The sequence below is a fragment of the Acinetobacter chengduensis genome (assembly GCF_003664645.1).
Lineage (GTDB): Bacteria > Pseudomonadota > Gammaproteobacteria > Pseudomonadales > Moraxellaceae > Acinetobacter > Acinetobacter chengduensis.
Genome location: NZ_RCHC01000001.1, coordinates 286,851 through 344,521, shown reverse-complemented (window position 1 = coordinate 344,521; position 57,671 = coordinate 286,851). Strand labels below are relative to the sequence as shown.

45 protein-coding genes (2 of these 45 cut by a window edge) are annotated in these 57,671 nt (G+C 41.2%); 17 read left to right on the top strand and 28 right to left on the bottom strand.

Translation table 11 applies throughout. The features are described from left to right. From rpoC to D9K81_RS01590, 3 genes are all read left to right on the top strand, one after another. On the top strand, positions 1–2,957 hold the 3' portion of the coding sequence (rpoC, locus tag D9K81_RS01600) for a DNA-directed RNA polymerase subunit beta' (protein ID WP_120374586.1). It extends 1,243 nt beyond the left edge of the window; only the last 2,957 of its 4,200 coding nucleotides appear in the window; the start codon falls outside the window, past its left edge; its stop codon occupies positions 2,955–2,957. A 155-nt stretch (positions 2,958–3,112) separates the two neighbouring features. Then, positions 3,113–3,670: a hypothetical protein gene (locus D9K81_RS01595; protein ID WP_120374587.1), complete on the top strand. Its 558-nt coding sequence runs from the start codon at positions 3,113–3,115 to the stop codon at positions 3,668–3,670. Between the two features lie 154 nt (positions 3,671–3,824). After that, positions 3,825–4,181 carry a DNA transfer protein p32 gene (locus D9K81_RS01590; RefSeq protein WP_120374699.1) on the top strand — a complete coding sequence of 119 codons (357 nt, stop codon included), beginning with the start codon at positions 3,825–3,827 and terminating at the stop codon, positions 4,179–4,181. Between the two features lie 41 nt (positions 4,182–4,222). Here D9K81_RS01590 and D9K81_RS01585 read toward each other — a convergent pair whose 3' ends face one another. Beyond that, positions 4,223–4,705 (bottom strand): DUF4442 domain-containing protein, encoded by a 483-nt coding sequence (locus D9K81_RS01585; RefSeq protein WP_120374588.1) that lies wholly within the window; start codon positions 4,703–4,705, stop codon positions 4,223–4,225. A gap of 113 nt (positions 4,706–4,818) precedes the next feature. On the opposite strand from D9K81_RS01585, the gene D9K81_RS01580 reads away from it, so the two are divergent. The 5 genes from D9K81_RS01580 (at position 4,819) to htpG (ending at position 10,619) form a co-directional block, all read left to right on the top strand. After that, complete coding sequence (locus tag D9K81_RS01580; RefSeq protein ID WP_120374589.1) at positions 4,819–5,691, top strand: alpha/beta fold hydrolase; 873 nt, start codon at positions 4,819–4,821, stop codon at positions 5,689–5,691. Positions 5,692–5,834: 143 nt separating this feature from the next. Further along, complete coding sequence (locus D9K81_RS01575) at positions 5,835–7,247, top strand: Na+/H+ antiporter family protein (RefSeq protein WP_120374590.1); 1,413 nt, start codon at positions 5,835–5,837, stop codon at positions 7,245–7,247. A 249-nt stretch (positions 7,248–7,496) separates the two neighbouring features. After that, positions 7,497–8,099 carry an OmpW/AlkL family protein gene (locus D9K81_RS01570; RefSeq protein ID WP_121523091.1) on the top strand — a complete coding sequence of 201 codons (603 nt, stop codon included), beginning with the start codon at positions 7,497–7,499 and terminating at the stop codon, positions 8,097–8,099. Between the two features lie 157 nt (positions 8,100–8,256). Continuing rightward, positions 8,257–8,601 carry a lysozyme inhibitor LprI family protein gene (locus D9K81_RS01565; protein WP_120374592.1) on the top strand — a complete coding sequence of 115 codons (345 nt, stop codon included), beginning with the start codon at positions 8,257–8,259 and terminating at the stop codon, positions 8,599–8,601. Between the two features lie 98 nt (positions 8,602–8,699). Continuing rightward, on the top strand, positions 8,700–10,619 hold the full coding sequence (gene htpG / locus D9K81_RS01560) for a molecular chaperone HtpG (protein WP_120374593.1): 1,920 nt from the start codon (positions 8,700–8,702) through the stop codon (positions 10,617–10,619). A 51-nt stretch (positions 10,620–10,670) separates the two neighbouring features. Here htpG and D9K81_RS01555 read toward each other — a convergent pair whose 3' ends face one another. The 5 genes from D9K81_RS01555 to D9K81_RS01540 form a co-directional block, all read right to left on the bottom strand. Then, on the bottom strand, positions 10,671–11,786 hold the full coding sequence (locus tag D9K81_RS01555; protein ID WP_120374594.1) for a hypothetical protein: 1,116 nt from the start codon (positions 11,784–11,786) through the stop codon (positions 10,671–10,673). Between the two features lie 89 nt (positions 11,787–11,875). Further along, complete coding sequence (locus tag D9K81_RS01550; RefSeq protein ID WP_121523089.1) at positions 11,876–13,423, bottom strand: hypothetical protein; 1,548 nt, start codon at positions 13,421–13,423, stop codon at positions 11,876–11,878. 13 nt (positions 13,424–13,436) lie between these two features. Continuing rightward, complete coding sequence (locus tag D9K81_RS01545; protein WP_120364934.1) at positions 13,437–13,616, bottom strand: hypothetical protein; 180 nt, start codon at positions 13,614–13,616, stop codon at positions 13,437–13,439. A 351-nt stretch (positions 13,617–13,967) separates the two neighbouring features. Continuing rightward, a complete protein-coding gene (locus tag D9K81_RS18365; RefSeq protein ID WP_171406844.1) occupies positions 13,968–14,141 on the bottom strand; it encodes a hypothetical protein in 174 nt (57 codons plus the stop codon). A 544-nt stretch (positions 14,142–14,685) separates the two neighbouring features. Continuing rightward, complete coding sequence (locus tag D9K81_RS01540) at positions 14,686–15,372, bottom strand: DsbA family oxidoreductase (protein ID WP_120374596.1); 687 nt, start codon at positions 15,370–15,372, stop codon at positions 14,686–14,688. 405 nt (positions 15,373–15,777) lie between these two features. Here D9K81_RS01540 and D9K81_RS01535 point away from each other — a divergent pair, with 405 nt between their 5' ends. Continuing rightward, a complete protein-coding gene (locus D9K81_RS01535) occupies positions 15,778–16,167 on the top strand; it encodes a hypothetical protein (protein ID WP_120374597.1) in 390 nt (129 codons plus the stop codon). Positions 16,168–16,255: 88 nt separating this feature from the next. Here D9K81_RS01535 and D9K81_RS01530 read toward each other — a convergent pair whose 3' ends face one another. The 3 genes from D9K81_RS01530 to ompR form a co-directional block, all read right to left on the bottom strand. Continuing rightward, complete coding sequence (locus tag D9K81_RS01530; RefSeq protein ID WP_120374598.1) at positions 16,256–17,773, bottom strand: acetyl-CoA hydrolase/transferase family protein; 1,518 nt, start codon at positions 17,771–17,773, stop codon at positions 16,256–16,258. Between the two features lie 206 nt (positions 17,774–17,979). Beyond that, entirely contained in the window at positions 17,980–19,440 is a 1,461-nt protein-coding gene (locus D9K81_RS01525; RefSeq protein WP_120374599.1) for an ATP-binding protein, read from the bottom strand. A gap of 265 nt (positions 19,441–19,705) precedes the next feature. Further along, on the bottom strand, positions 19,706–20,470 hold the full coding sequence (gene ompR / locus D9K81_RS01520) for an osmolarity response regulator transcription factor OmpR (protein ID WP_120374600.1): 765 nt from the start codon (positions 20,468–20,470) through the stop codon (positions 19,706–19,708). Between the two features lie 334 nt (positions 20,471–20,804). On the opposite strand from ompR, the gene D9K81_RS01515 reads away from it, so the two are divergent. After that, positions 20,805–23,159, top strand: a complete 2,355-nt coding sequence (locus tag D9K81_RS01515; RefSeq protein ID WP_120374601.1) for a Tex family protein — start codon at positions 20,805–20,807, stop codon at positions 23,157–23,159. 54 nt (positions 23,160–23,213) lie between these two features. Here the strand turns inward: D9K81_RS01515 and D9K81_RS01510 are convergent, their stop codons facing one another. The 8 genes from D9K81_RS01510 to D9K81_RS01475 all read right to left on the bottom strand — a co-directional run bounded on the left by D9K81_RS01510 (position 23,214) and on the right by D9K81_RS01475 (position 32,040). Further along, on the bottom strand, positions 23,214–23,531 hold the full coding sequence (locus D9K81_RS01510) for a hypothetical protein (protein WP_120374700.1): 318 nt from the start codon (positions 23,529–23,531) through the stop codon (positions 23,214–23,216). Positions 23,532–23,591: 60 nt separating this feature from the next. Next, a complete protein-coding gene (locus D9K81_RS01505) occupies positions 23,592–24,674 on the bottom strand; it encodes a patatin-like phospholipase domain-containing protein (RefSeq protein ID WP_120374602.1) in 1,083 nt (360 codons plus the stop codon). A gap of 151 nt (positions 24,675–24,825) precedes the next feature. After that, complete coding sequence (locus D9K81_RS01500; RefSeq protein ID WP_120374603.1) at positions 24,826–25,929, bottom strand: hypothetical protein; 1,104 nt, start codon at positions 25,927–25,929, stop codon at positions 24,826–24,828. A 70-nt stretch (positions 25,930–25,999) separates the two neighbouring features. After that, on the bottom strand, positions 26,000–27,559 hold the full coding sequence (locus D9K81_RS01495; RefSeq protein ID WP_120374604.1) for a hypothetical protein: 1,560 nt from the start codon (positions 27,557–27,559) through the stop codon (positions 26,000–26,002). 348 nt (positions 27,560–27,907) lie between these two features. Then, on the bottom strand, positions 27,908–29,527 hold the full coding sequence (locus tag D9K81_RS01490) for an ABC1 kinase family protein (protein WP_120374605.1): 1,620 nt from the start codon (positions 29,525–29,527) through the stop codon (positions 27,908–27,910). Positions 29,528–29,538: 11 nt separating this feature from the next. After that, positions 29,539–30,213 carry a ubiquinone biosynthesis accessory factor UbiJ gene (locus D9K81_RS01485; RefSeq protein ID WP_120374606.1) on the bottom strand — a complete coding sequence of 225 codons (675 nt, stop codon included), beginning with the start codon at positions 30,211–30,213 and terminating at the stop codon, positions 29,539–29,541. A gap of 22 nt (positions 30,214–30,235) precedes the next feature. Then, positions 30,236–31,180, bottom strand: a complete 945-nt coding sequence (ubiE, locus tag D9K81_RS01480) for a bifunctional demethylmenaquinone methyltransferase/2-methoxy-6-polyprenyl-1,4-benzoquinol methylase UbiE (protein ID WP_120374607.1) — start codon at positions 31,178–31,180, stop codon at positions 30,236–30,238. 155 nt (positions 31,181–31,335) lie between these two features. Then, positions 31,336–32,040, bottom strand: coding sequence for an FFLEELY motif protein (locus D9K81_RS01475; RefSeq protein ID WP_120374608.1), 705 nt, complete (start codon positions 32,038–32,040; stop codon positions 31,336–31,338). 208 nt (positions 32,041–32,248) lie between these two features. Here D9K81_RS01475 and pap point away from each other — a divergent pair, with 208 nt between their 5' ends. Beyond that, a complete protein-coding gene (gene pap / locus D9K81_RS01470) occupies positions 32,249–33,667 on the top strand; it encodes a polyphosphate:AMP phosphotransferase (RefSeq protein ID WP_120374609.1) in 1,419 nt (472 codons plus the stop codon). Positions 33,668–33,841: 174 nt separating this feature from the next. On the opposite strand, the gene D9K81_RS01465 is transcribed toward pap, so the two are convergent. Further along, positions 33,842–34,357 carry a hypothetical protein gene (locus D9K81_RS01465; RefSeq protein WP_120374610.1) on the bottom strand — a complete coding sequence of 172 codons (516 nt, stop codon included), beginning with the start codon at positions 34,355–34,357 and terminating at the stop codon, positions 33,842–33,844. Between the two features lie 176 nt (positions 34,358–34,533). Between D9K81_RS01465 and D9K81_RS01460 the strand changes: the two genes are divergently transcribed. The 6 genes from D9K81_RS01460 (at position 34,534) to D9K81_RS01430 (ending at position 49,028) form a co-directional block, all read left to right on the top strand. Next, positions 34,534–38,325, top strand: coding sequence for an exodeoxyribonuclease V subunit gamma (locus D9K81_RS01460; RefSeq protein WP_121523087.1), 3,792 nt, complete (start codon positions 34,534–34,536; stop codon positions 38,323–38,325). 3 nt (positions 38,326–38,328) lie between these two features. Continuing rightward, positions 38,329–42,441, top strand: a complete 4,113-nt coding sequence (locus D9K81_RS01455) for a UvrD-helicase domain-containing protein (RefSeq protein WP_120374612.1) — start codon at positions 38,329–38,331, stop codon at positions 42,439–42,441. 63 nt (positions 42,442–42,504) lie between these two features. Further along, complete coding sequence (gene recD / locus D9K81_RS01450) at positions 42,505–44,259, top strand: exodeoxyribonuclease V subunit alpha (protein ID WP_407923598.1); 1,755 nt, start codon at positions 42,505–42,507, stop codon at positions 44,257–44,259. Positions 44,260–45,066: 807 nt separating this feature from the next. Further along, a complete protein-coding gene (gene rpsO / locus D9K81_RS01440) occupies positions 45,067–45,336 on the top strand; it encodes a 30S ribosomal protein S15 (protein WP_005007057.1) in 270 nt (89 codons plus the stop codon). A 270-nt stretch (positions 45,337–45,606) separates the two neighbouring features. Beyond that, entirely contained in the window at positions 45,607–47,694 is a 2,088-nt protein-coding gene (gene pnp / locus D9K81_RS01435; protein ID WP_171406850.1) for a polyribonucleotide nucleotidyltransferase, read from the top strand. An 89-nt stretch (positions 47,695–47,783) separates the two neighbouring features. After that, the gene (locus tag D9K81_RS01430) at positions 47,784–49,028 is read left to right on the top strand and encodes a magnesium transporter CorA family protein (RefSeq protein WP_120374615.1); all 1,245 of its coding nucleotides are present in this window, start codon (positions 47,784–47,786) and stop codon (positions 49,026–49,028) included. Positions 49,029–49,088: 60 nt separating this feature from the next. Here D9K81_RS01430 and D9K81_RS01425 read toward each other — a convergent pair whose 3' ends face one another. From D9K81_RS01425 to D9K81_RS01380, 10 genes are all read right to left on the bottom strand, one after another. Continuing rightward, a complete protein-coding gene (locus D9K81_RS01425) occupies positions 49,089–49,538 on the bottom strand; it encodes a DUF2147 domain-containing protein (protein ID WP_120374616.1) in 450 nt (149 codons plus the stop codon). 164 nt (positions 49,539–49,702) lie between these two features. After that, positions 49,703–49,972, bottom strand: a complete 270-nt coding sequence (locus D9K81_RS01420) for a YdcH family protein (RefSeq protein ID WP_120374617.1) — start codon at positions 49,970–49,972, stop codon at positions 49,703–49,705. 78 nt (positions 49,973–50,050) lie between these two features. Next, positions 50,051–50,389, bottom strand: a complete 339-nt coding sequence (locus tag D9K81_RS01415; RefSeq protein ID WP_120374618.1) for a chaperone modulator CbpM — start codon at positions 50,387–50,389, stop codon at positions 50,051–50,053. Between the two features lie 18 nt (positions 50,390–50,407). After that, entirely contained in the window at positions 50,408–51,367 is a 960-nt protein-coding gene (locus D9K81_RS01410; RefSeq protein WP_120374619.1) for a J domain-containing protein, read from the bottom strand. Positions 51,368–51,512: 145 nt separating this feature from the next. Continuing rightward, complete coding sequence (locus tag D9K81_RS01405) at positions 51,513–51,971, bottom strand: DUF2147 domain-containing protein (RefSeq protein ID WP_120374620.1); 459 nt, start codon at positions 51,969–51,971, stop codon at positions 51,513–51,515. Between the two features lie 179 nt (positions 51,972–52,150). Then, positions 52,151–52,570, bottom strand: coding sequence for a DUF2147 domain-containing protein (locus D9K81_RS01400; RefSeq protein ID WP_228199829.1), 420 nt, complete (start codon positions 52,568–52,570; stop codon positions 52,151–52,153). Positions 52,571–52,912: 342 nt separating this feature from the next. Further along, positions 52,913–53,368 carry a DUF2147 domain-containing protein gene (locus tag D9K81_RS01395; RefSeq protein WP_120374622.1) on the bottom strand — a complete coding sequence of 152 codons (456 nt, stop codon included), beginning with the start codon at positions 53,366–53,368 and terminating at the stop codon, positions 52,913–52,915. 265 nt (positions 53,369–53,633) lie between these two features. Next, positions 53,634–54,509 (bottom strand): Hsp33 family molecular chaperone HslO, encoded by an 876-nt coding sequence (gene hslO, locus D9K81_RS01390; RefSeq protein ID WP_120374623.1) that lies wholly within the window; start codon positions 54,507–54,509, stop codon positions 53,634–53,636. Between the two features lie 50 nt (positions 54,510–54,559). Continuing rightward, a complete protein-coding gene (locus tag D9K81_RS01385) occupies positions 54,560–56,413 on the bottom strand; it encodes a monovalent cation:proton antiporter-2 (CPA2) family protein (RefSeq protein WP_120374624.1) in 1,854 nt (617 codons plus the stop codon). A gap of 60 nt (positions 56,414–56,473) precedes the next feature. Further along, a protein-coding gene (locus D9K81_RS01380; protein ID WP_120374625.1) for a primosomal protein N' crosses the window boundary here: on the bottom strand, positions 56,474–57,671 show its 3' portion. The gene runs 1,025 nt beyond the window's last position; only the last 1,198 of its 2,223 coding nucleotides appear in the window; the start codon falls outside the window, past its right edge; it ends in the stop codon at positions 56,474–56,476.

The following is a 57,671-nucleotide window of genomic DNA, read 5'->3' as shown; positions in this document are numbered from 1 at the left end:
ACGTTCTTGCATCTGTAATTCGTCAACATCCAGTAATGTTGAACCGTGCGCCAACACTTCACCGTTTAGGTCTTCAAGCATTTGAACCTATTCTGATTGAAGGTAAAGCGATCCGTCTTCACCCGTTAGTTTGTGCGGCATTTAACGCCGACTTCGACGGTGACCAAATGGCGGTACACGTTCCATTAACACTTGAAGCTCAATTAGAAGCTCGTGCGTTAATGATGTCTACAAACAACATCTTGTCTCCAGCGAACGGTGAGCCAATCATCGTACCGTCTCAGGACGTTGTCTTGGGCTTGTATTACATCACACGTGATGCAATCAATGCCAAAGGTGAAGGCATGGTGTTCGCGGATACTGACGAAGTAAACCGTGCACTTGCAACTGGTCAAGTTGATCTACACGCTCGTGTTAAAGCACGTGTACATCAAACAGTGATTGATGAAAACGGTAACCGTGAGCATCAAACTATTGTTGTAGACACAACACCTGGTCGTTGTTTGCTTTGGGAAGTTGTACCTGAAGGTATGGATTTCCAACAAATCAACGTTGAGATGACCAAAAAGAATATCTCTAAGATTATTAACTCTTGCTACCGTAAATTAGGTTTGAAAGATACAGTTATCTTTGCTGATCAATTGATGTACTTGGGTTTCCGTCAAGCAACTCGTTCTGGCGTTTCGGTGGGTATGGAAGACATGCTTATTCCACCAAACAAAGAAGCGATTATTGCGAAATCAGAAGCTGAAGTTCGTGAAATCGAACAACAGTTCGAACAGGGTTTCGTAACTGCCGGCGAACGTTATAACAAAGTTGTCGATATTTGGGCGCGTACAAACGACCAAGTAGCGAAAGCGATGATGGACAACTTGTCTTTCACCACTGTTAAAAACAAACAGGGTGAAGATGAGAAGCAAAAATCATTCAACTCGATCTATATGATGTCTGACTCAGGTGCCCGTGGTTCGGCAGCTCAGATTCGTCAGTTAGCGGGTATGCGTGGTTTGATGGCGAAACCAGACGGTTCGATCATTGAAACACCAATTAAAGCAAACTTCCGTGAAGGTTTGACAGTACTTCAGTACTTCATTTCAACACACGGTGCGCGTAAAGGTTTGGCCGATACAGCATTGAAAACTGCGAACTCTGGTTACTTAACTCGTCGTCTAGTAGACGTTGCACAAGACTTAGTAATTACTGAGCCTGACTGTGGCACGCTTGGCGGTCTAGTAATGACACCATTCATTCAAGGTGGCGACGTTATCGAGAACTTAGGTACTCGAGTATTGGGTCGTGTACTTGCTGAAGATGCGAAGAAACCAGGTTCTGATGACGTGATTCTTCCACGTAATACGCTCATCGATGAAAAACTTGCAAACTACTTAGAAGAGCAAGGTGTCGATGAAGTTAAAGTACGTTCAGTTGTAAACTGTGAATCGACTTTTGGTGTATGTGCGAAATGTTACGGTCGTGACTTGGCACGTGGTCACTTGGTGAACCCAGGTGAATCTGTTGGTGTAATGGCTGCTCAATCAATTGGTGAGCCAGGTACACAGTTAACAATGCGTACCTTCCACGTGGGTGGTGCTGCAAGCCGAACTTCTGCTGCTAACAGCATCCAAGTACGTAACAAAGGTACAGTACGTTTCCACAATGTGAAAACAGTACAACACGCTAAAGGTCACTTGGTATCGACATCTCGTTCAGGTGAGATCGGTATTGCGGATGACATCGGTCGTGAACGCGAACGTTATAAAATCCCGTACGGTGCATCAATCATCATTAAAGATGGTGAAGCTGTTGAAGCGGGTGGTATCGTTGCAACTTGGGATCCGCATACACATCCACTTGTTACAGAATTCGCAGGTAAAGTACGTTTCAGCCAAATCGCTGATGGCGTAACTGTTACTTCGAAAACTGATGATGCAACAGGTATGACAACAATCGAAATCTTACCAGTGACTTCACGTCCTGCGTCAGGTAAAGATATGCGTCCTGCAGTTGTATTGGATCAGGCTGATGGTTCTGAACAGTTCTACTTCTTGCCACAAAACACCATCCTAACTGTTCGCGATGGCGAAACAATTGGTGTGGGTGACGTTATTGGTCGTGTACCGCAAGAATCTTCACGTACGCGTGATATTACCGGTGGTTTGCCACGTGTAGCTGACTTGTTCGAAGCGCGTAAACCAAAAGAGCATGCAATTCTTGCTGAAATTTCAGGTGTTGTAAGCTTTGGTAAAGAAACTAAAGGTAAAAACCGTTTAGTGATTACTCCGGATGATGGTTCTGAGATCTACGAAGAATTGATTCCAAAATGGCGTACCATTAACGTGTTCGAAGGCGAACATGTGAACCGTGGTGAAACGATTTCTGATGGTCCACAAAACCCACATGACATCTTACGTCTGAAAGGTGAAGTGGCGTTGACCAACTACATCGTGAACGAAGTTCAAGACGTATACCGTCTCCAAGGTGTAAAAATCAACGACAAGCATATTGAAGTTATCGTACGTCAAATGCTTCGTAAAGTTGATATCACTGATGGTGGTGATACAAGCTTCATTAAAGGCGAACAAGTGGATTACATCCGTGTGATGGGCGAGAACCAAGCTGTTCTTGCGCAAAACAAGTTCCCAGCGAAGTTTGAACGTCAATTGATGGGTATTACGAAAGCATCGCTTTCTACTGACTCGTTCATCTCTGCTGCATCGTTCCAGGAAACAACTCGTGTGTTAACTGAAGCTGCTGTAACAGGTAAAGAAGATGACTTACGTGGTCTGAAAGAAAACGTTGTTGTGGGTCGTCTGATCCCTGCGGGTACTGGTCTTGCTTACCATTTAGAACGTCGTCGTCAAGAAGCAGAAGCGGCAGAGCTTGAGCTTCACAATGACTTCTCAGATGTTGACCAAGCGCTTAGTCAAGCATTCAGCGATGAGTTTAACGGTCTTTAATTAGTCCTTTAAACCAAGCAGAAAAAAGCCACCTTCGGGTGGCTTTTTTATTGTGAAAAATAAAGCTTTATTCTAGGTTTAAAATTACCTATATTAAAAATATAACAACGTAATTTATATCTTATTAATAACTTTAAACGATTAGGGTCACACACATGAAAATCAGTAAATCATTATTTCCTCTCGCATTGCTCTCTATGTCAGCGTCTGTAATTGCGGCACCGATGCCCCATAGCATTCAAATTCAAGACAAAGCCATTGTGCCTGTGTTAAAGACAGAAGTGATTCGCCGTACGGCTGGTGAGGCACCTGTTCGACAAGTGAGTGCAACGGTTTTAGAGATGACCAATCATGGCAAAGACATTGTGGCGCGTGAAATTGAGTTGCAAGATGGGCAAGAAACATTTTCAGAGCAACAGTTATCAGCACCTGTTGTACAAAAAGGCAGTGTGATTATTCCAACGTCGAAAATTGAATTGAGCACTACGGTTAAGCAAGATGGTGAAATCATTTCTAAGAGCAAAAAAATTGACGCAGAAGGTATGGAGTTTAAAAAAGATGCCGCACCTGTGAAGCGTACCTTACAACTAGATCAACGTCAGGACCCGAAGAGTAGTGCAAAAATTTCACATGCAGTGCAAACCACAAATGGAGCTGTAACGCGCGATATTACGGTACTCAGCGAAGGGGATAATGTTCTACCTTTAGAGTAAGCAGTTGGTAGCATAAATTGCTAAAATTACTCCTGGGATAGGCGCTTATTTACAAATGACAGCAAATTCATGCTGAGACGTAACAATATAAGCCATATCTATCTTTAGAATAATTGTATTCTATTGAAAAAGTAGCGGGGAATTAGAGATGAACATGAAAAAAACAATGGCTGTACTTTCAGTTGCGCTATTTTCAACTGCAATGTTAGCAGGCTGTGAAAGCATGAATGCAAATGAACAGCGAATTGGTGCTGCAGCTTTAGGTGGTGCAATTGGCGGTGGCGTTGGTAACAGCGTTGGTGGTGGCACAGGTTCAGCAATTGGTGGTGGTGCAGGTGCAGCAGTCGGTAGTAAAGCACAAGGCGGTTCAAACCGTAATGCAACCTACAGCGGTGTAGGTGGTGCAATTGGCTCAGCTGTAGGTAAGAGCGTATTTGGTGGTAATGCTGGTGCAGCCATTGGTGGTGCAATCGGTGGTGGCGCTGGCGCTGCAATTGAACAAAAACGCTAATCGTGATTGTTAAAAAGCGCTTGAATCTTCAAGCGCTTTTTTTATTTGCGTGCTCGGGGTTGTTTACGACGGATGTAGAGCGTCTTTTGCACTTCAGCAATACGCAGTCCAGCCTCATCAAAGATATTCAGGCTGTAGTTGCGAATCACGGGTGCATAGTTCTCTGCCAATGATTTAATGTGGTCGACTTCTTGAAAGTCTAAACGAATGTCAGCATACACGGTGCCACGGCCAGGCGAGAGAAACTGAATCGTAGCAGCTTTATCCCAAACGATGTATTTAGAACCCAAGTGGTGCATAAGAATGAGCATATAAAATGGATCTACCATCGAATATAAACTACCGCCAAAATGCACTCCAACAATATTTTGGTTTTTACGGGTGAGAGGCATTTTGACCCGAATGTGATAATTGGGCAGATCAATTTGATCGATTTCAATCCCAGCACCTTTATAAGGCGCATAGTGATTGATCAGGAATTTCGAGACAATAGGTATTGTCATAATTTTTTTGAATAGGCTCATAAAGGTCAATTTCTTTTTATACTGTTATCATCATACTAAAGCAGATTAGAAAAACAGGCATTGATTACATTGCCAGAACATCAATATAAAACGCCAGTTACAGGATAAACATCATGGAAGCACGTACACAGTGGGTGAATACCTCGGATCAGCAGCGTCTTTATGTGAAAACATGGGGCAATCCAGAACAGCCAGCTTTGGTTTTGGTGCATGGCTATCCAGATAATCAAGAAGTTTGGGAGCTGGTGATTCAGCACCTACAACAAGATTTTTATATTGTGACTTATGATGTACGCGGTGCAGGTCAATCCAGTATTCCAAAACGTATTCGAGATTATCGCTTAGAACAGCTGTCTTTAGATTTAGAGAGCGTTGTTAACGCGATACTTCCAGATCGTGCGTTCCATTTAGCTGCACATGATTGGGGATCTATTCAGTCTTGGGAGTCTGCAACTGAAGCAAAATTCCGTGGCCGTTTACTGTCTTATAGTACGATTTCAGGTCCTTGTTTAGATCATGCCGCTTTATTGCTCCGAGAGCAGTTTAAAAATAATAAGATCAACTTACTCAAATTACTGAGCAAGTCTTGGTATATCGGCGTTTTTCAATTGCCATTTGTGGCACCGAGCGCTTGGCATTTTTTCAATCCTGAGCGTTGGGGCAAAATCGTCGATGAACTGGAGCGTAAAAAGCATCTGCCATTGAATCATAATATTCAACAAGATGGAAAATATGGCATCAGTTTATACCGTGCTAATTTCCTACCACGTTTAAGTCAACCTAGACAGCGTTATGCAGTTTGTCCAGTACAAGCAATTGTTTTAAAACATGATAATTTTGTTAGCCCAGATTATATTGACGCTTTGCCACAATGGGTGGAGGACTTATCGGTCATTGAAGTTGAAGCAAACCATTGGGCAGTGTTGAGTCAGCCCGAAAAAATTGCGAAATATATTAAAGATTTTGCAGATAAGTTTTCTGCTTGATCCCTTTGTATTTACGCTAGTTTTAGCATGTTACTTGGCACAATAGAGGCTGTATTTTGGAAAATGATCTGCACCGGTGATTTTACAGTTAATGGATATTTAATCTGCTAAAATGACTTTTTTTTATTTTCCTGAATTTACTCATGAATGCCGTAGTAATCGCGATTGCGGTGATGTTTTTACTCTCCATCGCACGAGTTTCTGTTGTCTTGACATTGGTCATTTCAGCAATTGTTGGCGGTTTAGTCGCTGGGCTAAGTCTTTCAGATACCATTTCTGCGTTCAACTCTGGTTTAGGTGACGGCGCAGAAGTAGCTTTAGCTTATGCAGTACTTGGTGCATTTGCATTAGCATTGTCTAAATCAGGGTTACCAGATTTACTGGCACATAAGTTGATTGGCCTGCTGGGGGCAGAAGTCACTCAAGTTCGTGCTAAACGCGTTAAATATTTGTTGCTGAGCATTCTACTGATCGCAGCAATTTGTTCTCAAAACTTGATCCCTGTTCATATTGCGTTTATTCCAGTATTGGTACCACCTTTATTGAAAGTAATGAACCACTTAAATTTAGATCGTCGTGCGGCAGCCTGCGTTTTGACCTTGGGTCTAGTTGGCACATACATTTTCCTACCAGTTGGTTTCGGTGCGATTTTCCTTGAACAGATTTTGATGGGAAATATCAACAAAATTGGTGCAGCCTACAATATGCAGGTTGAACGCTGGATGATGCCTGCAGGTATGGCAATTCCTGTGCTAGGTATGGTGATTGGTACGCTGTTCGCGGTATTTGTTAGCTACCGTAAGCCTCGTATTTATGAAGACCGTACAGTTACACGTGTCACCACAATTGATCTTGATAAGCCGATCCGCGCAGGTGAAATACAACTACAGGAAGATGCAGCTGAACTAAAACAGGAAGCTGAAAAAGCGCCTTTTGTTGCGAAGAAAACGATGCTAATGGCGTTACTGGCAATAGTATTGACACTGGCAACACAGCTATATTCAGGTTCAATGATCTTGGGTGGTTTAGTCGGTTTTGCAGTACTGTCTGGTGCTGGTATCTTTAAATGGCAACAAGCTGATGATGTTTTTGTTCAGGGCATGCGCATGATGGCGTTGGTTGGGTTCATTATGATTTCAGCGGCGGGATTTGCTGCAGTGATGACCAAAACTGGCGATATTAATCAACTGGTTACTGGTGTTGTGCATTTGATCGGTGATAACCATGCGTTGGCAGCCTTCCTAATGCTATTTATTGGCTTATTTGTGACGATTGGCATTGGATCTTCGTTTTCGAGCGTACCAGTGCTAGCGGTAATTTATGTGCCACTCTGTGTTCAGTTTGGCTTTAGTCCATTGGCCACTGTAGCGTTGATTGGTACTGCCGCAGCACTGGGTGATGCTGGTTCTCCTGCCTCCGATTCAACTCTAGGGCCAACTGCTGGCTTAGGTGTTGATGGTCAGCACGATCATATTTGGGATACCGTAATTCCAACCTTTATTCATTTTAATATTCCACTTTTAGTCTTCGGCTGGATCGCTGCAATGGTACTTTAATTGCAAACTAAGTCACATAGTTAATTAATATTGGTATTTTAATCTTGATTAAAAAAGTTGGAAATATAATATAAAAAGTTAATCAGTTTGGTTGGATTTATAAAACCAACTAAACTGATTGGTTTAAAATAAATATACATATAAAACAATATATTAAATAATATCTTTTCAAAATGTTAAATAATGGTGTTGCATAATATTAATACACGTGTTTATTATTTATATATTCATTCTAGAAGGTTGTTTAATATGTTAAAACAAGCTGCTCTTATTGCATTATTGGGGATGTCTGCTTCAGCGATGGCTGGTCAATGGCAGGTAAAAGTTGGTGCTTCATCTTTGGCGCCATCAAGTGATACTACAGTTGCTCCAGGTGTTGTTGTTGAAGCCGATCAAGAATATGGTTTCACACCTTCTGTTGAATATTTTTTTAATGACAACATTTCTGCGGAACTCCTTTTAGCAACACCGTTTAATCATGACGTACTTGTAAATGGTGCAAAATCTGCAAAATTAAAACATTTACCACCAACGATTACGGCAAAGTATCACTTTAAAAATAATACGCGTTTCACACCTTATATTGGTGTGGGTGGCACAGCATTTATTGCTTGGGATGAAGAAGGTGTCGCTAAAGATGTGAAAGAAGATTTTGGTGTTGCTGGCCAAATCGGCTTTAACTATCAGCCAGCTGATGCAAAAAATTGGGGCGTATTCGTTGATGTGCGCTATGCTGATTTAAGCCCAGAAGTTACTTTAGATGACGCAACTGCACTTGCTGTTGGTAAATCTAAATTTGATCTAGATATTGATCCTGTCGTTTACACGATTGGTTATAGCTACAAATTCTAAGTTCTGAATTTATAGTGAAAGCCCTGTCATTTGACGGGGCTTTTTTATTTGGCTATAGGTTAGTTATGTGTAATTTGAGCAGATTTATCCTGTTTAATTTCAGCTAAGTTGTGACAGTATAAGCAAAACATACAGATTTATTTTGGGGGAAGTAAGCATGAAGCTTGTTGTGCTTTTAGGCTGTATCAGTATTGCTTTAGTTGCAGTCAATGCCCAAGCGGCCAGTTTTAATTGTGCCCGAGCCAATACCACCACCGAGCGTGCAATCTGTACACATGGGATATTAAATGATGCTGATGTTAAAATGGCGACTACATACAGCATTGTAAACCGCTTAGTGCCGATGGGTACACGTGGCCTGATTCAAGATGAGCAATTCAAATGGTTGGCTTTACGTGATCAGTGTCTAGACAATGTCAGTTGCTTGACGGATGTGTATAAAATGCGCCAGCAAAAATTGGATTTATATTTAGAGCGGGTTTATAAAAAAGGCCCATTTTGATGCTGAAAAAAACAGCACTAAAGGATTGAAAAAAAGCAAACTTACTCCATTCATATACACAGTTAATAAAAATTGTTCATAAATATGAGGAGTAAGCAATGAGCGAACAAAATACCCAAAAGCATAGTTTTCAAGCAGAAGTAGCCCAACTACTGCATCTTGTGACTCATTCATTGTATTCAAATCCAGAAATTTTCCTTCGCGAATTAATTTCAAATGCGTCTGATGCATGCGATAAATTACGTTTTGAAGGTATTAATCATCCAGAATATTATGAAAATGACCCTGATTTGCATGTTCGTGTCAGCTTAGATAAAGACAATAAAACCATCACTATTTCAGATAATGGTATTGGTCTAAGCCAGCAAGAAGCCATTGATAATTTAGGGACGATTGCTAAATCGGGCACTAAAGACTTTATGTCTAAACTTACAGGTGACCAAAAGTCAGATGCACAATTGATTGGTCAATTTGGTGTTGGTTTTTATTCTGGTTTTATTGTTGCAGAAAAAATTACGGTTGAATCGCGCCGTGCAGGTGAAGATGCGAATGAAGCTGTACGCTGGATTAGCGGGGGTACAGGCGATTTTGAGGTTGAGCAAATCCGCAAGGATTCACGTGGAACAGACATTATTTTGCACTTGCGTGATGATGCGCTGGAGTATTTAGAATCTTATAAAGTAAAGCAGATTATTAATAAGTATTCTGACCACATTAGCTTACCGATTGAAATGCAAAAAGAGGTTTGGCAGGAAGAAGAATCAGCTGAAGGTGAAGCTCCCGCTGGCGGTCAATATGTAAAAACAGATGAGTGGGAAGCGATTAACTCTGCCAGTGCTTTGTGGACGCGTAATAAAAATGAAATTACAGATGAGCAATATACAGAATTTTATAAAAATCTAAGCCATGATTATGAAGCACCGCTGGCTTGGGCGCATAACCGTGTAGAGGGTAATACGGAATATACCCAGTTGTTGTATATCCCAAGTAAGGCAGCCAGTAATATTTTCACACGTGAAGCAAAAGCTGGTATTAAGCTGTATGTGAAGCGTGTATTTATTTTGGATGAAGCAGATAGCCTGATTCCAAACTATTTACGCTTTGTGCAAGGTGTGGTGGACAGTGCAGATTTACCACTCAATGTAAGTCGTGAACTCTTACAAGAAAGCCGTGATGTGAAAACCATCCGAGAAGGCAATACCCGCCGTATTTTGACAGTATTGGATGGCTTAGCGAAGTCTGAAGATGTTCAAGATCAAGAGAAATTTAAAACCTTCTATACCGAGTTTGGTTCAGTGCTTAAAGAAGGCTTAGGTGAAGACTTTGGCAACCGTGAACGTATTTTAAAATTATTACGCTTTGCGACCTCAAACCATGATGAGGTAAATACATCATTGGCTGACTATAAAGCACGTATGCAAGCAGGCCAAAAAGCCATTTATTATGTGACGGCGGATAGCTTATTAGCAGCCAAAAATTCACCACAATTGGAGTTATTCAAGAAAAAAGACATTGAAGTGTTGTTAATGTCTGAGCGTGTGGATGAGTGGGCGATGGAGTTCGTCAACGAGTTTGATGGTTTACCAATGCAAAATATTGCCAAAGGTGCAGTGGACCTAGGCGATTTACAAGATGCTGAAGAGAAGCAAGCACTCGAGCAAGCAGCTGAGCAATTTAAGCCAGTCATTGAAAAACTATCTGGCTCACTGAAAGAGAAAACTAAAGAAGTGCGTGTAACAACACGTTTGGTGGATTCTCCAGCATGTTTGGTTACTGGTGATGGTGAGTTATCGCCACAGTTAATTCGCATGTTAAAGCAAGCAGGTCAAGAGGTGCCAGACAGCAAGCCTATTTTGGAAATTAACCCTGAGCATCCATTGGTGAAAAAGTTGGAGACATCGAATCAATTTGATGACTTGGCCAATGTTATTTTTGATCAGGCCGTGATTGCTGAGGGTGGTTTACCTGAAAACCCAGCTGAATACCTTAAACGGATTAATAGTCTGTTATTGAAATAAGATACCCACTATTTAGCCTCCTTCGGGAGGCTAAATTTAACGTATATAGATTTAGAAAAGCGCTTCTAAGCGTACTAATGCACCTATAAAATGACTGCGATTTTCACGATGATCATTTAAATAATTTAAATCACCTTGCACAAAAAACCATTCGCGTAATACTGGTTGTCGCCATGATACAAATGGTCCATAGCTATTGAGGCGTAAATCACTGTCATTATAATAACCACCGGTATAAAGCCCGTAGCTAAAGCTATTGCCTTTAAAGAACTGGTGTTGACGGAAACTAAAATTATCCCAACTTAAATCGTCATCTTGTGCATCAGCATAAGTGAGGCTCAGCTGATTAGATAAAATAGGATGGTTAGGTTTACTTTGAGTTAACTCAAAATTGGTACGTAGATAATTTTTACTGTCGATACCATATCGATAAATTTGCTCTGCATGGAAACCAAAATCATTGTCTAATTGCCAATCTTTAGAAGCCTTTAGGCGTGCATAAATATCACTTCCTGAGCGTATACCAAGATCAAAATCAGTTTCAAAAGGGAGTTTTTTAGAGAACTCAGACCAGCGTAGTGCGATAGAGCCATTATCTTCACGGGTCTTTTTGTTATTAATATTCTTGTCTTTGGGGCTGGCTGGGTTTTCATTGGTAATGGCTACATTGTTAGCCAATTCATTGTCTAAGCTATCATCACCAAAAACAACACTCACTTTATTTTCTAGGGTTGGAAGTTTAATTTTACCTCGAATTCGGGGGTTCAATTCATAACCATCATGCTTATTCCAGGTGTTGTCTAAAATCACCCGAAGTGTTGCAGAAGCTGGACGGTTAGGATCGGTATCGCCAAACCAATTATCAATTTTATGCGCTGTCCGATCGGCCCATTCACGAATGTTTTTTTGTTGCCGATCAGGCCATGTTGAATTTTCAGTTTCTGACGTGGCGGGTACAGTACTCTCTTCAGATTGCTCAGGAAACAGCGTAGGAGTCGCATCAATTAAGCGTGGAATTTGATACAACAAGCCCTGTTCAGTGCTATTTGTCTGTGTCGTGTTTGCAACAGCTTGGCTGGTCGTGTCTGCTGCAAAACTTGTAACACAGCTCAAACCAGCACTGAAAATAAATACGCTATAAGCAAAAGGTTTTTTTATTGTTCTCATCCAAATTTTATCCCTTGTACTTAATTATCATGCCTTTAGTGTGGTGAAAAAGCTGACTTAAAACAAGGCAATATACAAAAAGACAGCAATTATTCAATTTCCGTTTGCTTGAGTGCGTCATACAAGGTCAAAACATCAATAGGCTGAGGCATCTCTAAGATTATATTGTGAATGCGTTGCCATGTAATGTCCTGCTGGCGACTGAGCAACAGATATGGATAAGCCAGCTCTGAACCATCAAAGGCCATTCGATTTTCACCATGAATTACACGGGTTTTGTTGCGTTCTAAGAGCAATAAAATCGGGGTTTGACGGGTTGCAGGTGCTTCTTCAAATAAAATGAATTTTTGAGTATGCACCAAATGTGATGGAATGTACGGATAATAATGATCCATTGACCACAAAAAATGAGCCCGTTGCTGGTATGCAAGGAATAGCAAATTGGCATCGGTAAAGTCCATGCCTAAGCTATTGAGGCTCAGCTCTTTAATGGCTGCGATATGCAAATGAGCATCGCGACAATATTGATTTAATAAGCGCATGGCAGCGCTATGATCATGTGCGCCAAAGAGCAAAATATACTTAATAAATTTATGGTCGCTATCGATTTGTTCAGCCAAGGTTGCAGGCATATTTTGCCATGTATCTAAGGCATCGGCATGCATGATCATTGTCACATGTTGATCGAGCTCTGGCATTGCTTCGATATTTAGGCGCAATAAGGTATCGTCAATGCTCGCTTTTGGCGACACGACCTGTACTTGTGCCTTGAGCTTAAAGAGCGCAATGTGCTCGGGTGCAACAAATTCATGTATAGGGATGTCTTCAACAACTGGTGTGGAGAAGAGTTCTTCTGTCAGTGTAGGTGTTCGCTGGATGATTGGGTCGGGGATTAATGGTGTACTTGAACTAAATTCTGTTTGATTTAGCACTTCAGTTTGCATATTTATTGCTTCTGCTTCTGCTTCTGCTTCTGCTTCTGCTTCTGCTTCTGCTTCTGCTTCTGCTTCTGCTTCTGCTTCTGCTGTCGTATGCTCGTGACTTAACGCTAGCTCAGCTTCATCTAAGCGAGTTTCTTCAGTCACAGTGACTTCATCAAAACAATATGGAGAGTTTGCCTTTACGATTGGCTCGGCAGGAATTTCTACGCTCTCTACGAACGTTTGCTGGGTATGTAATAAATCTTCATCGGCCAATAAACCATGTTCAGCATGATGAGTCTGCATTTCGGCAAAGCTTTGGTCAAGTGTTCCCCAAGCGCTTTGCCATGGCTGTGTTAATTGTGGAGTATATACAATGACTTTCCAGCCCGCATTGTTATGGTGTAAAAGCCCCCAACCCAATTGATGTTGCGAGTTGAATTGCTCTAATAGCAAGGCTTCTTGATCAAAATAACCCACAAAACTTAAGCCATAAGCGCTCTGCTGTGCAAACTCAATGGCTGATGCTTTTGGTTGTGAGCGAAGTTTAAATTCCGCTTGTTGCTTATGAAAAATTGGCTCATCGCATAGCTTAAAAATTTGTTTAATTCGATCTTTTGATTTTGCGATTTCAAAAAAATTAAGGCTACGATTTTCTAAATGATTGAGTAAATCATGGAGTTCTTTAAGGAGTTGTGCTTTTTCTAATACATTCATACCTTAGATGCCCTTAAAAATATTTTTGCGTTTTTTCTAGATAAGCACTCAGCACAATATTGGTGGCAAGTTCCACTAATTTATATTCGGATGAATTTGGTTCGGGGTACTTTTCTGCCATTTCAATTAAATGATCGATCTTAATGGCAAATGGAGAAATTTTACCTTGTATCAATGCTTGTAGTTCTTGCATAACGCCGCCTGATGGACAAGACATTTATAAAAAAGAAGTTTTGATTATAGAGTGAGGTAAATAGAAACAGGAACTACAATCCGCATTTCTTTGCATGAATTTTTAAAAATATTGATCATTTTTTAATGAAAAAGTGAAATTTTAGTCATTTAGGGTAAAAAATTGTCATCTTGGGGGAATTGTTTGGATGACAAATATGGTCATATTTTGCTGTGATTGAAACTCAACAATTGGCCATTGATGAGTAAGATCTGGCGCTTGGATATATTTTTTATGGAGACCGACCAAATAAAAAAGCCAAGCACTGAAAAGGATGCTTGGCTTTTTAATGGAAAAATCTAGTTAAATAGATTAAGCCGCTTTTTGTGTTTCTGTTGAAGCCGTTGCCGGTGCTTGAATTTCTGTTGCAGTTTCAGTTTGTACTGCTTTTTTAACTGGGAAGTCAGGTACATATACAATTTGAGCAGATACAGCAGAAGAAAGAGCTAAAACAGAAACAGCCAAAATAGATTGAAGTGCGTTCATCACAGTATCCTAACAATCAAGTACTCAACCATGTTGAGTAAGGAGAAAAGGTAAATCTTAAAAACATAAAAATAATAGCAAAAGTGGCATATTTAAAAATGATCGTTTCGGCAACACAAGATAAACGGCAACATAAATATTTTATATAAAACATCATGTTAGAGTTATTGCTCTATAACTTTGGCGTGTATTTTACAGGATGGTTTTAAAGTTAACGGTTTAATTTATTGATGAAAAATACAGCATCTATAGTCAATCAATTCTCGCTATTCATACATGATATTCAACTATTCACTCATGAGTGATGACGCTAAAAAATAGTTACATTGAGGGTTTATATTTCGATATTCTGAGTTGGGGGGATGATGATCTGGTGATGAAGTCAAATAGGGTCGCTGAAAATAGGGTTGAACTGTTGGCTCGTTAGTATGTAACAGCTCAAGTACGGCTGAGTGTATAAATCAGAAATTCTTAGTGCTAAAAGCAAAAAAATTCCCTACGTAGAGGGAATTTTTTTCAAATTTGAGTTCACATGAAAACGAACTTAGTTTTCAGGGATTTCACACTGGTCGTCATCACATTGATTTGCTGTTTTTGCTTCGGGTGGAGCAGTGGCTTTATCTAATACTTGCATAAAGACTTCTTTGGGTTGGGCGCCAGCTAAGGCAATGCGTTCATCAAATACAAAGAATGGCACACCTGTAACTTTGAGTTGTTCACGTGCAATTTCTTCATCAAACTTCACAAAATCAGCAAATTCATCTGAATCAAGCAAGTCATCCACTTCAACAGGGTTTAAGCCAATACGTGCAGCCACGTCTTCCAATGTTTCACGTTCACCAATAGCAAGGCCTTGAGTCATATAGCTATAAAATAAAGCTTCCTTCGCTTCATTGCCTAGCCCTTTACTTTGAGCTAAATGGATGAGGCGATGGGCATTAAAGGTATTGCCTGAGTTTGCAATTTCCCAATTAAATTCAATACCTTCTTCTTTGGCCATGCTGGCAATATTACGTTGCATGTCCTCAACTTCAGCAACTGTGCGACCATATTTTTGTGCAAGGCGTTCAGAGTTAGAAATTGTTTGGCGTGTTGGTGCTTCTGGGTCAAGTTGAAAGCTATGCCAATGTATTTCTAGCTCGACACCTGCTTCTTCAGCGGCACTTTCTAAACGTTTTTTTCCAATATAGCAAAACGGACAAACCACATCTGACCAAATATCAACGCGCATAATTTTTCTCAATCAATCGTTTTAATAAATGATTGGGGCACGCTTGAAAATTTAAAGCATATTTAAGATGTAGAAAATAAAAAAATGTAGCAACACTTTGGATGTTTTAAAAATAAGAAATATCCACTTAATTTATAGATAAACTTAATTAAAAAAATTCGAAAAAGAGAATTCATGATAACACTTCATCTGAAACTATTACATAAGCGATTAATTTTTATGCTAAAAATAAGGCATTAATTAAAATGAAAATGACCTCTTCCCCAGAGCTTAAATTTTCTTTTTTAGCTTTGCTAATTAATTTTTCTGTTAGGTTGTGCAGTAGTTTAAGCACTGAATATATAAAGCTTACCGCCCTTGATCATTAGGCTTTGGGTGCTAATTTGACGATATGAAGGAATCACTATGGTTAAACGATCTATTTTTATTGGGTTGGTTATTGGTTTGTCATTTGAATCTATGGCTGCTTATTCATCGCCTACCATGATGTCATTAGATAATGATGCATTAAGTTTGGTGATTGGGCAGGGGATAAGTCATGTAGTGGGTGAAGATCCTTATGGATTGAATTTGGATGTTATACGGCATCAGATTCAGCAGTTTTTTGCACCTGGATCAGCCACACAGGCAGAAGTCCCAACCTTCGGTCAGCTATTTAAAGTGAATGACAAAGGGGAGCTCTGGTTGTCTGTACAACGCAATGTAGTTTCAGTTGGAACGATAGAATGTGATATGAACTTTGACGGTTTAAAAAATATCAGTAATCAGTTTGCCAGTGAAATTAAGTTGTATTAAGGACATCTATTCATACAATTTAGATTAGCAATTAAATATACATAAAAAAGCACCCTTAAAGGGTGCTTTTTTTACATGCTAGACGTGCTTAAGCTGATTTAGCTTCTGTCGCATTAACTAACATACGACCTTGTTCTTCAAAGTTTGAGTGCCAAGAAAGCGCTTCACGAAGAAGATGAGGCGTTTGACCGCCTTTTTCACATGCACGAGCGAAGTAATCATTCAATGCATCGCGGTACATTGGGTGTACACAGTTATCAATGATCGCACGAGCACGTTCACGAGGTGCTAAACCACGTAAGTCTGCTAAGCCTTGTTCAGTGACCAATACGTCTACGTCGTGGCCTGTGTGGTCAACGTGAGAAGCCATTGGTACAACAGATGAAATGTCACCGCCTTTCGCAATTGATTTAGTTACGAAAATAGCAATATGAGCATTACGTGCAAAGTCACCTGAACCACCAATACCGTTCATCATTTTGCTACCACATACGTGAGTTGAGTTTACGTTGCCGTAAATATCGAACTCAAGTGCAGTATTGATCCCGATGATACCTAAACGACGTACAAGTTCAGGATGGTTTGAAATTTCTTGTGGACGAAGTACTAACTTGTCTTTGTACGCTTCAAGGTTGTTAAATACTTTTTCGCCGTATTTTGCAGAAAGTGTAATTGAAGAACCTGAAGCAAATTTCATTTTGCCTGCATCGATTAATTCAAATGTACAGTCCTGAAGAACTTCAGAGTACATGATCAGGTCTTCGAAGTTTGAATCTTTAAGACCTGTCAATACTGCATTGGCAATTGAACCAATACCTGCTTGAAGAGGGCCTAAGCTTTTCGGTAGACGTTCAGCAGCCACTTCTTTTTCAAAGAAAGCGATTAGGTGGTTTGCAATACCTTGAGTTTCATCATCTGGTGCAGTCACAGTTGATGGAGAGTCATGTAATTCGTTGTTAAATACGATACCTACGATTTTTGAAGGATCGATATTAATTGCATGTGTACCAATACGTTCTTCAACATGCGTTAACGGGATAGGTTGACGTGTTGGGCGATATGTTGGGATGTAAATGTCGTGTAGACCTTCAAAAGCTGGGCTTAAGTTGGTGTTGATTTCAACAATTACTTTTTCTGCAAAAATTGCAAAGCTTGCAGAGTTACCTACAGACGTTGTTGGAATAATGCCACCGTCTTCAGTAATAGCTACAGCTTCAATAATTGCCACATCTGGCTTTTTCAATTGAAGGTTACGCATTTGTTCAACAGTTTCAGACAAATGCTGATCGATGAACATTACTTCGCCTTTGTTGATCGCTTTGCGTAATGTATTGTCGACTTGGAAGGGTAAACGACGAGCTAAAACACCAGCTTCTGTTAATTTTTTGTCTAAGTCATTGCCTAGAGATGCACCCGTAATTAAAGTAATTTTTAACGGGTTCGCATGCGCTTGTTCCACCAAGGCCAAAGGCACTGCTTTTGCTTCACCAGCGCGGGTAAAGCCACTCATACCTACAGTCATGCCATCTTTAATAAACTCAGCAGCTTGTGCCGCGCTGATGACTTTATCGTGAAGTGACGCTAAACGGATGCGATCTAAAGACATCTTTTACTCTCATTAAAATCTCAAAACTGATACGGATTGTACCGATCAAAAAAGCCATTTTGCATGCCTGTTAGGCTAAGGTCTAATTTTTTGAGAAAATGCGGGTATAAGAAAAATTGATGATTTTTATCTATATGATTTTAAATGTTAAAAAAACCACTGCTTAAGCTATATACAAAACTGTTTGTTGTATTTTTGAACGCTTGTTAAAAGCGTTCAGTAAAACTTTGTTTAATTTTTCCCAATGGACTGATGTTTAAAATTTCATCATTTTCCAATTTTTTGAGGGGTAATGAAATGATTGCTTCAAGCCCACCTTCAGGTCGATTATGAATTGAAAGTTGTCCTGAATGAATATCCACAATCCGTTTCACAATCGCTAGCCCTAAGCCACTGCCTTGAATAGTCCGCGCATCATTACCCCGTACAAATGGTTGCATGAGGTCTTCAATTTGATCGTCAGGAATTCCTTCGCCATGGTCAGCAACACTAATCAGGATATGATCACCTTCGTATTTGGTTGCTAGCTCAATAGGCTCAGCACCATAGCGTTTTGAATTATTAATTAAATTACCAATAAGGCGTTTGAGCGACAGACTACGCGCTTGGATCACAGGCAAATCTTGTGCTTCAAAACGAATATCGAGTGGCTTAAATTGAATGACCAATTCTTGTAAGAGCATATTAATGTCTGTGTCTTGTGGTTCTTCATCCGAACCATCACGCATATACGAGATGAATTGATTTAAAATTGCGTCCATATCTTCTACATCATAAATTAAACCTTCTTTTAAAAAGTCATCATCTGGCATCATTTCCGCACTCAGGCGAATGCGTGTGAGAGGGGTGCGTAGATCATGGGAAATACCTGCCAACATAATGCGACGGTCACGTTCGGTTTGATCTAAGGTGTAAATCATGTGGTTAAAGGCTTGGTTCACCTCACGGATTTCCTGTGGCCCATGATTGGTTTCTAAGTAAGGCGCGCTTCCCGTTTTACTATAACTATTGGCTGCATGCTGTAGACGTGCCAGTGGGCGGTTGAGCTGACGTACCAAGGTTAAAATAATGATTGCAGCAATCAGGGGAATACCCAGGAGCCAACCCAAAATAAGCTCAGGACTATAGTTGGCGTAGGTTTTGAGCGGTTCACGAACCCAATTGCCATTCATTTCAGGCGTTTGAATCCAAATTCTTGGATCAGGTTTAAACTGAAAATACACCGTAGCATTGTCAATATGCATTTCCTTCGCCAACTTTCGTTCGATTTGGTTGGTAAAGAATTCTGCGATCACTTTGTCTTTAACGTTGGGGAATTCTTTTTTATCGGTAATGTATTCGATTCCCACTCGATTTTTAAGCCAAGTGTCTACATCCACTTCTGCGTTATTGTGAAAAATACGTAGGTCAGGATTGTTAATAATTTCTAACTCAACGGCGAGATAGCGGGCGTGTTGCTGAATTTCTGGTAAATACAAAGTGCGCCAAAAGAACCACAGTGACATAAATAAGCTGAAAAATACGATAAACAGCACCAAGACCGTGGTTCGCATGGCAGCAGAACGTGGTTTGATTTTGTCTAAGAAACGCTCCCCGCGAGTGCGTTTTTGTTCTTGATAGGCTGCGTAATCGGTAAATTCTTGTGGGTCGATGGGTTCGAGTTTCACGCAGAAATCCTTTAAGCGATTCTTTTGAAAATGCAGTTTTTATTCTTTGTGATGGAATCTTACTGCTCGAATATTCATTGGGAGGAGTTGGTTGTGTGACTTTTTTAGAAAATGAGTAACACTGTTACGTAAGTAAACTTTCGCCATTCACTGAATTCACACACTTACTATTATAAATTCAAGTGTAAGTGGGTCAAACAGCAGTGAATGGCATTTCCAGACATTTGATAACATTAATCTATCAAATGCAGTTTATCGTATAGATTTATTCAGCACCATCTGGAACAAATACATAGCCAACGCCCCAAACAGTTTGAATGTAGCGTGCGCGGGCAGGGTTTTCTTCCACTAAACGGCGAAGGCGTGATACCTGAACATCAATAGAACGCTCCATTGCACCCCATTCACGCCCACGTGCTAAATTCATTAATTTATCACGAGTTAATGGTTCACGTGGATGCTGTACCAATGCTTTTAATACGGCAAATTCACCCGTGGTGAGCGTTACCACTTGGCCTTCACGTGTGAGGGTACGTGTTGAAAGATCGAGTGACCATGGGCCAAATGAAACGACTTCCATTTGTTGGCTTGGCGCACCTGGAACTTCGCGTACTTGGCGACGCAATACAGCACGAATACGGGCTAAAAGCTCATTTGGATTAAATGGTTTTGGAAGGTAGTCATCTGCACCCGCTTCTAATCCCGCAATACGATCTGAGTCACTGCCACGTGCTGTGAGCATAATAATAGGCGTATCAATACTAGATTGGCGTAAGCGACGGCAAATACTTAAGCCATCTTCAACAGGAAGCATGAAGTCCAACACAATTAAAGAGAACAGTTCGCGCTGTAAAAGTCGATCCATTTGAGTTGCGTCGTGTGCAGTTTTTACAACAAAGCCTTTATCTTCCAAAAAGCGCTGCAAAAGCGTACGTAAACGCACATCATCATCGACAACGAGGATGCGTTCAACGCGGTCAGTTTCGGTTTGTACGGCATCTGTTTTGTCAGCAGGTACAACTAAACTCATGATGTGCTCCTTTATTCTTTATTGTCATCGTAAACAAAAGTGGGTATGCCTTGAGTATACGATTCATTCATATCTATTTACTATGTTCTAAAGCAACAAATATTGCAGTTAAAATCAAGACATAGATACTAAATATATACAGGGATTGGCGAAAAGTATGTTGAGTCGATCTTTGTTAAAACAATGTTTATAGAGGACTTTAAGCACATTTTATGAATTTGCAGTGAATCGGTTGCAAAATCGCTGTGTAAATTATTAAAAACAATTGTGGATTTTATGCACTTGGTCTTTATAATCATGGCTTTTAGTACTTATCCTTGTGGAATCATACACGATGACTGACTTAGTTCAGCAGTTGGCAAAAGAACTTGCCGTACGTCCAAATCAAGTTGAAGCTGCCATCAAGCTTATCGACGAAGGTGCCAGTGTTCCATTTATTGCACGTTACCGTAAAGAAGTAACGCAAGGCTTAGACGATACGCAGTTACGCCAGCTCGATACGCGTCTCGCGTACTTGCGTGATTTATATGAGCGCCGTGAAAAAGTCATTGAATCACTGAAAGAACAAGACAAATTATCAGAAGACTTATTGGCACGCGTTATTGCAGCCGAAACCAAAAATGCATTGGAAGAAATTTATGCACCGTACCGCCCTAAGCGTACGAGTAAATCTTTTAAAGCGAAAGAAGCTGGTTTAGGTCCAATTGCAGAGAAAATTTTCACAGATGCAATTGATCCAGTGGAAGCGCTCAACGGATTTAGTCATGAAGATTATCCAGATACCGAAAGTCAATTAGATGCCATTCAGCATATTTTAATTGATGACTGGGCACAAAATATTGCTTTAACCACGACGCTTAAAGAGACATTTGCAAAAACTGCAGTGCTGAAAAGCCTTGTGGCAAGTGATGAGAAAAAAGAAGTGGGCAAAAAGTTCCGCGACTACTTTGACTTTTCAGAAAATCTGAACAAAGTTCCATCACATCGCTTACTTGCAATGCTTCGTGGCCGTCAAGAAAATGTCTTGGGCTTGAAAGTAGATGGTGAAGATACAACACCATTAGCACGTATTGAAACTGAATATTATTTAGAGACGATTCAGCCACAAAGCCGTCAGGACTATTTAAAGCAAACAGCAAAATTGTTTTGGTTAGGCAAGGTACGTCCTGCTATCGAACATTCATTGTTGACTGAAAAACGTTTGGCTGCTGAAGCTGAAGCAATGAACGTATTCGCTGAAAACCTACGTCACTTGTTGTTGTCTGCTCCAGCAGGCGCGCGTACAACACTGGGCGTTGATCCTGGCATCCGTACTGGCGTAAAACTAGCAGTGGTAAATGCATCTGGTGATGTACTTGCACACAGCACGATTTACCCATTTGCACCTAAAGACGATAAAGCGGGTTCAATCGCTGAACTTGCGCGTTTATGCCGTGAGTTTAATGTTGATCTGATTGCGATTGGTAATGGCACTGCAAGCCGTGAAACAGAAGCGGTTGTAGCAGAAATGATGGCTGCCAATAGCGACCTGAAATTAACGCGTGTATCTGTATCTGAAGCAGGCGCATCAGTATATTCAGCATCAGAGTTAGCTTCTGCTGAGTTACCAGAATTAGACGTGTCTATTCGTGGTGCGGTTTCAATCGCACGCCGTTTACAAGACCCGCTCGCTGAGTTAGTGAAAATTGATCCAAAATCAATTGGTGTAGGCCAATATCAGCATGATGTGAATCAAACTGGTTTGGCAAAAACGTTGGAAGCTGTTGTTGAAGACTGCGTTAACTCTGTAGGTGTAGACGTAAATACAGCATCTGCTGCAATTTTGGGCTATATCGCGGGTTTAAATAAATCAATTGCACAGCAAATTGTAGATTTCCGTAAAGAGAATGGCCGTTTTGATAACCGTCAAAACTTGAAGAAAGTACCACGTTTAGGTGAGCGTACTTTTGAACAAGCGGCAGGTTTCTTACGTATTCAAGATGGTACAGAGCCACTCGATGCGTCGGCAGTTCACCCAGAATCTTATGCATTGGTTGCTAAAATTGTCGATGCGAAAGCAACCACAGTAAAAGATATCATTGGCAATACTGAAATTATTCGCCAAGTGAATGCTGAAGAATTTGCTGATGACACATTTGGTTTGCCAACGATTAAAGACGTGTTGGCTGAATTGGAAAAACCAGGCCGTGATCCACGTCCAGAATTCCGTACAGCTCAATTCCGTGATGACATCACTGAAGTAGCACAATTGACCGAAGGCTTACAGCTTGAAGGTGTCGTGACCAATGTGACGAACTTCGGTGCATTTGTCGATGTTGGTGTTCATCAAGATGGTTTAGTACACATCTCTGAGTTAGCCAATAGCTTCGTGTCAGATCCACATAAAGTGGTGAAACCGGGTCAAATCGTACAAGTACGTGTACTGAATGTGGATGTTGAACGTAATCGTGTGAATCTATCGATGCGTCCAGAAGGTTCGGAAGCACCTGCAAAAGCATCGCGTCAGCCACGCCGTGATCATGATCAGCCACGTGGTGAACGTAAGCCTCAAGCTAAACGTCCACAGCATGCACGTCCGCAAGGCGAACGTCCACAGGGCAAGAAACCTCAATCAGCGAAGCCACAAGAGCAAAAGATCGGTGGTTTAGGTGCATTGTTATTACAAGCAGGTGTAAAAGGTTCTAAGTAATTTTTTTCACCGCACAATAAAAAACCTCCCAATCGGGAGGTTTTTTATTGTTGATTAGCCATTAATCATTGGCACAATCCAACTGGTAATAATGAGCAAAATACCCAAATGTCCAAGCTTACGAGTCACATACACTAGTTTAGACGGTGCTGTTTCAAGTTGCTTCGCATATTCTTCCATTGAGATGCCATTTTTGGCTTTGCTGGTAAATAAAAAAACAGCCAAATCAATACAGATGAGAATTGTACCGACATCTGCAACCAACTCCATTAGCTCAAAATCTTGGCGATACAGTTGCATGCCTACACTGTAAATCAAGTATATTCCAAAGGCTAAACAAGCATATTGCAATACAATCAAAAACTTCTGCATAATTTTCAACATATCATTAGATCAATGGGATTATACAAATAATTTGTAGAATGCCCAAAACTACAAGTCTTGTAATACATCGGTAAAATTCTGGCGCTCAATCAAGGCTAAAAACTCATCGCCTAAGCGTTGGCTTTCAGCCACAGATTGCGTCCACATTTTAATCCGTTGCTCGGGGGTTAAACCTTTTAAAACAAAATCTTTACGATCGGGTAGGCGACCTAAAGGTAATGAATTTAAGTACGCTTGAGAAGGTGAAATCAATAGTGTACGTGCTTGATTGATTGGATTGGCTTGGCGTGATTTAAACATTTTATCAAACCAGCCTGGAATAATACTGTCACTAAAATGAGGGTAGAGCACTATACCTTGACTCTCAAAAGGTAGATCAAGGTGATAATCAATCAGACCACCATCTCGATAAGCGCCAAGAGGGGCATCTTGAATATTTTTAACGGCAGGGGTCACACCAGGTATAGAGCCTGAAGCCATGAGCCAATCCGCTACATTGCTTGCATTAAAGTTGAGATAATGGGTTTTAAAGGCATCATTTTGCATTTTAAATTGTGGGAAATGTGCAGGCTGACAAATCACACGCTGCATAAACTTGCTCAAATGATTACGTGAAATGGCATTCGCTCCCACAATGCCAGCTAAACTACCATATAGTGCAAGACGCTGATCACTTTGGAATAAATGAGAGGCCTTGGCGGCTATAATCGTCAGGTGATAGTCAGCATGATTGACCAGTTTTTCTGTCTGTTGACCAATGATGCCTTGGAGCATTTCTCTGGAAATTTTTTCAATTTCTGCAATGCGCATTTTTTTATGGTAAGGCAGATGAATATAAAGTTCGGCCAATTGCGCGGGTCCCAAGATTTCACCTTGCGCCAAAATTCCAGCAAAGCGCCATGCCCCAACCGATGAACCAATCAAAAAACGACGCTGTTTGGCACGAGGCAGAAAATCACCAAAAATGGCTTGATCGAGCCCCGTTAAGCCGATGCCTTTCGGCCCCCCTGCAGCACCAGGAATCATATCAACTTGGGCTGCATTTAATCCGTCTTTTTCAATTAATTGGCGTGCAATACGACCAGCCCGAAGTGAAAGTGCTGGTGCAGACTGTTTTAATATTTGGATCATAAATCGGGTTTTTATATGAATAGTGGCATTTTGAGCATAACAAAACAGCAAGCAAATTGCTTGTATTGATCCTGATGTTTTACCGTTTGAAATTAAAAAATCGCAACAGATTAAGTTGCGATTTTTTATAGAGAATAAATAGCTTTAGCGCTTAGAACATCCGAACATTTATACCTAAAGAAGCTAAACCATAACGCTTGTCTAGGCGTGATGCAGTAACGCCATTATAAAGAAATGGTAGATTACCGACAAAATTGTTCTGATAGATTTCGCCTTGAACAAACCCCGTAATCTCTGGTGTAAAGTCGTAGCTAAATTTTGCACCTAACGTATGGTTGTCCTTAATTGGGCTATTACCAAAATTGCTCACACGGTCATCAATTTTATTACGCCATAAGCGCTGGTATTGATAAGCCAATTGGCTTTCAAACTGCTTGTAGCGCCAGTTCCAAGATGCCCCTACATTGGTAAAATAACTGTCGTAGTTGAGGTCTTGTTCGACATCGAGTCCAAAGTCGCTGGCATTGCCACTGACTTGTAGATCAGTCACTGTGATGTTGCCATTTTTACAGGGCTGGGCTAAATTTCCCGTGTACTGATTATTTCCGTTGATATTTACATTCATCAGGCAACCTTGCTGTATCGCCTGAATTTGAAGATTACTGATTTCCACTTTACTGTAACCAATGCTGGCAAATGCATTGAGTTGATTCATTGGATCAAGTTTACGTGAAAAAATAGCATCTAGCTGAAATTGGAAATCTTGAGGATCTTGAACATCCACTTTCTGAATTGTTCGACCATTCACCAGTGTCGGTGTAGATTTTTTCATTGAGTCAGCCGTATTTCCCCAAATGCTAGCACGGAAGCTCAAAGCGTCATTCTTGTGTAAATTGAGATCAGGTATATAGCGCACACCGAGTAATCCACTTTGAATTTTATTGGTGTCCTGCGAATATTCAATTTCACGGTGCCAGTAAGTTCCTTCAATACTCCACTGTGGATTTAGGTCGTACTTGGCGCCTAAATGAAAGCCTTTATAATCACCTGCTGATTTATCTGTAACACCTTCGCTTTCACGCATGTCCAAAAAATCAATCGTGTCATTGACAGCATCGGCTGCCAGAGTGAGCTGAAGAGGAGATTTTGATTTCTGGTGAAAGTCTTTTGTTGTCAGAAAAGGATCATTGGGTGCAGCAGAAAGCTGCGTGGCAAGACTAAAGCAAGAACAAGAAATGAGAAGTTTAAAATGCATAATTCAGGGTCACTCTAAAACGTAAACAATGAAAAAAGCCAGTTCGAAAACTGGCTTTTTAGTTTTTGAATTAATTAAGTTTGAAATATGCAGTCAATGATGGCGCACTAAAGTTTTCGCCATTAAAGTTAGCTTGGCTTGTTGCTAGTTTTAAATCAGCATCGATTACATAAGAAATCGGCAGGACGTATGCTGTTACGTTAATTGCATCACCTGATGCTAATTCAGAATAATACTGGTTGTAGTAATTCTTCAGCGTTGCATTACTGTCGATTAATGTTTGTAATGAAATAGCGCCATTACTAGAATTCACTTTAATATCTTGATCAATAGAGAAAGTCGTATTCTTCAAGCTATTAATGGTAGACGAAATTGTGATTTTCGCACCAGCTGGAATGATTGCTTTTTCTAAGTTACCTGTATTATCAAATGATGCTTGAATACTGTTTACAGTGACATTTAAATCTTTTTGAGTTGTGTTACGAACGCCATGTAATGCAAAAGCAAGCTTAATCGTGTCATGTAATGATGTTGTTGCATTTTTCATTTTAAATGAAATGTTTAAGTTGCTCGTTAACTGACTTAAGCCAATTGCTAAAGGCGTTGTTGCTGAGCCTTTAATCTGAGTTAAATCATAGTTCGCAAGTTTAAAGTCACTATACACTGGAGTAAGTAACTCAGCTTGAAGGGTATCTTGAATACCGCCTTCATTATTTTGAAGTTTTTGTTGTAGTGCTTCAGCTGTGAGATTTCCACCTGTTGTAACCACTGTATTTAATGCATCGGCAACAGTGCCTACACTATGACTAATTTGATTTAAAACAGTGTTATCAATCACAATAGTATTGTCATTGATGGCTTTTGTTGCATCAGTTTGTACTGTATCTAAAAGATTCTGTAAAGCTGTTGCATCTAATTTTGTTGTGCCGTCAGTAAATAACTTGCCAGCGGATAATTGTTTTACTAATGCGCCAAATGCAAGTTCAGTTGCTTTGCTAACATCTAGAGCAGGAGAGCCATCTGATTTGCTAATATTTTGTAAGCTATCTTCAATTTGGTTAGCAAGTTGCTGAATAACGAAAATAGTGGCCATGTCTTTAGCACTTGCATCTTTAACAGGATCAAAGCCTGCAAGGTTAAAATTAGATGCTTTAAGCTTAGCAAGTGTTTCAGCAGAGAGACCTAAATTCGTTAACAATGATTCAATGTTTGCTGAGCCAGCATATACTTGTAATGTGGTTAACGGACTCACAACAACTTTGGCACTACTAAAGTTTTGCAGATCAGTTTTTTGAATTTTTAGCGTACCAGTGAAGTTTAATCCAGTTGCAATATCAATACCGCCAGTTACAGTCATTGCTGAACTTTGGCATTTTTCAGTGGTATCAAATGTAAATTCACCCTTTTCGTTTGTATTGACAACGATAGGTAGATTTTTGTCATCTAGACAGTCAGTTAAAGTGACAGTTGCATTTTTTAAATAGAAATCGACAGCTTGTCCTGCAACTGTTTTAGATGTGAAAGGAGGGGTTGTACTACCTCCATCACTTCCACCCCCACCGCCACATGCAGTTAATAGTGAAGTTAAAGCAATTGATAAGACCGAAAGTTTTAATGTTTTATGCTTCATTATTTTGAATCTCAAAGTGAAGGGTTACGTGATGTAACTTATATCAAATAAAAAAACAAAAAATATACAAAAAGTAACAATCATGAGAAAGGTAAAATAATTATGAGTTTTTATTAATATGTTTTTTCGATAGGCAAATATTTAAAAATTTTGTTTTAAATATTGGTATGTATTATTTTGATTGGATTTTTATATTTTAAAATGTACATAAAAATAACGTGAAAAATGTATATAAAAAATATTTAAATTACAAATACATATATTTATATATCATTAATTGAATAATGTGACTGCTATCACATAAAATGGTATGTCCAGCAATTTTTAGGCTAAACATACCATTTTAATTTATTTAAAAATTCGCCAAAGAGATAATAAGCTTGCCAGTGCAATAAGAAGAATGGAGATATACCACGGTGAAATCACAGCGATTGCTAGAAAGATGGCAATGAAGCTACCGAAGATCCAGCTCCGCTTTTGTTGCTGTTCAATCTGCAAGCGTATGGTTTGGATTTCATGTAATTGTTTGGCATTCCAAGCAGATTGGTTTTTTAAGCCGTTGAGGCTATCAATCAAGAGCGTTGGTAAATCCTGAGCACCTAAAAGTAAGTCAGGAATTTTTTGCCCGAGCTCTTTCAAGTTCTTTTGTGGATTCATTTGGGCTTTAATCCAATCCGTTAAGATGGGTTTTGCAAGGCTCCAAATATCAAGTTCAGGGTATAAATCTGTTCCTAAGCCTTCCACATGGACTAAGGTTTTCAGCAACAGCATTAATTGAGGTGGAATTTCTAAATGGAAGCGACGAGCCACATCCATCACTTCAATTAAGATGCCAGCAAAGTCCAATTCATGCATTGGCTTAGAGACCATCGGCCCAACCGTACGACGCATTTCACGTGCTAGCGCATCTTGGTCTGTACCTGGTGGAATCCAGCCTGCTTGATGCACCACTTGAATCAGTTGCATAAAGTCACTGTTCATGACAGCCAGTAGCATACGTGCTACCGTCATTTGGTCATGCTTAGACAGTTCCCCCATAATGGCGCAGTCCAGCGCAATAAAGCGTGGATTGGCAGGGTTAATGGTTTCTACAAAGACATTACCAGGATGCATGTCTGCATGGAAAAAATTGTCACGAAAAACTTGGGTAAAGAAAATGGTCAGACCTTTTTCTGCCAAATCTTTACGGTCCATGCCGAGGCGTTCAAAGGTTACAATATCTGAAATCGGTACACCTGTGATGCGTTCTTCCACCATTACGTCTTTGCTGTCCATATAAACTTCAGGCACATACATCATGCTTGAGCCTGTAAAGTAATGACGCATACGACGGGTGTTGTCAGCTTCTAAGGTGAGGTCTAATTCTTTTAAAATAATTTGACGATAGTCTTGAATAATTTCAGACAAGTGCAGAGCACGGGCAGCTTCTAGGCGTTTTTCTAAAAAATGACCGAGCCAGTCTAAAATTTCAAAATCTTGTAATATCTGATTGCGAATGTCTGGGCGTGTGACTTTAACCACGACTTCGCGACCATCATGCAGTGCTGCAGTATGCACTTGGGCAATAGACGCTGCGGCTAAGGGTTGCTCATCAAAACGCGCAAATAAGGTATTTACATCAGCTTTGAGTGACTGCTGAATGCGCATTTTCGCAACATTATTGTCAAAGGGTTTGACGCGGTCTTGCAGTAAAACGAGTTGTTGCAATACTTCGGGTGGAATGAGGTCACGACGGGTAGACAGAAGTTGGCCAAGTTTAATGGCCAAGGGACCCATTTCCTCTAAAGCCATTTTGAGCTTGAGTGGGTTTTTACGTTCGCGACTCGACCATGCTGCAGGATGCATCCGAATCAAACCCAACACATGGCGTGCTTTTTCAGGCAGCTCTTCCGCAGGGAATAACGTGTCGAGTCTATAGTGCGCGGCAATGCGCCAAAGGTCGATTAAACGTCTCAGATGCGGAATCATATAAGCTTTACCTAGGGTTGAGTGGGTGTGTGTAATGCATCAATTTGATTTTGGAGTTGCTGAATCTTCGCTTCAGCACGGTCCAAGTTTTGATTCAAAATGCGTGTATCTTGGTTTAAATCATCCATTTGCCAACGTGGTGCAAGTGCATTTAAGTCCTCTTTGATGAAGTCTTCAGCAAAAAACAGTTGGCTTTGGAGTGATTGTTTAAGGTGTTTGGGCGCCAATTGAATTTTAGCAATTTCATGTGCCAATGCGGGACCAATCAACGGCGAAAGGTGAGCGGCCAAATCTGGCTCCGCTTGGCGAATAATGCGCTGAATCTCTTGTAAGAGGCGATAATCACCTTGTACAGGGATTGTACCTACATCTTCAGCAACTAACAGTTTAAGCGCTGCAACTGCATTTTCAACATGTAAAGTTGCTGTTGCTTCGACCACAGTATTTTGTGGATCAAAAGGGCGTTGTTCAAAGATTGATGGCGTACTACTGTGTCCTGTTGCGGTGGCTTCGAGACGGATTTTTCCGTCATCAAAAAAAACATCGACAGAAAGTTCAGGCGAATCCATCACGACGCGGAGCATTTTTCCTTGCAAGGCGTTGAACTGAATGCGCGTAATGGCATCCAGATCAATGACATGATGAATCAATCTTTCCACTACGCCGAGTGCGAGAATTGACCACATAATGGAACCTTAAAAAACTGAATTAAAGTTTAAAGCCACGATGTACTGCAACAATACCGCCTGTGAGGTTATGGTAATCACAGTTTTGGAAGCCTGCATTTTCCATCATACCTTTTAGAGTACGTTGGTCTGGATGCATACGAATTGATTCTGCTAAGTATTTATAGCTTTCTGAGTCATTCGCAATGATTTTACCCATAATTGGAAGTGCCGTGAACGAGTAAAGATCGTAGAGCTTAGAGAAGGGTTCAAATACAGGTTTAGAAAATTCTAATACCAATAAACGACCACCTGGTTTTAACACACGGTACATTGCTGCTAAAGCAGCATCTTTATCGGTGACGTTACGTAAACCAAAAGAAATGGTTAATAAATCGAAGCTGTTGTCAGCAAAAGGCTCTAAAGTTTCAGCATTGGCCAAAACAAAATCAACGTTTGTGCAACCCGCGTCAATAAGACGATCACGACCTACATTCAACATGGATTCGTTGATGTCTGAAAGTACCACGTGACCTGTCGGGCCAACTTCACGACTGAACACTTTAGCTAAGTCACCTGTACCACCAGCAATATCAAGTACATGTTGGCCACGGCGTACGCCAGACATGTTAATTGCAAAACGTTTCCATAGGCGGTGGATACCAAAAGACATGAGGTCATTCATAATGTCGTATTTGGCAGCAACAGAATGGAAAACTTCAGCTACTTTTTGTGCTTTGTCTTCGCTACTTACAGTTTGGTAGCCGAAGTGAGTGGTTGCACCAACATTACCAGTGTTGGCACCGCGAGGTAGATTGTATTTAGGTACTGTACCAGTCGCTGATGTATCTGTAAGGCGTTGTTCTAAAGACTGTTGTTGGCCTTGTGGTGCACCTTGTGGCAAAGCTTCGGTTAAGAATGGGCTGACTTTGTCTGTATTTTGTTCTGCAACTTCAGGTTGTGCAGGCTTTTGATTTTCATTAGACATTAAGTCACTCCTAACTTCAAAATAGGGTTAATTCATCATTGCATGCATGATGACAGATTCTTGGGCGTTGTACAGCAATCGTCAAGCAATTGTTATGAATAATATACAGAAATATCGCGATTTAACGCGATGCTTACTTCAGCATAACCTTAACATTATTGAAAAGGATTTGGGTCGCCAGCATGCACTTTGGCAATAATTTGGCGTTCAATAGCGGTAAAATCTTTCACAAATTTTTCTGCAGATTTTAAAGGCTTCATCGCAGAAAAGCCATCTTGCATAAAATCATACATCACTTCAAAACGATATTTTGTGGCTGCACCTTTACACATTTTAAAGGCCGTATAGACCATAAATGAGCGCATATACTTATCCAGGCTTTTACCAAGCTCATCAAGTAAAGCCAATTGTTTTAAGCGCTCATCGCTTTGATTTAGTTTGAGATAAGCTTGGCGCATCATTTCATCGGTCAAACTTTCATTTGGATGGTAGTCTTCGAGCAATTGCATAGCCACTTGCTCATCTAGCTGTACCGCTAAAATGGCTAAAGCTACGCCTGAAGTGCCAGTTTTAATGGCATTATCTGGAATAAGCTTTTCTGCTTTATGCGCATATTTGGTGAGACGTGCAATTTGCTCTGCCAAGGCATCAAAGTCTGGGCCACCATATAAGCGATTTAAAAAATATTCTGCCATCAGTACATTGTGTTTCTCGGCAAATTGTCGTGCATGCGTGCGCTGCATACGTGTTTTTTGCCAAAGTTGTACATCAGCCAAGCGTTGTTGAATGTTTGGGTTTTTATGATAGTTCAGGTGAACATAAAGTTCTAAAAGATCGTCTAAAACAGCCAGCTTGGACATTTCGTGTCTCAATTATTTTCAAGTTCATCACATAGTAGTGGCTGTTGAAGTTGGCTGCTATGACAAATTGCAGGAAAAATGTGAAGTACGTGGTCAGTTGGTTGCAAAATGCTTCAAAACTGCTGTCTAAATGCACGTTTAGGTGCTTCTATAAAATTAAAAACTCAGTCTATACTGGAAAAAATCATCAGAAAGTATTGAATAGAAAATGACGAAAAAACAAAATCAATTTCAGTTAATGGATGAAGAACAATTATCGTTGGCGCTCATAGAGGCTCAATACGCCCTTAAAGACAGCCGCTCGAAAAGTAATGCCAAAAGTCAGTTGATTCTGGTAAGTGGTATTGAGCTTGCGGGTAAAGGTGAGGCGGTGAAGCAACTCAGAGAATGGCTAGATCCTCGGTTCTTACAAGTGAAAGCAGATCCACCTAGAACCTTTAATCACAAAGAAACCTTTTGGCAGTCTTATGCGCGTTCAATTCCTGCAGAAGGGCAAATGATGGTGATGTTTGGCAATTGGTATAGCGATTTGCTCACCACCGCCATGCATGTGTCATACCCTATGGATGACACCATGTTTGACGAATATGTCGAAAACATGCGCAATTTTGAGCAAGATTTAAAAAATAATAATGTTGATGTGATTAAAGTTTGGTTTGATCTGTCTTGGAAGTCGTTGCAAAAGCGCTTAGATAACATGGACCCAAGTGAAGTTCATTGGCATAAATTACATGGTTTAGATTGGCGCAATAAAAAGCAATATGACAATTTACAAAAGCTACGCCAGCGTTTTACGCAAGACTGGCTGATCATTGATTGTGAAGATGAAAAAGAACGTGATCAGCAATTTGCACAATCTATTTTACGTGCAATCCAACATTGTCCAGAACATTTGAAGCAAGGCAAAGAACGTTGGAAACAAGCCGATATTCCAGAAGCTTTATTAAAGCCTTCAACTGAAGTCATGGGCAAAGATGAATATAAACAAGAACTGAAACAGCTCAGCAAAAGGGTGTCTAAAGCACTGCGCTTTGATGGCCGAAATGTAGTGATTGCTTTTGAAGGTATGGATGCTGCAGGTAAGGGGGGAGCGATTAAACGGATCGTGAAAAAGTTGGATCCGCGAGAATACGAAATTTATACCATTGGGGCACCTGAAAAATATGAATTACGCCGACCGTATCAATGGCGTTTTTGGAGCAAAATCCAACCGAGTGAGAAGATCACCATTTTTGACCGTACATGGTATGGACGGGTTTTGGTGGAGCGCATTGAAGGTTTTGCCAGTGCTATAGAATGGCAACGTGCCTATGAGGAAATCAATCGTTTTGAACGGGACTTAGTCAATAGTAATACCGTGGTGGTAAAGTGTTGGTTAGCGATCAGTAAAGACGAGCAAGCGAAACGTTTTAAAGCCCGTGAAGAAACGCCACATAAACGCTTTAAAATTACTCCAGAAGATTGGCGTAACCGTGAACATTGGGATGATTATTTAAATGCAGCTGCAGATATGTTTGAACGGACGCATACCGAACATGCGCCGTGGCATGTGATTGCCAGTGATGATAAAAACACTGCACGTTTAGACGTGTTACGTGCAATTTTAAAGCAATTAAAAGTTGAGTAAATTTGATATTCGATAGTGCTGAAATCAAAGGATAAAATAGTCAGGGCTAACTTAGAGTTAGCCCTTATTGATTTGCTCGCCATGCAATGCATGTGCAGAAAGCACTTCAAATTAATGAAGAAGTACTTTACCTACTTCCACTGTAGGCATGACAGATTGGATGCATCAAATGCATCAGATGGTTGTAGTACGTTGCTGCGCTATTTGTTTTTGTTGAATGCTCTTGGCCAAGTTGTAGCATTCTTCTACATGAGCATCCGCGACTTTTTTCATCACGATATAACCTAAACTGGCTGCAATGGCTTGACCACCCAATGGGATAAATTTGGTCACTTGCTTGGTAATGTACTTGGCAGCCACATTATTGAGTGATTTTTTCATGGCTGTGCGGGCAACCACTAAACCCGAAAACTCTACGCCACGTTTACGTAGTTCATTCCAATGCACTTGTTTAGTCTTAGGGTCAAAGACACTAATTTGCTCAGGTGCAAGCGCAAAGCGGGCGTTTACCTCTGGAATGAGTAGCGACAGGATACCTACATCAATCACGACATCTAAAAATGGAACGGGAATCACTGCAACCCCAGCAGAGAGATAGGCGCGTTTTTTGACCAGCTCTAGGCACTCTTGGCGGATCGCCTCCAAGTCTAGGCTTGGATCAATTGAGTCTGGAACATTGTCTATTTTCATGGTGAAGATCCTTCTGCGCTCATAAAGAGTATTGTTCGCTAATGTACTTTAAGATACGCGTTTCAAATTGATTTTTATACTGAATATTGTTTTCAAATTCGCATAGACAGCCATAAAAGTATAGTAAATAATCTTTATCGTTTTGCAGCGTCCGTATTTTATTCAGTGGAGAGAACATGGCTATTCGCGTTATACAAAGTCAGCGGGTTGAAATCTTATTAGAAGCCATGATTCAAGCGGGCCATCAAGCTACCACTTCACCATTGCAAGCACTTAAAACCCAGCATTTTATTGTTCCGTCTATGGCGGTACAAACGTGGTTAACTACAAAATTATCGGAACAACAAGGCATTAGTGCCAATACCATGTTTCATCAGCGGATTCGTGCCTTTCAATGGTTTGCATATCAGGCTGTATTGGACGATAAAGAAAAAGTCCGTAAGGCCAATATTCCACGTTTAATTATTAAGTGGCGCACATATCAAATTTTAAAACCATTTATTCAAGCTGAAATGAATCCTTTGGCGGTAGATCATCCGCTACATAGTATTGTGCAACGCATGTATGACAGCGCATCACGACTGAGTGATAGCACAGAGCAACAGCTTAAAAAGCAAGGCATGTTGTATTGGGTATCGGAGCAAGTGTCGCGCTTATTTAGCAACTATATGGAATACCGTGGCCATTGTTTGAAGCAACATGGATTGGGAGAGTCATGCGATTGTGCACACAATTGGCTGAAAGATTGGGGAAAGAATCAGCCACTAGATTTGGACAAGCAGTTTTTTATGCCACGGCCGTTGTTTCCTGGGCTAGATAGTAAAGAAGAACAAGTACAACAACAGCAAATTTCAAGTTTTGCTTTGGCACAAGCTGAGCAGCTGGAGCAATGGCAACGCTGGTTATGGCACAGCGAATTTCATGCTGATTTTGAATTGATGCAAGGCATTGATGATGATTTTTGGCAGGTGATGGATGATCCTGCTCAGCGTGCTATTGCATTAAAAGCTTTACCAAAGCAGGTGGTGTTGTTTACGGTGCTGGACTTGCCACCAAGCCAACTTAGCTTTTTACGCCGTCTAGGGCAATATATGGATGTGCTAATTTTGCACTTTAACCCATCGCAAGAATATTGGGCAGACACCGTAGATGCCAACTGGAAAAAGCAATATGACGTCAAACTCAAACAACGCTTTCAAGAAAAAAACCCTGAGGCGACCACTGCTCAGATTGATGCATTTTTTGAAAAATATACCTTGGAATATGGTCAACAAAAAGATTCCAGACATCCATTACTGACGCGCTTTGGTAAGCAAGCCCGAGATCATTTTTCCTTACTGGTCAATTTGGCTTCAGGTGAGCAAGAAGAAGAATGGCATGACCTCTTTCCAATGGATTATGAGAACCATTTGTTGGGGAAATTGCAGTCCGATATTTTAAATTTGGCTGAGCCAGAGCCTGCATCATTTGAATTATTAGAACAAGATGATTCCATTCAAATTCATGTGTGTCATTCTTCTTTGCGTCAGCTCGAAGTATTAAAAGATCAACTGGTGCATTGGTTGTCTCAAGGTACAGCGGAGCAACCACGTCAGCCCAATGATATTCTAGTATTAAGCCCACAGCTGAAAGAACTTGAACCGCTGATTCGTAGCGTATTTGCACCGCCTCCGCGAGAGCAAAGCTTTGAAAATACGACGCAACACACGCGAAAAGACAGCGTGTACTTGCCTGTTAAAATTGCAGGCGTACCACAGCTGGATACGCAAAATGCTTGGCGTGCTGTATTGGGCCCAATTCAACTGGGACAGGGCCGATTTAGCCTAGAAGATTTTGCAGATTGGCTGAATTTGGGCGCCGTACAAATTCGATATGCGCTGAGCACAGATCAAGCTTCACGTATGATCGAATTACTCAGTGATGCTAAATTTAAGCGTGGCTTAGATGAAGAACACTTAAAGCGCAGTCTAGCCGCCAACGATCAGGATTATCGCTACAGCTTTAAATTTGCCTTAGATCGGTTGGTGCTTGGCGTGGCTGTGCCTGAGCATGTCATGCTACAAGATACTTTAAGCTATGCCTATGTTCGTCCAGAAGATTTTGAGCTGGTAAATATTCTGATCACAATGTATGACGACTTTGCTGAGCGTCGCCATTGGTTGGTTGAGCACGAGATGGGTATTCAACGTAATGTTGAAGAATGGCTACATTTGTTGCTTCGTGACTTAGATCTTTATCAAAAACACGGTGTGACTGCATTAAAGACCGTACGAGATACACTGCGTAAATACATCACATTAATTACGCTTTCGTATTATACCGAAGACGGTGAGTTGGGCTCGCAGGAGCAACTTTTACTTAAAGATATGCAATTGCCATTGCCATATTTATTGCAAGAAATTCAAAATACGATTGATAGCCAACTTGATCAGGCTGTACCTACAGGTCAAATTACCTTTAGCCAAATGGGGCAAATTCGTCCATTGCCTTATAAGCTGATTGTGATGCTGAATTTAGACAGTGGCAAGTTTCCGAGCCGTCAGGTTCGATTGCCTTTCGACTTAATGGATGTACTGAAATCAACTTTGGGTGATCGTTCGCGCTTAGAGGATGAGCAAGGTGCATTTTTAGATGCTTTACTATTGGCGAAGGACAATTTATGGCTGTTTTATAATGGCTTTGATGTCAATGATGGTGAAATACGCGAGCCATCGAGTGTGGTGCAAGAATTCATCCGTCATTTGGCGACGATCGTACACGGAGGACGCACAGACAGTAGTTTACCAATGCTCACTACATTGGATGGCGGTGTTGAAGTTCCAGAGAATTTAAATAGCTTATATAGCATTCATAGCCTACAACCTTTTGAGCAACAAAGTTTTGTTCAAACCATACCGCATCGAAAAATCCGCTATCAAGATCACTGGTTTCATGTTGCACAGCAATTACAACTGGCTCAGGGTGCGCGTAAAGCATGGGCAAGTAAGTCACTCAAACCGACAGAGGTGGCTGATTTACAGTTAGACAGTAGTCAATGGATCAAGCAGGTCACTTTCCCAGCCGAACTGTATTTAAAAACCTTAGGCATTGTAAACCCTAAACCAGAAGATAGTTTGGCCACAGATGAGCCTTTGCTTTTAGATGGTTTAGAAAAATATGCAGTACGTAATACTTTGTTGCAAGCACCTCAAACTTCGAGTGAAGACTTGCTGTTAGATCAATTGCCCGTAGGTAAATTGAAACAAGCAACGTGGAACAGCAGTATGCAGCAGTATGAAGACTTGCTAGAACGGGTAAAAGCCGTGACACAGTCTGAGCATGCTGAGATTACACCGATTACCCAGCGCTTGCTTAGCTTAGCAGATGGTTTACAAATGCAAATTACAGTGCCTGTCGAACCTGTACATACGTGGGTAAGTGTGACGGCATCAAGTGCTAGAGGACGTCGCCGAGCACAAATTTGGTTGGAATATTTACTTTGGTTATATAGTTTGCCTGAGCACGATACCCAAGCCTATCAGCGCATAGAAGTTTGTGTCGACTTGACTGTGTCCTGTCAGAATGTGTCACCAGCGAAGGCCCGTGAATATCTCCAAGCATGGCTAAAAGCTTGGCGTTATGGCCAACAACGGCCTTTGGTTTTACCTGCCAATTTATTGTTAGCAAGTGAAAAGAACGGTGCATTTGCTTTGGAAAATAATGGCAAAGACAATGAGCGTGGGGTTCGCTGGATTGAAAAAGACGCGGGAATTTTTGTGCTGGAGCAAATCGAGCAATTAAAACAAAAATGGACTGCAGCAGGCGATTTTAGTGCATTTGATATTCGCTTTGATGAAGCCAATCATGCCCATCTGGATTGGGCCTTTATTTTACGTGATCAGGACAGTAAACAATTACTTGAGCATTGCTGTGAATTATTTGCCTATACGCTGTATCAACCTATTTTTCAGCATCAAACAGCGGAGTAAAAGATGAATATTCAGGAAATTGAAAATCCAATCCGCAATATGAACTTTCAGGGCTTACATTGGATAGAAGCTTCTGCGGGTACAGGTAAAACCTTTACGTTATCTAGCCTGATGGTGCGTATTCTGCTGGAAAAATATTTACCGCGACAGATTATTGCCACTACATTTACCCGTAAAGCTGCAGCTGAACTCAAAAGCCGTATTCGCCAGCGGGTATATCAAGTGTTGGCTTTGTTAGAAAGCTTAAGAAGTTCACAAGTCAGTACCATTCAGGCCAAAGCAGAAGCAGAAAAAGATGAGCTGGTGAAAGTCATTTTAGAACGCCATGCACATCAGATTGGTTATGCATGTGATCGTTTACAGTTGGTTTTAGATCAGCTAGATGAGTTGTTTGTGGGAACCTTGGACAGCTTTAGCCAAAATTTACTCCGCGAGTTTGCCTTTGAAAGTGGCAAGATTGAACGCGCTGAAATTACCAATGATGAAGGTGTATATGTTCAACAGCTCGTACACGACACTTTGCGTGAATGGATTCAGCAGCAACCACAAGATGCGGTTAATTTATTGGTACAACGCCAAAATTTAAAGTCAGTGGATCATTATGCTGAACTGATTGCCAAGAGCCTAAATTTTAGCTCAGCAAAGTTATTGCCCGTCGAGCAACCTCATTTTGATTTAGCGCCATTACAGCAGGCAGTCAGTGCTTTAAGTGGTTTAGACCTCACCAGTATTCGGAGCTTGGAAGATTTTACGCCAAGTGGTGACTATGCCAAATTACTACTCCAGCCGTGGTCAAAATGGTCAATTGTGGATGTTGTATTGGAGGGTTTAAAGCCTCTTTTAGACGATGTCGCAACGCATGGCGTGAGTGTATTGTTTAGCCCAAATACAGAGGTGTTAAAACAGCTTCAGCAGTTTTTAGCAAAGCTTGAGCCACGCAATGCAACGGGCAAGAAAAAAATTACAGAGGATGAATTAAATATCATTCATCAGCATTCTGTGATCATTGCCTTGGGGCAGGTGTTTAGTGCTTTACAAGAATGCCAGTCGAATCTGGAAGGGCTTGAAGCATATATTAAATATTATATTGCTTTGCAAGCGAAGCAACGTTTACCTCAAATTCTACAGAGTAAGGGTGAAACGACCTTTGCACAGCAAATTCGAACCTTATCGGAAGCACTACAGGGCGAGCAAGGCGAAAAATTTGCGGCCTTTGTACATGCCCGATACCCGCTTATTTTAGTCGATGAATTTCAAGATACCAACCTAGATCAAGACACCATGCTAGCGCAAATTTGGCGTCATGCTGAGCGCTTACAGCAGGGTTGTATGATTATGGTGGGCGACCGTAAGCAGGCCATTTATGGCTTCCGTGGTGGCGATATGTTGACTTTCTTAAAGGCACGTAATGATGTCTATCGTAAGCAAGGTCAATTTTACCAATTGACCAAAAACTTCCGTTCGATTGCGCCATTGGTCGATGTGGTCGATGCTTTGTTTCAACGGCAGATGGACTTTGGTGAAGACGTGCATTATGTGCCGATTCGTGCAGGCGCATCTCATCCAGATTTATATGATTCGGGGCAAATTAATCCTGCGCCATTGCGCTGGATTCAGCTCGACAAACCTGTAGATGAAGCTTCACAGGTAGCTTGGCAAATCCAACACTTACTCAACCAAGCGACGCAAGGTGAATTATATTTTCAGTTACTGAAGGATGGAGAAATCCATCATCAGCCCTTAGCCGTAGAAGATATCGCCATTTTATCGACGGGTCATTCTGCTTTAAATGCAGTACAAAAGTCTTTACTGGCGTTGGGCATCAAAGTTAATCGTTCGGCCAAGCGTAGTGTATTTAGTAGTGAGATTGCTCAAGATGTGGCTGCACTTTTAAATGCCATTTTAACGCCGTATCAGGAAGCTAAAGTTAAACGTGCGCTATTAGGGCGTCTGATGGGCTTGCAATTGGTGGACTTGTGGCGTGATGACATGCAAATGTTGGATTTAAGCCACTATATTGCACAGTTTGATCACATCCGAGAGCTTTGGCTACATCAGGGGTTTTTAGCGGCGTGGCACTATTGCCTAAATTATTTCAAAATTTGGGAACGTATTGTCGCACAGCATAGTTTAGAAAATGAACGTGATGTAGTGAATTTACGCCATCTCACAGAATTGCTGAGTGCGCAAAGTGAACATTTACAAGGTGCACAGCATTTACATCATTGGTATTTAAAACAATTGCAGTCACCACAGCAACGCGATTGGGAGCTTGAGCGACCTTTAAGTAATGCCGAGGGTGTGCAACTGATGACCATACATCAGTCGAAGGGCTTGGAATTTAAAGTGGTCTTTTTGCTGAATGCGGATGGTGGGCCTAAGACAGACAATAGTTTGATTTTTTCATACGAAGAACAGCCTCAGGCCGATGGGCAGGGTAATGAAAAGCACCGTGTGATTAACATTAGTGGTCATGCCGAAAAAGCAGAAAAAGAGCAAAGTGATGCTCGCCGTATCGCCGAGCAACACCGTCTGTGGTATGTGGCATTAACGCGTGCCAGCTACCGTGTTTATGCCTTGTTCCGAACCCAAGATCATAAGTCCGTATATAGCCTGCCGTTTTGGCGTGGGAAAGAGCAACATGTGTTTCAGCACCCCGGCGCTACAGATCAGCCTTTGTTAGAGAGCTGTCCAGATCGAGTCATTGCTTCATATCAACAAGCACAGCCTGAGCTAACTGCAGAACCCTTACCAGAAACAAGATTTTATCCGCGGAGCAATACCAGCTTTACAGGCTTATCACAGCATTTGTCGTATCGCCAAAGCACCCAAGATCAGTTGGCTGTACCGCTTGAAACTCAAGACAGTGCTGAGGATGAGCAAGACCAAGAAAGTGGACTGCAATACAGCACAGAAAATGTGTCATGGATTAAGCAACATTTCCCTAAAGGTACGGTGGCTGGAACGTTCTTGCATAGCGTGTACGAACAAATAGATTTTCAAGATTCATCCGCATGGTCATTGGAAATTCTAAGACGTTTTAAGAATGATGGCCCACAACTGTTGGGTGAACTGCGTGAAAAACTGCAAGACAGTTTTGATGTGTGGAAAGTATTTGCACAGGCGTGGAAGTCGGCTTATCTAGAACTTACTGCACCTTTGGATCAGGCTGTACGAGAGGCTTTGGGGGAGTTCATTGATACTCAAGAACAGCATAAATTAGTGCGTAGTCTGTATTTGAACTTTAACCATGAGATTTTACAGCAGATGCTGGTACAGACTGAAGTGCCAAAAGCCAGTGTTGCATTATTTCAAAGTCAGACCAGCTATGATGCAACCCAATTTTTAGAGCTGTTAAAACCTTTGGTGCAATATATTCAGCAAGTTAATCCAAGCGCCGCTCGGGATGGATTTATCCAGCAGGTGCAACAGTTAAGTCGTAGTCCTGCGCTGGAACAACCCAAGTCGAGCACGTTTTATCAAAACATTGGTTTTGGGGTGCTAGTCGAGGGCATGCAAAATGAAATTTTATATGCCTTGATGACGCAGTGGACGCAAGAGGTCGTTCATACGCCATTGCATGCATATTTTAGTTTGAGTCGATTGGCGCCAGACAGTCATCTAGCTGAATTTCCATTTCAACTTTCGCTGTCAGATCGCCCCGTACAAATTAAAAAGATTCAGCAACTTTTTGCGCAAGCGGGCATTGCCATAGAGGCCTTAAATGAGGCCAACTCTGCACGTTATCTGATTGGTGCGATTGACTTGGTGTATTTCGATGGTCAGCGTTATCACATTGCCGATTATAAGAGTAACTTTTTGGGCAAATCACAGCAGGAATATGCACCCAATGAAGTCCGACGCAATATGAGTAGTTCCAGTTATTGGCTACAAGCGTCCATTTATTTGCTGGCACTACATCGTTATTTAAAGGTGCAATTGCAGGGCTATGACATGGAGCAACACTTGGGCGGTGCAAGCTATTTGTATTTGCGAGGAATGAATGGCGAGTCCGATTATGGCGTTTGTCACTGGAAACCCACATCGGATTTTATACATAAATTAGATGAAATATTGGGTAATTATCATGTCGATAAACTACGCAACATTGCGTAATTAGTCACAAAAAATAGCAAATAAACAATAAATTATCCTGTGGATAAATTTGAGGATAACTGTGTGGAAAATGATCAAAAAGACTTGCCAATGCAGGCTTGGGCAAAATATGTGTCTTTACAACATAATTCTGCATTAATGCGAGAAAAAGCCACTGTTTTTATACAGCAAATTTTTCAGGCTTTGACTCAGGGCGATAGCTGTCTACCCTGTACAGAGGGTGAGTTGCAATTATTGGCGGGCTTATATGCCACAGCTGAAAATGCAAGTCAGCAACAGATCGCACCATTTGTATTTGATCAGCAACAGATCTATTTATATCGCTATTGGTCTTTAGAGTTTCAACTGGCACAGCATGTGGCAGCGTTAAAGCAACAACAATTGGAGGCAATGGCTTTAAGCGCACAGCAAGAAGCTTTGTTAGAAGATCCACAGCAAAAGCAAGCTATGCGCATGGTAGCTTCACAAGCCTTGAGTATCATCACTGGCGGGCCAGGCACAGGCAAGACCTATACGTTGGCGCGGATTATTGCGGTGCTTAACCAAAGCCTTCCTAATATTCGTATTGCGATGGCTGCACCCACAGGCAAAGCGGCACAGCGGATGAAAGAGGCTTTGCAAAACTCATTTTCAGACCCGAAACTGGCTGATTTAATGAGTGATGATTTAAAGCGTTTAACGCCGATTACATTACATCGACTTTTGGGCTTGGGTGAAACCCAGCGTCCACGCTTTCATGCCAAGCGCCCATTACCTTTTGATGTCATTGTGGTCGATGAGGCCTCAATGTTGGACTTAAATCTAGCCAAAATGCTATTGGCAGCTGTTGCACCACAAACCCGCTTAATTTTATTGGGTGATGCCGACCAGTTGGCCTCTGTGGATGTGGGCTCGGTTTTAGCGGATTTACAGCAAGTGCCTGCATTGGCTGAAAACCATGTGCATTTGGTGACCAGTCGTCGCTTTGATGGCGAACAATTGATTGGCAGAATGGCGCAATTTATACAGCGTAATTCTATGGTTGATGGTGTATTACCGCGCTTTGAACAAGAGATTGTGCCTGCGGGTGAATTGGCTGCAATAGAATTATCAGACACGATGCCGAATCAGATTCAATTGCAGTATTTACCAGAACAGGAAAGTGACATCACAGCTTCCATGTGGTCAAGCTATTATGACCAATTGATGTTCGGGTTCTCTGGATATTGCCAAGCTTTAGTCTCACTTTTACAGCAAACACCACATATAAAAGATGTCGGTGAAATTGAGCAAGTCATTGCGCGATTTGATGATTATCGAGTGCTGTCTGCGATTCGACATGGCAATCTGGGTTTAAACGTATTAAATGAGCAGATTGAACAACGTGTGCTTGAAGCCACACAGCAAGCCAGGCAAGGGGAGTGGTATGTTGGACGCCCCGTCATGATGACCTATAACGATTATCAATTGGGGCTGTCGAATGGTGATATTGGCATTTGCTTTAAACAGCAACAACAAGGGCAAATACAGTTTGCGGTGTATTTCCCTAGTTTACAAAAATGGGTGGCTGCTGCCCGCTTACCTAAAAGTATACACACGGCCTATGCGCTCACCATTCATAAGTCACAAGGTTCTGAGTTTACCCATACAGCGGTGGTGTTAGATGCCAATGCACAGCAATTATTAAGTAAAGAACTCATCTATACGGCCATCACACGTGCAAAAAAAGTTGTCAGTATATTGGCAGCACGTTCGTCATTGGTGACTGCAATGAGCGTTCGAACTTTGCGCCGTAGTGGCTTAGCTGTGAAAGTAAGTCATAGCTTGGATCAGATTTAAGAGACAGCTGTGTTTTATTTTGTACGAAATTTCTTACAGTAATTCGAGAAATTGACGCATAGAGCTTTGTGTAAGATTTTGAGAAGATGACTTCACACAATAAAGTGCTCAACACGGAATGTTGGGTAAAATCGCATAATTAGAATAAAAAAGTCGTGAAGACAGCGAACTTACAATGAAGTAAGTAAAGAGGAAACTTACAGCCGCTAAGCCTTGCAGTTTTGGGAGAGACTGCAGGGCTTTTTTATGTGTGAAAGATTCAGTGAATAGTTTGTTGCTTGAGTGTTAAATGTACGAAATTGCTTACAGATGAATTAGGAAAATGCGACTTTTTTCACACCTTCAATCTGTCAAAATCAATCGCATAAGGAAGTGCAATTTAAAACATGGAATGTTTGTTAAAAAAGACGCGAGAACGCGCCATAAAACAATAAATAATAAAATAATAATGAAAAAAGAAGAAACTACAGCGCAAAAAAGCCCAGGTTCTGCCTGGGCTTTTTTTTATCTTTTTTGGGCTGACTTTTAGCAACCTCAACTGAGGTGCTCATCTCAGAATACGATTGTAAATTTAGTTATTTGTGATGGAAAAAATGCGTCAAAAAAGTCAGATTTATTTTGTGTAAAATTTAGACATGTAAGGTTTGTATGAATAATCGTGCAAAGCAGATGAACTTTTTTGCAATCGGGGGCATTTTCCCTTAATATATTGGACTTGCTGTAGTGATGCACGGCAGTCAAATTGGTTTTGAAGAATCAATTTGATTTGTATCAAAAGTAACTTATTAAGCATCTCGGAGAAATCGAATGGCTTTAACAAACGCAGATCGCGCAGAGATCGTTGCAAAATTCGCTCGCGCTGAAAACGACACTGGTTCACCAGAAGTTCAAGTAGCTCTTTTAACTGCTCAAATCAATGATTTGCAAGGTCACTTCAAAGAACACAAACACGACCATCATAGCCGTCGCGGTCTTATCCGTATGGTTAACCAACGTCGTAAGCTTCTTGACTACCTTAAAGGTAAAGACGCTACTCGTTACAGCGCTTTGATTGCTGCTTTAGGTTTACGTCGTTAATTCGATTAAACTTTGATTTTCGGACTATTGCATGTCGAATGCCATAATACTGAAATCTAAAGTCTGTCCAACCTTGGTTGGATAATGGGGAAGGGGCGATGATTCGCTCCTTCTTTGTGTCTTAAATGTGTATTTAATGTGTCTAGTGAGGTCGGCTTCTAAGCTTTGTCATTTATGTTGCGGGCTAGTTTTAGCTGAGTGAATGCCAAACCTTAGGGGTCTCCACTAGAATAATTGTTCACAAGAACTAGGAAAAAATAAAACATGTCGATGTTTAATATTATTCGTAAAGAATTCCAATTCGGTCAGCACAATGTTGTGCTTGAAACAGGTCGTGTTGCACGTCAAGCAAATACTGTTGTGATTACAATGGGTGGCGTACAAGTACTTGTTGCTGTTGTTGCTCAACCAAAAGCAAAAGCAGGTCAAGACTTCTTCCCATTGACTGTTAACTACCAAGAAAAACAATATGCAGCTGGTCGTATCCCTGGTGGTTACGGTAAGCGTGAAGGCCGTGCGTCTGAAGCTGAAACTTTAATTTCACGTCTGATTGACCGTCCAATCCGTCCGTTGTTCCCAGAAGGTTACTTCAACGAAATCCAAGTAACAGCCACTGTTATTTCTTCTGATAAAACCATGGATGCTGACATTGCTGCAATGTTGGGTACATCTGCTGCGTTATCAATTGCAGGTACACCTTTCCGTGGTCCAATCGGTGGTGCGCGCGTTGGTTTGATCAATGGCGAATACATTCTTAACCCGAACCACGAACAGTTAAAAGAATCTGATCTTGACCTCGTTGTTGCTGGTACAGAATCTGCGGTATTGATGGTTGAATCTGAAGCGAAAGAACTTTCAGAAGACCAAATGCTTGGCGCTGTATTGTTCGGTCATGACGAAATGCAAATCGCGATCCAAGCGATCAAAGAATTTGCAGCGGCGGCTGGTGCGGTTGAATCAACTTGGGTTGCTCCAGTTAAAAATGAAGAACTTCTTGGTAAATTAAAAGAAGCATTCGAAGCGAAAATTTCTGAAGCATACACAATTGCTGTTAAGCACGATCGTTATGCAGCGCTTGATGCACTTCAAGAAGAAGCTTTGGCTCAATTCGTTCCTGAAAATGACGAAACTGGCATTGCTGACGAAGTAAACGAATTATTCGAAGACCTTAAATACCGTACAGTTCGTGACAACATCTTGTCTGGTAAACCACGTATTGATGGCCGTGATACAAAAACTGTTCGTGCAATTGACGTACAAGTGGGCGTATTAGACCGTGCTCACGGTTCTGCATTGTTCACACGTGGTGAAACTCAAGCGTTGGTAACAACAACTTTGGGTAACACTCGTGATGCGTTGATGGTGGATACCCTTGCTGGTACTAAAACTGATAACTTCATGCTTCACTACAACTTCCCTGCATACTCTGTAGGTGAAACTGGCCGTGAATCTGGTCCTAAACGTCGTGAAATTGGTCACGGCCGTCTAGCACGTCGTGGTGTTCAGGCTGTACTTCCTGCAGCTGATCGCTTCCCGTACGTCATCCGTATCGTATCTGACATCACTGAATCTAACGGTTCATCTTCAATGGCTTCTGTATGTGGTGCTTCTCTATCACTTATGGATGCAGGTGTTCCACTTAAAGCGCCAGTTGCGGGTATTGCAATGGGTCTAGTGAAAGAAGGTGAACGTTTCGCAGTTCTTTCTGACATCCTAGGCGACGAAGATCACCTTGGCGACATGGACTTTAAAGTAGCAGGTTCTGCAAACGGTATTACTGCACTTCAAATGGACATCAAGATCGAAGGGATCACTGAAGAGATCATGGAATCTGCATTGAACCAAGCTTATGCTGGCCGTATGCACATCTTGAACGAAATGAATCAAGTGATTTCACGCGCTCGTCCAGAAATTTCTATGCACGCGCCTACATTCCAAGTGATCAACATCAATCCGGACAAAATCCGTGATGTAATCGGTAAAGGTGGCGCAACAATCCGTGCAATCACTGAAGAAACTAAAGCTGCAATCGATATCGAAGATAACGGTACAGTTCGCGTATTTGGTGAAACGAAAGCGGCTGCTTCTGCTGCTGTTGCGAAAATCCAAGCGCTTACTGCTGAAATCGAACCAGGTACAATTTACACAGGTAAAGTGATTCGTATTGTAGAGTTTGGTGCATTCGTTAATATCCTTCCAGGTACTGACGGCTTGCTTCACATTTCTCAAATCTCTAACGAGCGTATTGCAAACGTTGCAGACGTATTGAAAGAAGGTCAAGAGATTAAAGTTCAAGTTGCTGATGTCGACAACCGTGGTCGTATTAAGTTAACAATGAAAGACATCGAACAAGCTTAATCTTGTGATGTTCTAAACAAAAAAGCCCTCAATTGAGGGCTTTTTTTATGGCATGATGCATCTAAAGAAAAGCCATAATAATTTGAGACATGCAAAGCTATTATTTTTACCAGCACCCCACAGGGCAACATATTTTTGTTCAAAAGACAGCGCTTGAACATCAAGAAGCTGAGTTTATTTGGCTTGATTTTACTCGCGAAGATTTGGTGAATCGGGCAGAACATTGGCAAAAAGAGCTATATGAGCTTACCCAACTCTGGGTAAATGAATACCACCTGCGCGATATTTTAAATTTAGATCATCCTTGTACCTTTGATGCCTTGGACGATTATGACCTGCTGATTTTTCGCAAACTCATTACACCGGATGATCAGATTCAATTAGACACGCCCAGCAAAGAAAAGCATGATCGTTTGTTTGGTTTAGCTACAACACCCATTAGCTTTTTGATGACACCACAGGTTTTGGTGACAGTAAGAGAGCAGGGCAACAAAGAAATTGAAAGCTATGTGCAACGTATTGAAACCGTGTTGACAAGGCCGATAGAAGAACATCAAAAACCGCGTAAATTGCCTGTGACACCTCTTGATTTAGCGCTACGTTTACTCAATACCATGGTCGATGGTTATTTGGATTTGCGTGTGCCATTAACTCGTCGTGTGGAATTTTGGCAACAGGAGCTATTGCAAGGGCATCGACGTTTTACCAAGTGGCATCAGTTGTTGCAGGAAAATATGGCTTTTCAGCAGATTGAAAATCTATGCGAAGAACAGATTGAAGTTTTGCAGGAATTGCGCGATGAAATTGTCGATAATTACTCACACCTTAAGGGTAAAAAGCGCAGTGAAAAGCAAGATATTATGTTGCTACGTGTGGATGATTTAAGTAGTCATGTGGAGCGGATTCAAAAGCATACGACTCGCTTACGCTCAGCCGTTCAGGCTGCCATTGATTTGCATTTTTCTGCAATCGCTAATCAAACCAACGAAAACATGCGTATTTTGGCCATCATTACCGCCATATTTGCACCGCTAACTTTATTAACAGGTGTGTATGGAATGAACTTTGAATTTATTCCAGGCTTAAAGTCGCCTACAGGTTTTTGGATCATGCTGGCGATTATGTTTATAACGACTTTAATTCTGATCTATTATTTTTATCGTAGGCATTTGGTGGGGCGTGGCGAAAGAAGCGTCATTGATATGTTGGCACAACAACAAACCGATCAGCACATGAATTTACTTTGGTTTATGGATTATGAGCCAATTAAGCAAACAGTCAGCGGTACCAAAAAAACCTTAAAAGAAATTGAAAAACTGGCGGTGAAAAAATAAGGCCACCACCAGTTTTATATGCTAGGTAAAAAGCTGGATTTTCATCCAATCCATGGGTGATTATTCTGCGCGAATCCATGTGGTGCTTCGGCCAAGTGCTGATACACCAATATAGCCACGCATGGTCAGGCGCTTACCCGTTGGATTAAGCTTTGCTTTACCTTTATAAACATTTCCAGACAGTGGGTCGAGTACAGTCCCGCCTGTAAACTCATTCTCATTTTGTGGGTTTTGCTTAAACCCCTTTAATATTTCAAGTCCGACCAATTTTGTGTTTTTAAGTGGCCCTTTACACTTTTCACACGTTTCTACTAACGTTTTATAAGGCAGTGGTCGAATGGCTGTAATTTTTCCTACATAGCTTCCATCGCTATTTTTAGTCACGGTGACATCCGCCCGCGAGTAGCCCGTTTGCTCATCAATGGTTTTCCATACTCCCGCCATATCATTGGCATATAGTGAGCTACAAAAACCGAGCAGTGCAATAGATAGAACACGTTTCAATATCATAATTTTCCCTGCGAATCGTTGTTGTTATCACGTTTTAATTGCAGTTAAATGCCTGCATAGCTTTTTTTTAAACTTCATTGTATCAGTAACATAGACTGAGCTAAATATTTTTTAATGACCTTAATTTTAAGATAATGCACATAAAACCAGTCAGTTGTGATGTATTAATGTGAATTAGATGACTGTGGTGCATCATCTTTGAGTAAGCGATACATTTCATCTTTTAATTTGAGCTTTTTACGCTTGAGTGCTTCGATATCTTCGTGCAAGTGGTTGAGTGGATCTAACTCTAACTGGCTAATCGATTGATCAAGCTCGCAGTGTTGTTCAAACATTTGCGCAAAATGTGGATTATCCTCCCGCAGTTGCTGAATACGATCTCGATATTCAGGAAACATGTTTTTTACCTTTTTATTGCAGTCTTTAATTTTCATGGTGATGCATGGTTCTCTCTAGTGATTCAAGTTTAGGCTATGCTTTAGTATGCTGAGCCAGCCCCCATCATTCCACTTTCAGTGCGAGTGTAAATGCTGTTGTTTGACCTGCTTACGAAGCTGTTGAACTTCATCAATTAAGTCAAGCATCATGGCTACAGCTGTAAAGCTGGCATTAAAGTCGCGTTGTAAACGGTAAGCACGGCGTGCACGTGAAATATCATCTCCAAAAAATTGATGAATGCGTTCATCTGGCCGGTTGGCCAAAATATCGTATTCTAAAAGTTGTAATACCCATTCGGGGCTTTGGCCACAAGCGGCCGCAAAATGATTTAAGTCGAAGCTACGTTGATCATCTACAATTTCAATATGCGAACTGTCATTGCAGGTCACTTCGCGGTAATGAATGGTGGTCATAGAGATTTCTCCTTAACACTAACGAGGATTAAATTGGTGAAATGCTTCAGCAAAATCTTGGTAGGCACGTAATTGTTGGTCGGTTTGCGCCACCGGCAACACGATATTGAGGATTAAGTACAAATGCCCAGCAGGTTGGGCTGGAATGCCTTGATCTTTGAGTCTGAGTTGTTGGCCTGTTTTTGCATTTTTAGGTAGGCTCACATTCACATTGCGCCCATTGGGTAGGTTGACTTCAATGTTTTGCCCTAAAGCAGCTTCCCAAGGGCTAATATCAACATGACAAAACACATTGGCCCCCTCGACGTGGTAGCGATGTGTGGCTGGATAATGAATTTCAATATATAGATCGCCATTTTCGCCACCATTGATCCCTTGTTGGCCTTGTTTGTTGAGGCGAATTTGTTGACCATCTTTGAGTCCAGCAGGAATTTTAACTTCAAGCGTTTTGCGTTGAACTTCAGGCTCACCATAAGCGTTATAAGTTGGAATTTGTAAACTTAATTTTTGGGTACTACCTTCGTAGGCCACCTGAAGTTCTACATCAATTCGTGCATGTTGGTCTTCACCTTTATAGCGCATTGCACCATCGTTTTGATGATTTCGACCACCGCCAAATCCTGAGCCAAAGCGGCCAAATAAATCTTCAAAACCGCTAAAATCAGATTGTTGTTGCGAGCTACGATAATGATGAAAAACATCATCGTTAAAATCATGGCTATGCGTATGGTTGGAGTTGCTATTGGCAAAGTTTGGATGATCCAGTTGGAAGTCATATTCTTGCTTCTTTGCTGTATCACTAAGCGTGTCATAAGCCACATTGACTTCTTGCATACGCGTTTCAGCATCATCCTCTTTGCTGACATCGGGATGATATTTCCGAGCTAATTTTCGATAGGCTTTTTTAATCTGTTCTGCAGAAGCCTCTCGTGTTACACCCAGTACATCATAATAATTTTTTGGGGTTTTAGTCGTCATACTCGTCATTTATAAATTGATTGTATTTTAATCAATAGTATGACGTTCATATTTCTGAAACAGTGTTTATTTGCAGCAGTTTGTTTCAAATCATGACAATAAAAAAAGCCTCTAAAAAGAGGCTTTGATCACGCTATATTTCGGCTTAGTATTTAATCCATGTCACACTTCGGCCGATCACAGATACACCCACATAACCACGAATAGTGAGGCGTTTGCCTGAGGCATTTAAACGTGCTTTACCTTTATAAATTTTACCCCCAATTGGGTCTAATACTTTCCCTTGCACATACGAAAGCGGGTTATCTGGGTCATTTTTAAATCCCCAAATAAAAGGTAAGCCTAAAAATGGTTTATCTTTTAGATGACCTGGACAATTACTACAGATTACCATTTTGTCCGTACCTGGAATATTACGAGTTTCTACAATCACACCTTCATAAGTACCATCTGGCTTTTTCTTAATTTCTACGTCAGCACGTGAATATCCAGTCCGATCATCAATGGTTTTCCATTTACCTACCAGTGGATCGTCATTGGCATAGCTCAGACTACTGATGACAGAAAAAACGAGTGCAGTGAAGATGCTTTTATATACAGCCATAGATATCCCTAATCTAAAGTGTTATGTATTTTTAGAGTAGTTATTCTAATAATTTAATTTTTAAAAAACAAATAGATATATTGTTATCTATGTCACATTCTTACATTTAAATGCTATGGATATCTAAAATAATGTTGAATAAAGTCGTATAAAAAAGCCCCTTTGAATGGGGCTTTAATTTAGTTTTTAACCCAAGTGATATTTCGTCCGACGGCAGAACCTTCCATACTACTATGAATGATCAAGTGTTTACCGTTACTCATTAAGCGTGCTCGAGCTTGATAGCGTTGTCCAGATTTCGGATCGAGCAGTTCGCCACCATTAAATTCAAAAGCATTGTGTGGGTCTATGGTTAGGCCCGTGAGCGTGGTTAAACCGACTAAAGGTTGATTTTTTTGTGGACCCGTACATTTGATACAGTTGGCCAGAGCTTCTGCGCCAGGCACACTACGCACATTAATAATTTTGGCGCTGTATTCATTATTTTTGTTTTTTTGAATAATGACATCTGACAATGAATAACCCGTACGGTCATCGATGGTTTTCCAAGTCCCCACCAATGGGTCGCTTGTTGCCGCCCATGCAGCGAGGCTTGTCATACAACTGAATGCTAAAATAAGGGCAGTGAAGGGGTGCTTTTTCATAATTGGAACATCCACACAACGAAGGAGAAGATATGCCTAAGAAGATAGGCATACAAAAAGTATGGATTTAATATAGCTTAAGTGATGCAATAAATACTAGACAAATCAGTTGATTGAAAAAGATATACTTTACGTGAAGTATTAAATTTATTGCACTCTGAATATGAAAGTGAAAACTCAATCACATTGAGATCTTTGAATAGGTTATGGTGTGCTGAATGGTGATTAGTGTGGGGTGTTGAGGCATTATTTGTCTATCGACAGACAAATAATGCGATTGGTTTGCTATAAGCGTTATTAGTCTATGCGAATCCAAGACACGGTGCGTCCTAATAGGGTGGTGCCTAAATAGCCACGCAGGGTGAGTACATTGCCACGTGCATTGAGTTGCCCTTTACCTTGATAGACGTTACCTGTTAAGGGATCAATGACTTTACCATTGATATATTCATTTTTATTTTCATCATCTTGATGGAAGCCTGAGAAAATTGGGAGACCAATTAAAGGCGCATTTTTTAACTTGCCTTCACATTTGTCGCAATGGTCGATTGCAGTGCGGTTGGGAATAGCATGCACTTTGACAATTTTACCGGTGTAGCTACCATCTTTGAGTTTACTAATGAGAACTTCTGCACGTGCATAGCCCGTTTTATCGTCTATGGTTTTCCAGCGTCCTGCTAGGTCTGCAGCCTGCACTTGAAAAAAGCAGGTTATTGAGAGAGCGAAAGCTCCCAAAATAATTTTCTTATTCATCTATATTATCCATTATTTATTAGCATCATTTTAATTATTCAAAGAAGGTTGAAATTATATTTGTACCTTCAGTGTGCGCAAATTTTACAAGAACAAATGCAAATAACAAGAGCAGTTTATCGGCTTTTTTCGAGCGATTTCTAAGCTTTAAGTGTTATAAAATTTGTAATGTTTGGGTGCATGGCATGAGTCTATTTTTGCATTTAAAGTATAGGCTTTAACATAAAAAAAGCGCCCTGAAGGGCGCTTTTAGATGAGGCAGGATTTAGCTGAGATGTTCACCAAATAAACCCAATGCTTCTTCGGCAGAGAATTGGTAGTGACTATTACAGAACTGGCAATCCATTTGAATTGGATTTTGATGTTCAAGTGTTTCACGTACCGCATCCACACCAATTTGTTTTAGTGCATCTGAACAGCGTTCTTTAGAGCAAGTGCAACCAAATTTAAGCAGTTCAACTTCAGGTAAACGCACTTCTTCTTCGTTATATAAACGATATAAGATTTCAGTGCTTTCTAAGTTGGTTAACTCATCTGCTTTTAGTGTTTCAGTCAGCATGGTCAGACGAGGCCACAAGTCTTCATCTACACGTTTTTGCTCTTCTTCGCTGTTTCGTGGCAATAACTGAATGAGTAAGCCACCTGAGCGTTGTTCATTACTTGCTAAGACAATACGTGTTGGGATTTGTGCAGACAAATCATAATATTGCATTAAACAACCCGCGAGGTTTGGCTTATCGAGGGGCACAATCCCTTGATAACGTTCGCCAAATTCAGGTTCAATGTTAATGAATAACACTGGATTAACCAAAGTTTGGAGCACTACGCTACTGTCGGTAGCTTCTATGAAGTGTGGATCTTCTTCATAGTCGGCCAATGCACGGACTTCACCTAAATGGTTACATTCAGCCATGCCCCATTTAAATGTACCAGCCGCTTGAATTTGTAAGCTAATACGGCCTTTAATTTTTAAAGTGCTGGCCAACAGCGCTGTTGCACTGAGCATTTCACCCAATAAAATTTTAATTGCAGGCGCATAGTCACGTTGTGCAAGAATGGTTTGTAAAGCATCTTCAAGATGAACGACTTCACCACGCACAGGGCTGTCTTCAATAAAAAAGCGTTGACGTAAATCAGGCATAAAATTCTCCATAACCCTGCTTTAATGGTGCCAGTATTGTAAAACACAAGTCATTTCAGATCATCCTTTTCATCACGCGACACATCAATTCGTTGGCGTTGTAAACCACGTTGTAAATCGACCCCTGTGTGCGGTTGGCGTATTTGGGTATCGCTGGCAAATAAATGTTCTAATTCTGCGAGAGCATTACGATGGGTTTCATAGATTTTTTGCTCATCTGTATAGATGTGTTGCTGTTGTTCTAAGAGTGTTTCATCATAATCACGGAACAGCTCAATACTTTTATAGGCATCATCTTCATTAATACCCGCATCGCGGAGCATGTGATAAGCCATGCCTAAAGAGGATAAATAGGTTTCACGCCAGATATGCTCTACACCTAGATCACGCAATAAGTGTACATGGTGTCGATCACGTGCACGGACTAACATTTTAAGTTTAGGATAATTCAATCGAATATGTCGGGCAACATTCATGGAATCTTCAATATCATCGATGGCCAGTACAAATACACGCGCATGTTCAAGCCCAGCGGCACGTAAAATTTCAGGTTGGGTAGCATCGCCGTAGTAGAGTTGGCCACCATAATTACGCACAAAGTCGACTTTATCTAAATTGCTATCGATGGCTGTAAACGATAAATGTTGGATATGGGCAACACGCGCAATAATTTGGCCAAAGCGTCCAAAGCCCGCAATAATCACAGGATGGTGCTGATCTGGAATATCATCATATTCAGGCGCAATTTTGCTTTGGCTAAAGCGAGGCAAAATCACCGAGTTCATGAGCCAGTAGGCGATTGGCGTGAGCACCATAGATAGTGTCACTATCAAGACCACAGGTTCTACGATGGCTTGGCTAACCACCTGTTCACTGCGGGCTACGCTCAGCACTACAAAGGCAAATTCGCCACCTTGTGCGAGGCAGGTAGCGAGCATTAAGCTGTTCTGCCATGAGTTTTTGAGATAACGTGCAACGCCCGTCAAGGTGATTATTTTGACCAACATGAGGCAGAGTGCGCCACCAATAATGAGCCATGGTGCATCGACAAACAATGATAACTGCGTGGTCATTCCTACAGTCATAAAGAATAGGCCGAGTAACAATCCTTTAAACGGAGCGATACTCGCCTCAAGTTCATGGCGGAATTCGGAGTCGGCCAGTAGCACACCAGTTAAAAATGCCCCGAGTGTAGTACTGATACCTAACACATCCATCAGGCCGACCACAGCTAAAACAATAAAGAGTCCTACTGCGGTAATGAGTTCGTGGGCGCCACTTTTGGCCACAAAACGGAAGAATGGGCGCATCAGATAGCGACTAAATAAAAACAAGCCACTAAAGGTCGCCACAATGGCCGCAAAATAAGCAATACCATGATGTGTAGACTGCGTGCCCGCGAGCATTGGAATAATGGCCAGTAGTGGAATGGCCGCCATGTCTTGAAATAGTAAAATAGAAAAAGATTGCTGACCGTAAGTGGTGTTGAGTTGTTGTTTTTCGGTCAAGAGTTGCAACACAAACGCGGTAGACGACAAGGCCAGTGCAAAGCCAATCACAAAGCTGGCGGCGATGCCTTGTTGCAAAGCCACAAAACTGAGTAGTGCTAAACACATACCCGTTAAGCCCACTTGTAGGCTGCCCATACCAAAAATGGATTGGCGCATAGACCATAAACGCTGGGGGCGTAGCTCTAAGCCAATAATAAACATTAAGAGAATGACACCAAACTCAGCCAATTCTTGAATGGCTTCTGGGTCACTGGCTAGATTAAATACACTCGGCCCCAGTAAAATTCCTGTGAATAAATAGCCGAGTACAGTTGCAATGCCCAGCCTTTTTAGTAAAGGCACCAGAAGCAAAGATGCTCCTAGAAACAGGGTGATTTGCAACAGTAATGACATAAGTCTGTCCTCGGTTTATCCATTCAACACAAGCAGTAATTTTGAAGTATAGGCATCAAATTAGCTGAGTTCTTGTGGGTCAATATCTAGAGTTAATTTCATGCTAGAAGGCTTTTGATGCAACATATTTTGCCACCAATTTCGGATATAAAAATGTAATCGGGCACGATCTGCTGACAATAACACCATGTGTGATTGATAGCGGCCTGCTTTACGTTCCATTGGTGCTGGAATCGGTCCCCAAATGTCTACATTCAATTCCGCACTTTGACGTAGCAGGGCTGCATGATGCTGTAAAAATTCTTTATTCAGTTCCTGATTTTTGGATTCACAGCGGATCAGCGCGGCATAGCGAAATGGGGGCATCAGCGCAGTTTGGCGCTCTTGCAGCGTCTGTTTGGCAAATTGGCGGTAATCTTCTTTGACCAAGGTATTTAACAAAGGATGATCAGGTCTTAAGGTTTGTAAATAGACATCACCTTTGCGCTCACCGCGCCCAGCACGCCCAGCAACTTGCACTACCAGTTGAGCAGTGCGTTCTGTTGCTCGAAAGTCGACACTTAATAAGCCTGAGTCGATATCTAAAATCGCCACCAAGGTTACGTATGGAAAATGATGACCCTTGGCCAACATTTGTGTGCCCAATAAAATAGATGCTTTGCTTTGCTGAATTTTGTCATAGATTTTTTGCCAGCTTCCGACGCGACTGGTGGAGTCTCGGTCTACACGAATCACTTCATAATCTGGAAATAGTTCATTTAAGTGTTCTTCAACTTTGGCTGTGCCTAAGCCCAACGGTTTTAGTTCTGTGTGTGCACACTGTGGGCAATGCTCAGGCATGCGGTGAATTGTGCCACAGTGGTGACAATGTAAATGTTGATAGGGCGTACGGTGCACCGTAAAGTTTGCATCGCAATGTGGGCACTTGGCCTGCCATGCACAGCTTTCACAAATGAGTACAGGCGCATAGCCACGGCGGTTTAAAAATACCAAGACTTGTTCATTTTTATCGAGACGTTTTTTCATCTCATCGAGTAAAGTCTGGCTGATACCATGTTGTTTCTTGGCAATTTTCAAATCCAAAATATGAATTTTAGGCATGAGTGCTGAACCCGCACGTTGGTTTAGCTCTAAACACTGCATTTTTTTGTGCTGTACCAACGCATAGCTTTCAATACTTGGGGTCGCCGAGCCGAGCACCACGGGACATTGTTCTAAATAGCCACGGTACAATGCGACATCTCGAGCATGGTAACGA

Excerpts from the sequence above, each read along its gene's own strand:
- D9K81_RS01595 (WP_120374587.1), top strand. The coding sequence starts at position 3,113 with ATGAAAATCAGTAAATCATTATTTCCTCTCGCATTGCTCTCTATGTCA.
- D9K81_RS01590 (WP_120374699.1), top strand. The coding sequence starts at position 3,825 with ATGAAAAAAACAATGGCTGTACTTTCAGTTGCGCTATTTTCAACTGCA.
- D9K81_RS01585 (WP_120374588.1), bottom strand. The coding sequence starts at position 4,705 with ATGAGCCTATTCAAAAAAATTATGACAATACCTATTGTCTCGAAATTC.
- D9K81_RS01580 (WP_120374589.1), top strand. The coding sequence starts at position 4,819 with ATGGAAGCACGTACACAGTGGGTGAATACCTCGGATCAGCAGCGTCTT.
- D9K81_RS01575 (WP_120374590.1), top strand. The coding sequence starts at position 5,835 with ATGAATGCCGTAGTAATCGCGATTGCGGTGATGTTTTTACTCTCCATC.
- D9K81_RS01570 (WP_121523091.1), top strand. The coding sequence starts at position 7,497 with ATGTTAAAACAAGCTGCTCTTATTGCATTATTGGGGATGTCTGCTTCA.
- D9K81_RS01565 (WP_120374592.1), top strand. The coding sequence starts at position 8,257 with ATGAAGCTTGTTGTGCTTTTAGGCTGTATCAGTATTGCTTTAGTTGCA.
- htpG (WP_120374593.1), top strand. The coding sequence starts at position 8,700 with ATGAGCGAACAAAATACCCAAAAGCATAGTTTTCAAGCAGAAGTAGCC.
- D9K81_RS01555 (WP_120374594.1), bottom strand. The coding sequence starts at position 11,786 with ATGAGAACAATAAAAAAACCTTTTGCTTATAGCGTATTTATTTTCAGT.
- D9K81_RS01550 (WP_121523089.1), bottom strand. The coding sequence starts at position 13,423 with ATGAATGTATTAGAAAAAGCACAACTCCTTAAAGAACTCCATGATTTA.
- D9K81_RS01545 (WP_120364934.1), bottom strand. The coding sequence starts at position 13,616 with ATGCAAGAACTACAAGCATTGATACAAGGTAAAATTTCTCCATTTGCC.
- D9K81_RS18365 (WP_171406844.1), bottom strand. The coding sequence starts at position 14,141 with ATGAACGCACTTCAATCTATTTTGGCTGTTTCTGTTTTAGCTCTTTCT.
- D9K81_RS01540 (WP_120374596.1), bottom strand. The coding sequence starts at position 15,372 with ATGCGCGTTGATATTTGGTCAGATGTGGTTTGTCCGTTTTGCTATATT.
- D9K81_RS01535 (WP_120374597.1), top strand. The coding sequence starts at position 15,778 with ATGGTTAAACGATCTATTTTTATTGGGTTGGTTATTGGTTTGTCATTT.
- D9K81_RS01530 (WP_120374598.1), bottom strand. The coding sequence starts at position 17,773 with ATGTCTTTAGATCGCATCCGTTTAGCGTCACTTCACGATAAAGTCATC.
- ompR (WP_120374600.1), bottom strand. The coding sequence starts at position 20,470 with ATGAGTTTAGTTGTACCTGCTGACAAAACAGATGCCGTACAAACCGAA.
- D9K81_RS01515 (WP_120374601.1), top strand. The coding sequence starts at position 20,805 with ATGACTGACTTAGTTCAGCAGTTGGCAAAAGAACTTGCCGTACGTCCA.
- D9K81_RS01510 (WP_120374700.1), bottom strand. The coding sequence starts at position 23,531 with ATGCAGAAGTTTTTGATTGTATTGCAATATGCTTGTTTAGCCTTTGGA.
- D9K81_RS01505 (WP_120374602.1), bottom strand. The coding sequence starts at position 24,674 with ATGATCCAAATATTAAAACAGTCTGCACCAGCACTTTCACTTCGGGCT.
- D9K81_RS01500 (WP_120374603.1), bottom strand. The coding sequence starts at position 25,929 with ATGCATTTTAAACTTCTCATTTCTTGTTCTTGCTTTAGTCTTGCCACG.
- D9K81_RS01495 (WP_120374604.1), bottom strand. The coding sequence starts at position 27,559 with ATGAAGCATAAAACATTAAAACTTTCGGTCTTATCAATTGCTTTAACT.
- D9K81_RS01490 (WP_120374605.1), bottom strand. The coding sequence starts at position 29,527 with ATGATTCCGCATCTGAGACGTTTAATCGACCTTTGGCGCATTGCCGCG.
- D9K81_RS01485 (WP_120374606.1), bottom strand. The coding sequence starts at position 30,213 with ATGTGGTCAATTCTCGCACTCGGCGTAGTGGAAAGATTGATTCATCAT.
- ubiE (WP_120374607.1), bottom strand. The coding sequence starts at position 31,180 with ATGTCTAATGAAAATCAAAAGCCTGCACAACCTGAAGTTGCAGAACAA.
- D9K81_RS01475 (WP_120374608.1), bottom strand. The coding sequence starts at position 32,040 with ATGTCCAAGCTGGCTGTTTTAGACGATCTTTTAGAACTTTATGTTCAC.
- pap (WP_120374609.1), top strand. The coding sequence starts at position 32,249 with ATGACGAAAAAACAAAATCAATTTCAGTTAATGGATGAAGAACAATTA.
- D9K81_RS01465 (WP_120374610.1), bottom strand. The coding sequence starts at position 34,357 with ATGAAAATAGACAATGTTCCAGACTCAATTGATCCAAGCCTAGACTTG.
- D9K81_RS01460 (WP_121523087.1), top strand. The coding sequence starts at position 34,534 with ATGGCTATTCGCGTTATACAAAGTCAGCGGGTTGAAATCTTATTAGAA.
- D9K81_RS01455 (WP_120374612.1), top strand. The coding sequence starts at position 38,329 with ATGAATATTCAGGAAATTGAAAATCCAATCCGCAATATGAACTTTCAG.
- rpsO (WP_005007057.1), top strand. The coding sequence starts at position 45,067 with ATGGCTTTAACAAACGCAGATCGCGCAGAGATCGTTGCAAAATTCGCT.
- pnp (WP_171406850.1), top strand. The coding sequence starts at position 45,607 with ATGTTTAATATTATTCGTAAAGAATTCCAATTCGGTCAGCACAATGTT.
- D9K81_RS01430 (WP_120374615.1), top strand. The coding sequence starts at position 47,784 with ATGCAAAGCTATTATTTTTACCAGCACCCCACAGGGCAACATATTTTT.
- D9K81_RS01425 (WP_120374616.1), bottom strand. The coding sequence starts at position 49,538 with ATGATATTGAAACGTGTTCTATCTATTGCACTGCTCGGTTTTTGTAGC.
- D9K81_RS01420 (WP_120374617.1), bottom strand. The coding sequence starts at position 49,972 with ATGAAAATTAAAGACTGCAATAAAAAGGTAAAAAACATGTTTCCTGAA.
- D9K81_RS01415 (WP_120374618.1), bottom strand. The coding sequence starts at position 50,389 with ATGACCACCATTCATTACCGCGAAGTGACCTGCAATGACAGTTCGCAT.
- D9K81_RS01410 (WP_120374619.1), bottom strand. The coding sequence starts at position 51,367 with ATGACGACTAAAACCCCAAAAAATTATTATGATGTACTGGGTGTAACA.
- D9K81_RS01405 (WP_120374620.1), bottom strand. The coding sequence starts at position 51,971 with ATGGCTGTATATAAAAGCATCTTCACTGCACTCGTTTTTTCTGTCATC.
- D9K81_RS01400 (WP_228199829.1), bottom strand. The coding sequence starts at position 52,570 with ATGACAAGCCTCGCTGCATGGGCGGCAACAAGCGACCCATTGGTGGGG.
- D9K81_RS01395 (WP_120374622.1), bottom strand. The coding sequence starts at position 53,368 with ATGAATAAGAAAATTATTTTGGGAGCTTTCGCTCTCTCAATAACCTGC.
- hslO (WP_120374623.1), bottom strand. The coding sequence starts at position 54,509 with ATGCCTGATTTACGTCAACGCTTTTTTATTGAAGACAGCCCTGTGCGT.
- D9K81_RS01385 (WP_120374624.1), bottom strand. The coding sequence starts at position 56,413 with ATGTCATTACTGTTGCAAATCACCCTGTTTCTAGGAGCATCTTTGCTT.